Genomic DNA, 57,671 nt, shown 5'->3' with positions numbered 1-57,671 from the left:
CGTCGCGGCCCAGGCCGCGCAGGCCGCCGCGTGCGACCGCGTGATGGCCCTTTCGCTGCCCAACACCACCATCACCGGCGCGGAGCTGGTCGGGGCGGGCGGGTTCACCCCGCCGGGCGGCGGGCGCCCCGCGCAGATGGCTGTCTACGCCGGTCTGCCGGCCTTCTGCCGCGTGTCGGCCACGCTGACGCCGTCCGACGACTCGGACATCAAGGTCGAGGTCTGGCTGCCGGCCGAGGGCTGGAACGGCAAGTACCAGGCGGTGGGCAACGGCGCGTTCACCGGCTCCATCCGCCACGGCAACATGGCCGCGGCGGTCGCGCTCGGCTACGCCAGCAGCTCCACCGACACCGGCCACGTCGGCAACACGGCCAGCTTCGGCCTCGGCCACCCCGAGAAGGTCATCGACTTCGGCTACCGCTCGATCCACGAGATGACCGTCGTCTCCAAGGCCGCCATCGAGGCGCACTACAACGAGGCGCCGCGCTACTCCTACTGGAACGGCTGCTCGGCCGGCGGACGGCAGGCGATGAAGGCGGCGCAGCGCTTCCCGGAGGTCTTCGACGGCATCATCGCCGGCGCGCCGGGCCTCGACTGGACCGGCCGCGCGGGAGGCTCGCTCCGCGTGGCGAAGCCGCTGGAAGCCGACGAGTCGATGCGGCTCCTCGCTGCCGACCGGCAGCTCGTGCACGACGCGGTGCTCGCCGCCTGCGACGCCAGTGACGGCGTCGAGGACGGCGTGGTGGGCGACCCCGAGCGCTGCGACTTCGATCCGGGCACGCTGCTCTGCGAGGACGCCGGCGACGAGTCGTGTCTGTCCGCGGCCCAGGTCAGCACGGTACGGATGCTCTACTCGTCCCCCGAAAACCCGAAGACGGGGCGTCCCATTACCGGTCTGCTCCCGGGCAGCGAGCTCGGCTGGACCGACTTCGGCTGGACCAACTCCGCACGGTCGACCGGGGTCGAGCAGTTCCGCTATCTCACGTTCGCCGATCCGGAGTGGACCGTCGACCAGTTCAACTTCGAGACGGACATCGTGCTCGCCGAGGATCGGGACAACGACACCCTCAACGCGCTCGACCCGAACCTGAAGCCGTTCTTCGAGAGCGGCGGCAAGCTCCTCTCCTACCACGGCTGGAGCGACCCGCAGATCTCGCCGGCCAACGTGACGCAGTACTACAACCGCGTCATCGATACGGTCGGCAGCCGCAACGAGGTCCACGACTCGTTCCGCCTCTTCATGGCGCCGGGCATGGGCCACTGCGGCGGCGGCGCCGGGCCGAGCCGCTTCGACATGCTGGCCGCGCTCGAGCGCTGGGTCGAGGAGGGCGAGGCGCCCGACCAGATCGTCGCTTCCCGCGTGCGGGACGGCGAGGTGGATCGAACCCGGCCGCTCTGCCCGTATCCGGCACAGGCGGTCTACACCGGCAGCGGCAATACGGACGAGGCGGAGAACTTCGCCTGCCGCATGCCGTCCGGCGACTAGACTAGTCCTTCGGAGGGATGGACGCTCCCGCCCCGGGCGACCGGGGCGGGAGCACGTCGCGCTGGTTGAGCCACGGAATCGAGAAGAGCCGCGGCATCGGGCAGGCAATGGCGGCGAAGGCAAGCGCTCACTCGTTCCGATCGTCGAGGAACCGCTTCAGGGCGCCCGGCCTCTTCCCCAATGGCGCGCGTGGCGCCTTCGGCTGACCGGAATGCACGATGATTCCCTTCCGTTCGAGCGCGCGTAGTACGCCCTTGATACGGCATCGGCATGACAGCCCTCACGCATCAAGACTTCGGCCGCGCTCAACGACTCGGACGCGCGTCGCCACTCGGCGACCACCATCTGCCGCTTCACAACACGGCCACCGCATCGCGTTCCACCGCTTCGTGAAACGCCGATCCGCCGCTTCACCACCCATCGCATGATGATAGCGAAGGCAGCGTAGCCAGCGAAGGCAGGCGACGGTTGGCTCGTGGGGTCCGGCGGTGACCCCGGTCAGCGCACGTCGGGGACAACCGGGTCGTCGATGGTCCAGTCCGAGATGGTGTTGTCGGCGCCGGTGGCGCTGGACGGGTCGGCGCCCAGCTCCAGGAGCAGCACCTCCATCTCGGCCCAGCGCTTGCCGGTGTTGGAGTAGAAGACGCCCTTGGCGATGCGGTACGGCGTCCAGCCCTTCTCGTTGGTCGCCTCGATGTCGGCGCCCCGGTCGAGCAGAAAGCGGACCAGCGGCTCGGAGCCGCGGATGATGGCGCCGTGCAGCGCGGTGTCGCCGTTGTCGTCGATGGTCGTGACGTCCCCGCCGAGATCCAGCGCGTACTGGACGGCTTCGAGCGCCTCCTCGTTGGTGCCGGGGCTCTCCCCCACCGCCCAGATGCCGACCCCGGCCGCCACCATCAGCGGCGTGGTGCCGTCCTCGTTGGGCAGCAGCGGATCGGCGCCCAGCTCGACGAGCACGCGCATCATCTCGACGTCGGCCGCCTTCGCGGCCAGCAGGAACGGCGTGGAGCCGATGCGGTTCAGGACGTTCCGGTAGCGGTTCTGCGGCTCCTTCGTCATCCGGGCGTCGAGATCCGCGCCGTGCTCGGCCAGCTTGCGGATGAACTCCAGGTCGGACATCGAGCCGGTCACGATCGGCGGCGGGTTGTTGAAGCCGAGGTTCGGCCGGCGCGTCCACTTGACTTCGTGGAGCGCGGTCCAGCCCTGGTCGTCCGCGTCCGGATCGGCGCCGGCGTCCAGGAGATACGCGCCCAGCTCGTAGTGGCCGTTCTTGGTCGCCAGGACCAGCGCGCTGGTCCCGTCGAAGAGCGTCTCCTCCGGGCTCGCGCCAGCCTCCACGAGCAGCCGCGTCATGGCGCGATAGCCGGCCCGCACCGCGAACATCAGCGGGCTGAAGCCGCCGGTGGAACGCTGGTGAACGTTGGCCCCGCCGGCGAGAAGCGCCTCCGCGGCGGCCAGGTTGTTCTCGGCCGACGCCCACATCAGCGCCGTCTGCCCGCGCCAGCCTTCCGCGCGGTTCGGGTCGGCCCCACGATCGAGAAGCAGCCGCACGGCGTCGGCCCGACCGGTCCGGGACACGGTCATCAGGGCGGTCTCGCCCTCCGGGCTCGCCGCGTCGGGGTCCGCACCGGCGTCCAGCAGCAGCTCGATGAAGGCAACGCTGCCGTTCTCGGCGGCCAGCGCCAGCGGCGTCGCGTCGAAGCGATTGGCGGCCTCGACCCCGGCGCCTGCCCCGATCAGCGCCTGCGCCGTACCGACGTCGTCGCTCAGCGCCGCCCAGTGCAGCGCCGTCGTGCCGTCGCCGTCAGTCGTGTCTACGTCGACGCCGTTCGTTATCAGCGTCCGGGCGCGCTCGACGTTGCCCGCGCGCACCGCCTCGATCAGCGGCAGGTCGACCGCCGCGGCGACCACGCCCGTCCCGGCAATGAACGCTACCGTGGCCGCAACCGCGATCGCCACGCTCGCACGGCGCCGTAATGCTGCACTCGTCATGACCGCCTCGACTGCCGCCCCTACACGTCCGTCAGCGCCGTCAGCCGCCCGGTGCTGTCGCCGAGCTGCTCGGCCGGCACGCCCGCCTTGTAGAGCATGCTGATGAGCAGGTTGGTCATCGGCGTGTCCTTCGGGTACTGCAGGTGCCGTCCGCCCCGCATCCCGGCCGCCTTGCCGCCCACCGTCAGCACCGGCAGGTCGTAGTGCAGGTGATCGTTGCTGTCGCCGAGGCCGGCCCCGTAGAGCACCATCGAGCTGTCGAGCAGCGTGTTGTCGCCGTCCGGCGCGTCCTGCAGCCGCCCGAGCAGATAGGTGAACAGCTCCACGTGGTGGCGGTTGATCTTCGACAGCTTGGCCAGCTTCTCCGGATCGTTGCGGTGGTGCGACAGCCCGTGGTGCGGATCGGGCACGCCGATCTGCGGGTAGGGGCGGCCGCCGAGCTCGCGGCCCACCATGAAGGTGAAGACCCGCGTGATGTCGGCCTGGAACGACAGCGAGATCAGGTCGTACATCAGCTTGACGTGGTCCTCGTAGGAATCCGGGATGCCGGCGGGCCGGTCCAGATCGTCCGGCAGCGCGGCATCGGCGCCCTGCGCCTCCGACAACTGGATCCGCCGCTCCACCGCACGCACCGCGTCGAGATACTGGTCGAGCCGCTGCCGGTCGGCGCTCCCGAGGTCGCGCTCCAGGTACGCAAGGTCGTCGGTGACCGAATCGAGGATGCTGCGATCCTTGCGCAGCTCCGCCAGCCGCTCGTCGCGCGTACCGCCGTCGCCGAAGAGCCGCTCGAAGACGACGCGCGGATTGTTCTCCATCGGCAGCGGCGTCGTGGCGGTCCGCCACGCCACCGTGTTCATGTAGACGCAGCTATAGCCGTTCTCGCAGTTGCCCACCAGGAAGTCGAGGTCGATGGCGAGCTCCAGCGACGGCAGCGGCGTGTCGCCGCCAATGCTGGCCGCGGCCACCTGGTCGGCGGTTATCCCGGCCCGCACGTCGGCGCCCTCGGTGTGCTTCGGATGCACCCCGTTCAGCCAGACCGAGCTGGCCCGCGAGTGCTCGCCGTTGCCGTCGCCGAGCGGCTCGGCCTGCCCGTGGGCGAGGCGCGAGTAGACCAGCGTCTGATCGTGGAAGGGCGCCAGCGGGCTCAGCGTCGGCGACAGCTTCAGGTCGCTCCCCGCGCCCTTCGGCGTCCACGTCTGCAGCACCGCCCCGTTGGGCAGGTAGATGAAGCCGAGGCGCTTGACCGGCGCGGCGGCGGTCTTCGAGATCGCCGACAGCGCCGGCACCATCGCGTCGAGGAGCGGCAGCGCCACGGTGGCGCCGAGCCCGCGGAGGAACGTGCGGCGCGGCAGCGCCATCTTCGTGATGATCATGATGCGGATCTCCTCATCTGGAAGGGCACGCTCTCGACGATGCCCAGAATGATCGACGAGAACCGGGAGTCGTCCCGTTCGGCGTCGCGGACGATGGCGCGAATGGCCGGCGAGTCGTAGTGCTCGACGCCCCGGCCGAGCGCATAGGTCAGCAGCTTCTCGGTAAGCGTCGTCACGAACAGGTCGGGCCGCTGCAGGAGCGCGTCGCGCAGACCGGCCGCCCCCTCGAACACGGTGCCGTCGGGCAGGATGCCGGAGGCGTCTATCGGCGCGTTGGCCTCGTTGTGCGTCCGGTACTTGCCGACCGCGTCGAACTGCTCGAGCGCGAAGCCGGGCGGGTCCATCAGCCGGTGGCAGCTCGAGCAGACCGGGTTGCCGCGGTGCTGCTCCATCGCCTCGCGCATCGAGAGCGGCCGGCCCTCGCCGGTCGTCTCCTCGAGCGACGGAACGTCGGGCGGCGGCAGCGGCGGCGGCGTGCCCAACAGGTTCTCCAGCACCCATTTACCCCGCAGCACCGGCGACGTGCGGGTCGGATACGCGGTGGCGGCCAGGATGCTCCCGTGGCCGAGCAACCCGCGGCGCGTGGCGTCCGGCAGCGCGACGCGGCGGAAATGGCTGCCGTAGACGTTCGGGATGTCGTAGTGCCGCGCCAGCCGCTCGTTGACGAAGGTGTAGTCGGCGGTCAGCAGATCGAGGACGCTCCGGTCCTCGCGCAGCACGCTCTCGACGAACAGCTCGGTCTCGCGCCGCATCGACCGCCGCAACGCCTCGCCGAAATCGGGAAAGCGGTTCTCGTCCGGGGTCAGGGCCGGGACGTTGCGCAGATAGAGCCACTGACCCGCGAAGTTCTCGACCAGCGCCGAGGCGCGCTCGTCGGCGAGCATGCGCCGGACCTGCCCCTCGAGCACCGCCGGCTCGTGCAGCCGGCCGGACACCGCCACGTCGAGCAGCTCGTCGTCGGGGATGCTGCTCCACAGGAAGAACGACAGCCGCGACGCCAGCTCCAGGTCGGTCAATCGGTAGTTCGTGCCCGGCGCGGCAGCGGCCGGGTCGCGCACCACGCGGAACAGGAACTCGGGACCGGCCAGCAGCCGCCGCAGCGCCAGCTCGATGCCGCCCTCGAATCCGCCGTCCCGCAGGCCGTCGTCGTAGAACGCCAGCAACACGTCGAGATCGCGCCCGGTAACCGGGCGGCGGTAGGCGCGCCGGGCCAGCGTCGACAGGATGTCGCTCGCGCACTCCCGCGCGCCGGCCGCGTCGCCCGTCTCGGGACGACAGGTGAAGATACGCGCGCGGCTGGGCGTCTCGACGGCCGGCGGGGCCCCGCTCGCCTCGTACGGCCCGGTGACGACGACGCTCTCCAGGTACGGCTGGTAGCGCGTGTCGCCACCGGTGGTGTTCGTGTACGGCCGCAGGTACGGCTGCCGCAGCGTCTCGGGGTAGGCGGCAGTCTTCTGGCGGAACGCCACGCGCAACGTCCGGGGACCGGCCGGCACCGGCACGCGCAGCACCCAGTTGTCGTCGACGCGCCGCTGCCGGGTACGCCACTCGAGGTACTCGGGACTGTTTCGGGGCGCGCCCGCCGGCGCCGGCTCGCCGACCGTGAACGTCTGCAGGTGCTCGCCGTCCAGGCTGACGTCCAGCTCGTGCCGGTCGGTGAACGGCGCCAGGTTGTCGGCGGTGTCGCGGCTCAGCCGCACCCGGATCCGGTACTCCGCGTCCACCGGGAAGTTGTAGGGAATCGCCATCCCGCCGCGGGTACCGAACGGCAGGCCCGCGAGCCGGGCGTCCTGCGCGTCGTCGGCCGAGCGGCGAAACGTCAGCGCGGTGGGCGGCAGATCGGGACTGCCGACGGCCAGCCGGCTCACCTTCTTCGCGGCCGAGAGATAGCGATCCAGAAGCGTCGGCGAGACGCCGAGAACACCGGCGATGTTGTCGAAGCCGTAGCTGCCGTCGTCGGCCGGCAGCAACTCCGCCACGTCGACGTCGAGGGCCAGCAGGTCGCGGACGACGCTGCGGTACTCGGCGCGGTTGAGGCGGTGGAATGCTTCGGTGCGCCCGGGGTTCGGATCGGCCTCGGCAACCGCGTCCAGCTCGCTCTCGAGCCGCGCGATGAACCGGGCATAGGTCGCCTCGTCCGGCCGCGGCCGCGGCGCCGGCGGCATGGCCCCCGCCCGCAGCTTGCGGACGACCTTCTCCCACAGAGCGGGATCAGCCGCCACGTCGGTGACGTCCGCCGTGTCGAGCTCCAGCCCCGCGGTCTGCAGGCGATCGTTGTGGCAGGCGACGCAGTACCGGTCGAGGAGCGCCCGCTCCGGCGTGGCGTTCGCCGACGCCGCCTGGCCGGCGCTCACCGTTCCGGTGGTCGCCACCAGCATCACGAGCACGACGCCGGCCCGCAACAGAAGAACACTGCGCTTCGTCATGAACGGCACCCTCGTCCGTCGAGGCGGCAGGACACTGTACCCAACCGTAAACGCGCATTATTGCCCGGCCGCGGCAATTGCACAACACCGATTTACCGTCAGCGGGACCGCTCGCCGAGGAGCGCTTCCAGCTCGGCCGCCCGCGCTTCGGCGGCCGCGGCGCGCGTCTCGGCGGCCGCAACGCGGGTTGCGGCGGCTGCGGCGCGGGTCTCGGCCGCGAGGCGGCCCTCGGCTTCCTCGTCGTGACTTCGCAAGTCGTCACCGGTCGCCGGGTCCCTGAAGCGCATCTCCCGCTCCGGCGCCGCCCGGAGCTCCAGGCCCAATGTCTCGCTGCGCAGCGTCAGCGTACCGTCGATCGCCGTCGCCACGGGTTGACGAACGTAGCCGGACCGAGTCAACCGCTCGCCCTGCAGACGCGCGGGCAGAAACTCCCCCGACGGGTCGTACTGCCAGTACTCGCGCACCCCGAGGCGGGCATACACCGACCGCTTGCGCCCGAGGTCGTCGCGCCACGTGCTCGGCGAGGCAACCTCCAGCACGAAGTCCGGCGCGTGCCTTTCCTCCCACAACTTGTAGTTCGGCCGCCGGCGCTTCTCCACGCCGAACACCACGAAGACGTCCGGGGCGATCGACACCCGCGGATTGCCTTCCTCGTAGTAGATCAGCAGGTCTCCCGACACGTACACGTCCCGGCGGTCCCTGAAATGGCGGCTCAGCGCACCGATCCCGTACATGATCGCGCTGCGCTGGGCGTCGTTCTCCGCCATCGGCTTGCCGTCCGAACTCGGGTACTCGATAGGAGCGACGGCGGGCGCAGGTCGGATCATCGCGAGGTTTCCTCGGGGCGGCGCAAAGGGGCGCGCGACCTTCCCCACGCTACCACACGCCGCGGCGCCGCCACCACGTCGAGGTGTCGCAGGGAAACCAAAGCACGTGTCGTGCCAACCGCCAGCAACACGACGGCCCATAACCACCACGCAAGCGAAGCCGCTGACCACCTGCGCTTCAGGACGCAAACGCCGGAAGAGCGCCGGTTACAGTCTGGTCGGCCATCGCTGCCGGCCCTTGAAGACCCCCAGGATTTCGAGGCGGTCATCGCGGACGCGATACGGCACCAGGTAAGGGGTTTCCGACACCACGAGCTCGCGCGTGCCCGGCAGTCGCCCTGGTCTTCCCAGCCCCGGGTGCTCCGCGAGGAGATCCACGCTGGAGAGGATGGCGAGAGCGGTCTCCCGTGCCGCATTTGGCCGGTCCCTGGCGATGAGCGCGCGGAGCTGCGACAAGTGACGAACGGCCCGGGCGGACCAGACGATGGTCACGAGCCCGGCGGCTCTCGCTCATCCGGAGCGCCCCACGATCGCAGCCACTCCGCCACGGCGTCGTGATCGACCGTACGCCGCTGTTCGAGGTCGTCCAGCCCGGCGGCAGTCTCGTCGAGCTGCCAGCTCTCGGCCTCCACATACGAGGCGATGGCCTCCGCGGCGAGGAAGGACTTCGACCGTCGCGACCGCTTTGCAAGGGCCTCGAGCCGGCCCTTCGTGTCTTCGTCGATGCGCAGCGAGAGCGTCGTGCTCATGACAGAATCCCTGTGTGACGTTGTATACAAGCTAACACACCGTGGGTCCGGAGTGGCTGACAGAGGGCCCGTACATGAGAGAGCGGGCCTGAACAGGCCCGCTCGAATGCATGCCGACGGCGGGTCGCTCTCCCGGCTCAGCCCGAGCACGAGCCGCGGCGGCCCTGGCCGCGAACCAGCCTGCCCTCCGCGTCGATGCACATCAGATCCTGCGGCGACTGGTCGTTGTTGTTCTTGGCGTCCAGCCTGGCCCCGTGCTCGATCAGAAGGTCGACGACCGCCTGGTACCCGAGCCGCACCGCCGCGTGCAGCGCGGTGTTCCCGTCGGGATCCGTCGCGTTGACGTCGCCGCCCAGATCGAGCGCGATCCGGGTCGCCTCGAGTGTCGAGTGCTCACCGGCCTGCACCAGCAGCAGCGCCGCGTCGACGCCGATGCCCTGGCCGCGGCGGTTGCTCGCTCTCGTCGCCCACCCCTGGCCGGCGGCCGCCATCAGCGGGGTTATCCCGTTGTCCGGCATCAGCAACGGATCGGCGCCGCAGTCGGCCAGCGCGCGCATGATGTCGACCTCGGCGTACTTGGCGGCGAGCCAGAACGGCGTCGCCCCGGCCAATTGTGCGGACAGGCTGTAGAAGTTGAGGTTGCGCTGCTGCAGGCTGCCGTTCGTGAGGCGCGCGTTCGGATCCGCGTCGTGCGCGCACAGCGCCTTCACCAGCTCCGCATCGCCCCGCGACACCGCCGTATGCAGGGCGGTGTAGCCCGCGTCGGCAGCCATCGCGTCGGCGCCGCGCTCGAGGAGCAACGCCGCCACCTTGCCCTGGTCGCTGAAGCTGGCCAGCACCAGCGCGGACTCGCCGTTCGGGGCCTTCACGTTCACGTCCGCCCCCGCGTCGAGCAGGAGCCGGGCGTTGTCGACGCGGCCGTTCCGCGCCGCGAACATCAGCGGCGTGGACCCGCGCTGCGGTTGCAGCACGAAGTCCTCGAAGGGGTTTCCGACGCCCAGGTTGACGGGCAGCAGATGGGTGTCCGACCGGGCGTCCACGTCGGCGCCGCGGGCCAGCAGCACCCGCACCGCGTCCGGGTTCTCCTGGGTCGCGGCCCACATCAGCGCCGTCTGCCCGTGGGACGCTTCCCGGGCGTCGACCTTCGCGCCGTGGTCGAGCAGCGCCTCCAGCGCCTCGGCGGTGCCGGTCTTCGCGCACGTCATGAGCGCCGTCTCGCCCATCTCGGTCGCCGCGTTCGGATCGGCTCCCGCGTCGAGGAGCTTGCCGACCACCACGGCGTTGCGGTTGGTGCAGGCCAGCAGGAGCGGCGTCACGCCGTAGTCGTTGGCGGCGTTCGCGTCGGCGCCGGCGCCGAGCAGCGCCTCGACCACCTCACTGTCGTCGCGCACCACCGCCCAGTGCAGCGCCGTCGCCCCGTCACCCTCGGCGGCATTGACGTCGACCTTGTCCGCCAGCAACGCGCGCACGGCCTCGTGGTCCTGGTCCTGGATCGCCTCGATCAGCCGGAGGTCGGCGTTCCCCGCCGCGACGACCGCGACCCCGAGCCACGCCACCGCCGCCACGGCCATCCACTTGCTGCTCAGCCGCATGCCGAACCTCCCTCCGTCCCGCATCTTCCGTACGCGCCAGCCCGCCCATGGCGGGGCCTCCGACACGAGAGGCGCCGCCATGCCGACGGCGCCCCTTCAGGCGCGTTGGGAGTCTCGCTGCCGCGAAACCCCTCAGCGCAGCTCCTGACGGACCGCCCTTACGGGTGTGTTGGAAGTCTCGCCGGCGCGAAACTTCCAACGCCGCAAGCTCCTAGGTCAGCCCGGAGAGCTCGTGGATCTGGTCCGTGCTCCCGCTGAAGCTCTCAGCCGGGACGCCCAGCTTGCGCAGCATCGTGTACTGCAGATCGGTCAGCGGCGTGTGCTCGGGACAGACCACGTGGCGTCCGCCCTTGATCTCGCCGCAACCGCCGCCGACGACCAGGATCGGCAGGTTCTCGGTCGTGTGCCGGTTCGAGTTCCGCAACGCCCCGCCGTACATGATCATGGCGTGGTCCAGCAACGACCCCTCGCCGTCCGGGGTCTCCCGCATCTTGACCAGGAACTCGCTGAACAGCTTCATGTGATACGCGTTGATCTTCCCCAGCTTCTCGATCTTCTCCGGGATGTCCCGGTGGTGGCTGAGGGGGTGGTGCGGCTCGGTGACCCCGATCTGCGGATAGGTCGCGCCGCTCTCCTCGCGGGCCATCATCATCGAGATCACGCGCGTCATGTCGGTCTGATAGGCCAGCACCATCAGGTCGAACATCAGCCGCACGTGCTCTTCGTAGGACACCGGAATCCCGGCCGGGGACGACACTTCCGGCAACTGCCGGTCGGCCTGCTGCTCGGCGAGCTGGATGCGCCGCTCGATGCCGCGGACGGCCTCCAGGTACTCGTCGAGCTTCTGCACGTCGTACGGCGCCAAGCCCACCTTGAGGTCGGCGGCCTTGTCCATCACCCGGTCGAGAATGCTCTTCTGCCGCTTCACGTTCGCCCGGCGCGCATCGGCGCTCGTGTTCCCCACGTCGCCGAACAGGCGCTCGAAGACGAGGCGCGGGTTCGTCTCGCGCGGCATCGGCGTCGTGCGGTTGGCCCACGAGTTGTTCAGGTAGGCGCAACTGAAGCCGCCGTCGCAGGTGGCCACCCCGTAGACGGTGTCGCCCCCCTCGATCGACAGCTCCAGCGAGGGAAGCTGCGTCTCGCGCCCCACGCCCGGCGCATTGGCCGCGACCTGGTCCATCGAGATGCCCAGCTCGAGCTGCGCCCCGGTGGTGCGCTTCGGACGCGCGCCGGTCAGCAACGCGGACGCCGCCTGGGAATGGGTCGTGCCGCGGCCCCGCTCCGCCCCCACGCTGTCGAGGTTCGTCATCACCAGCAGGTGCTCGCGCACCGGCGCCAGCGGCTTCAGGGTCGGGGTCCACTCGAACTCGGCCCCCGCCTTCAACGGCTGCCAGAACTCCACGGGCGCGCCGTTCGGGATGGTGACGACGCCGAGGCGTCTGGCCGGGGCCGCCGCCGTCTTGCTCAGTGCCGTCAGCGCCGGCACCATTCCGTCGAGGAGCGGCAGCGCCAGCGCCGCTCCAACGCCACGCAGCACGGTACGACGCGGGATCACCGTCTTGGTCACGATCATCAGCCTACCCTCCTCGTCTGAAACGGTGCGCTCTTCACGATTGCGAGAACCAGGGCCGACCAGCGGGTCTCGTCCGCCGCGGCCTCCCGCAGGATCCGTCGAACCGCGGGCATGTCGGCCGCTTCCAGCCGGCGCCCCACGGCATACGTCAGCAGTCTCTCGGTCGCCGTCGAGAGGAACTCGCCCTGGGTCGCCAGGATGTGCCGGAAGCCGCTCGCCCCCTCGAATGCGCTGCCGTCCGGCGCCACGCCCGACGAGTCGATGCGCGGTCCCACCTCGCCCGGCACCCCGGTGTCCTCGGTGGTGCGCCAGCGCCCGATCGCGTCGAAGTTCTCCAGCGAGAACCCCAGCGGATCCATGTTGCGGTGGCACGTGGCGCAGGCCGGGTTTCTCCGGTGGACCTCCATCAGCTCGCGCACCGACGTCGGCGGCGCCCCCTCCTCGCGGGTCCCCAGGTCGGGCACATCGGCGGGCGGCTCCGCCGGCGGCGCCCCGAGCAGGTTCTCCAGCACCCACTTGCCGCGCGACACCGGTGATGTGCGGTTCGCGTAGGACGTCAGCGTCAGGATGCCCGCCTGGCCCAGGATGCCCGCGCGCCGGTCGTCGGCCCACGTCACCCGCCGGAAGTGGTTCCCGTGGATGTCGGGGATCCCGTAGTGCTCGGCCAGGCGCTCGTTCACGAAGGTGTAGTCGGCCGTCACCAGCTCCGTCAGCGGGCGATCCTCGCGAAGCTGCGACTCCAGGAACAGTTGCGTCTCCCGCTGCATGGCGACCCGCAGGTTCTCGTCGAACTCGGGGAACGCGGTCGGGTCCGGCAACGCGTTGCGCAACAGGTTGAGCCCGAGCCACTGCGCGGCGAAGCTCTCGGCCAGCGCGCTCCGCGCGCGGGGCTGGGCCAGCATCCGGCGCACCTGCCGCTCCAGCACGTCCGGCTCCGACAGCCTCCCCTCGACGGCCAGGTCGAGCAGCTCATTGTCCGGGATGCTCCCCCAGAGGAAGAACGACAGCCGCGAGGCGAGCTCCAGGTCGCCGATCGGATAGGCGATCCCCGGTTCGGCGTCCACCGGCGCGCGCTCGGTGCGGAACACGAACTCGGGGTCCGTCAGCAGGAACTCGAGCGCCGCCTGGATCCCACTCTCGAAGCCGCCCTCACGCCGTCCCGCTTCGTAGAAGCTCATCAGCGCCGTGACGTCCCTATCCGTCACCGGGCGCCGGTAGGCGCGGCGCGCCAGATCGCCGAGGATCTCCTCCGCGCAGCCTGCCTCCGCACCGGGGTTCTCCGGGCGGCACGAGAAGATCCTGCCGCGGCTCGTGGTCTCTGTCGGCCGGTTGCCGTTGAACGGCCCGGTGACGGTCAGCCTGGCCACGTCCGGATTGCCGTCCTGCCGGTCGTTGGTGCTCCAGCCGAACGTCGCCGGGCTCGGCCGCGGCTGCAGGACGCCTTCATCCAGCGCCGGCCGCCGCAGGAACGACACGCCGACCAGCCGCGTCCCGGCCTTCACCGGCATTCGGAACCGCAGGTACTCGTCCGCGTGGACGGAATACGCGCCCCACTCCGGGAAGCCGCCGCTGCCGGAGCCGCAGTAGCTCCACGCGCAGCGCTCGCCCTCGAACGACCCGCCGACCAGGAACGTCTTGGCGAGGGCCTTGTCGATCCGCAGATCGAGCCGGTGGCGCGCGTTCCCGAGGCCGCGGATGTAGTTGTAGAAGTTGCGGTGCAGATCGACCTTGAACTCGTACTCCCCGTCGAGCGGGAAATAGTGCTCCGCCGACACGCCGCCGCGCGACCCGAACGGCAGATCGTCGCTGGTGCGGTCGTCCTGCACCTCGAGCTGCGCCACCGGATAGGACTGGGACCGCGAGCTCAGCGCCGGGTCGCCCACCGCGAGCTGGCTGATCCGCCGCGCCGCGGTCAGGTAGCGCTCCATCAGCGTCGTCGAGACCGTCAGGACCTCCGCGTTGTTGTCGAAGCCCTCGGCGTCGGCGTCGTCCGGCGGCAGCAGCTCCTCGATGTCCACGTCGAGCCCGATCAGGTCGCGCACCGCGTTGCGGTACTCGGAGCGGTTGAGGCGGTGCACCGTCATCGGCCGCCCCAGCGGGGGACTGGCGGCCGCGGTGCGGTCGAGCTCCGTCTCCAGCCAGCTAACCAGGCTGCGCATCGCGGCTTCGTCCGGCCGCCGCGCCGTCGGCGGCGGCATCATGCCGCTGCGCACCTTCCGCAGTACCCGTTCCCAGTCGTCGGCGTGGGCGCCGAGATCGTCCGTGTCGAGCCCCTGCAGCGATATCGGCACCGTGCCGCGCTCGAAGCCGCGGTCGCTGTGGCAGGCGAGGCAGTACTGATTCACGAAGGCGCGCGCCGATGCCCCGTCGGACACGGCCTGGGCATGGCTCGCGGGGGGTGCCAGGGCGCCCAGCGCCACCACGACCGCCGCTGCGGTCGCCACCTTGAACAGCCACGACATGGTCACCACCCTCCCCTCCTCAAGAGCGTGCCGGACGAACGAGGCATATGACGGACGACCGGGGGCGAGGCTCCGACGCGAACGGACGGAGAGATGCAGGCCGGCGAGATCGCGGACGCCGTGTCTTCCGACCCGCTTCGCGAGGCGACGAAGGCGAAAGAAACACGAACCTGGACTTGTGTCAGCTTTAAACCCGCAACCTACGCCGAGCCGCGGCAATTGTCAACCGTGCGGCCCGAGTTGGCCCCACGCGGGGGCCCGACTCTCCGCTCAGGACGCGGCCAGAAGGGTGTGCTCGAAATCCGGAATGCGGGAAAAATCGCGGTCGAAGGTCAGCAGGTGCCCGTTGCACTCCACCGTTGCAGCTGCGATCCACACGTCGTTGATGGGGATGGGAGTACCCGCTCGGCGCAGGGCCGCAAAGATCCTCGCATAGTGCCGAACCGTCGTGACGGTCACATCGAGCACGTTGACGAAAGGTTCTTCGAGAAACTCGGCCAGAACGCGTCGGTTCTCGATTGCGCGCCGGCCCAGCTCGAACCCGGCATCGAGCTCCCCGAGCACGGTCACCGGCACGACAACCACACGTGCCGCAGCCATCCGCTCGAGCACTTCGGCATGCCCGCCGCGGAGACGAGAGTACGCGCTGGTGTCCAGGACGATCTTCGCGCCGCCTGTCATTCCCAGGACCGTGCGTCGATGACTCGCTGGGTTCGCAACGCGGCATCGAACTCTTCCAGATCGTCGGCCGTCCAGCCCGCATAGCGACGCAGGCGTTCACGGCGTGCGTTCAACCCGACGGCGTCGCGCAACAGGCGCAACACCGTACTGTTCACGCTGTCACCCCGTTCTTCACTGATCGCTCGCAGCCGTCTCGAGAGCTCGGGATCGACGTTGCGAAGCGTCAATTGAGTGGAAGGCATGACATGGCGACTCTACCTGCATGCATGCATGCCGTCAACCGCTGAAAGCTGTCCGCGAGCGGACAGCACCGGACTGGAGCCTCACGCGCCGGCTTCCTCGATTCCATCCATCGGCGGGCCGACCGTCTCGCGAAGAGGAATCTCCTGCAGGAACCAGGAGAGAGCGAAGCCGAGCACCAGAATCGGCACGGCCGAGAGGAACACCGCCTGGAGGGCGACCTCGACCGATCCGGTCACCGCCGCGGCGGTGTCGGCGGGCAAGGCCCGGATTGCGGCGGGGCTGTTCAGCAGCTCGGAGACCTGGCCGCCGACCGACGCGAACGCCTCCGGGGACAGCCGCGCCGGCAGCTCGGACCCGATGCGCGCGTTCATGATCGCCCCGAAGAAGGCCACGCCGAACGACCCGCCCATCGATCGGAAGAACTGCGCCGACGCGGTGGCGATGCCCAGGTCCCGGTGCTCGGCCGCGTTCTGCACGGCGAGCAGCGACACCTGCATGACCATGCCGACCCCGAAGCCCAGCAGCACCATGAACGCCGAGACCACCAGATGAGGACTCTCGGCGTGCAGGCGGCTCAGGAGGAACATGCCCGCGACCGCGCAGGCGCTGCCGACGATCGGGTAGATGCGGTAGCGCCCGGTCTGAACCGTCAGCCGGCCGGACCCCACGGAGCCGACGAGGACTCCGGCCGTCAACGGCAGCAGCAGCAGGCCGGAGTTGGTGGCCGACAGCCCGGCGACGACCTGCAGGTACAGAGGCAGGAAGACGACGGCCCCGAACAGCGCGCAGCCGATGAGGAGTCCAAGACCCGACCCGGTCGAGAAGATGCGGTTGCGAAACAGCCGCAACGGCAGCAGCGGATGCTCGACGTACGCCTCCCAGCGGATGAACAGACCGACCAGGAGCACGCCGGCGGCGGTCAGCCCGGCGGCCGCCGGATCCCGCGCCTGCGCCACGCCTTCCTGCACGTTCACGAGGGCCAGCAGCAGCAGGCTGACCCCGGCCGTCAACAGCGCCGCGCCGGCAAAGTCGATCCGCGCCGGCCGATGGACCGGCGGGAGCCGCAACACGGCCCAGATCACCGCGAGCGCCGCGCCCCCCACCGGCAGGTTGATGAGGAACACCCAGCGCCAGGTCGTATGGTCGACGATGAAACCGCCCAGCAAGGGTCCGATGACGCTGGCGAACATCCACACGCCGGCCAGGTAGCCGATGTAGCGGCCGCGCTGCCGGGGCGAGACGATGTCCCCGATCACGGCGAACGTCAGGCCCATCACCCCGCCGGCGCCGACGCCCTGCACGCCGCGCGCCAGCACCAGCGTCAGCATGTCGGGCGCAAGCCCCGCGAGGATCGATCCGACCAGGAAGATCAGGATGGCGGCCTGGAACGTGATGCGCCGCCCGTAGATGTCGCTGAGCTTGCCGTAGAGCGGGGTGCAGACCGTCGTGCACAGCAGGTAGGCGGTCACCACCCACGAGTAGTAGTCGAGCCCGCCGAGCTCGCCGACGATCGTCGGGAGCGCCGTGGCGACGATGGTCTGATCGAGCGCCGCGAGAAAGAGCCCGGCCATCAGGCCGGAGAGGATGATGACGACCTGCCGGTGCGTGAACGGCTCGGGCGCAGGCGCCGGCGTCACCGGGGACGGTCCATGGTCATCGACAGGGAGGCCGCCGGGAAGGGTGGAAAGGAAGACCGGGGACCGAAGCCTCAGCTCCGGCGCCCGGCCCGGTGTTCGATGTGTCGTCGAGGCGTGGTGGTGGGCATCGGCGCCGCTTCCGCCGCGCGGACGGCTTGTCGACGTCGTCTGCGCCGGCGTCCGCCGCGCCGTGCGGACCGCTAGTTCGCCAGCTGGACGGGAACGCTCGCCAACTGGTTGTCCCAGAGGAAGTACATCGCGCCGCCGGGGGAGGTCATGCCGACGAAACCGATCTGCAACTGATCCATCGAGTAGTCGACGGTCTCCACCGACATCGTCGTCCGCATGACGTCCTTGCTGTCGTCGTAGCCGTAGGCGCCCCACAGGGCGTTCGGGTTGTCTTCCGTGAAGGTCTGCTTGACGCCCCAGGTGCTGAAGATCAGCGTCCACGCCGTCGGATCCGCGAGGTCGGCGAACATGGTGTACTCGCCGGCGTTCAGCCGCTGCCCGCCGATGAGCAGATCCACCTCGGTCGTGAAGGTGGTCGTCTGGTCCGCCCCGACGCGCCACAGCGGCGCCCCGGCGTAGATGCGCTGACCGAACTGCTCGCCCTCGCCGAAGATGCCCTGCCGTCCGCGCAGGATCGGACGACCGTAGTGGATGTCGATCCAGTAGCCGCCCTCGTAGCGGCCCTCTTCGTTGTAGCTCCCGCCGATCTGCGTCGCCGTGTGGCCGCGGGTGCTGAGCGGGCGGCTCTGCGCCGCGGCCTCGTTCACGATGATGCCTGCCACCGCGACCACCGCGGCGATGCCCACAATCTTCAATACCGAACGCATGCCTGTCCTCCTTGAGTGGTTCGAACCGCCGTCCGTCCGTTGCCGAGGTTGTTCGGGTGCGCCGGAGACCTCCGGCTGCCGTGGATGGCGAAGCCGGCGACCGTCCGACCTTCCAGGATGGATCGAACCGCGCCGGCGCGGCAAGTCGCCGCCGGCTCCGATTGCCGCCCAACCGGGCCTGACCAGAAGTCTACGCCGTTCTACGGCGCAGACTTCCAGGGCGCGGTCTCCCGGCGGATCAACGTGGCCGGCTTCGCGGCCAGCAACCGGGCGAAGAAGTCGTTCCCCTTGTCGTCGACGACGATGAACGCCGGGAAGTCCTCGACCTCGATCTTCCAGATCGCCTCCATCCCCAGCTCGGGGTACTCCAGTACGTCGACCTTCCGGATGCTGTGGTCGGCGAGCCGCGCCGCCGGCCCGCCGATGGATCCCAGGTAGAAGCCGCCGTGCCGCTTGCACGCCTCGGTCACCTGCCCCGAGCGGTTCCCCTTGGCCAGCATCACCATGCTGCCGCCGTGCGACTGGAAGAGATCGACGTAGGAGTCCATCCGCCCCGCGGTCGTCGGACCGAACGACCCCGACGCGCGGCCCTCCGGCCGCTTGGCCGGGCCGGCGTAGTAGACCATGTGATCCCGCGCGTAGGCGGGAAGCTCCTCGCCTGCGTCGAGCCGCTCCTTCAGCTTCGCGTGCGCGATGTCGCGCGCCACGATCATCGGCCCCGACAGCGACAGCCGCGTCGCGACGGGGTACTTCGTCAGCTCGGCGAGGATGTCCGGCATCGGCCGATTGAGGTCGATGCGGACGACGTCGCCCGGCAGCTCCCCTTCGGTGACGTCGGGCAGGAAACGGGCCGGGTTCTCCTCGAGCTGCTCCAGGAATATTCCGTCGCGCGTGATCTTCGCCAGGGCCTGCCGGTCTGCCGAGCACGAGACGCCCAGGCCGACCGGACACGACGCGCCGTGCCGGGGCAGGCGGACGACGCGGACGTCGTGCGCGAAGTACTTCCCGCCGAACTGCGCGCCGACCCCGATCTGCCGCGCGAGCTCGAAGATCTCCGCCTCCAGGTCGTGATCGCGGAACGCGCGGCCGTGCTCGTTGCCGCTCGACGGCAGCCGATCGAGGTACTTCGTCGTAGCCAGCTTCAGCGTCTTCAGGGTGAACTCGGCCGAGGTGCCGCCGACCACCAGCGCGAGATGGTAAGGCGGACACGCCGCCGTCCCGATGGTCTTCAGCTTCTCCACGACGAAGCCGAGCAGCGAGGCCGGATTCAGCAGCGCCTTCGTCTCCTGATAGAGGAAGCTCTTGTTGGCCGACCCGCCGCCCTTGGCGATGAACAGCAGCTCGTACTCCTCGCCCGGCTCGGCGTAGATCTCGATCTGCGCCGGCAGGTTCGAGCCGGTGTTCTTCTCCGTGTACATGTCGAGCGGGGCCATCTGCGAGTAGCGCAGGTTGCGCTGCTCGTAGGCGTCGAAGACCCCCTGCGACAACGCCACTTGGTCGTCCCCGAAGGTCAGGACGCGCTCTCCCTTGTGGCCCATGACGATGGCAGTGCCGGTGTCCTGACACCCCGGCAGAACCCTGTCGGCCGCGATGCAGGCGTTGCGCAGCAGCTCGAGCGCCACGAAGCGGTCGTTCTGCGACGACTCCGGGTCGTCGATGACCTTGCGGAGCTGGGCCAGGTGGCCGGGCCGCAGCAGGTGCGCCACGTCGTCGAACGCGACGCGCGCCACCGCGCGCAGCGCCTCGGGCTCGACCTTCAGCATCTCGGCCCCATCGACGCGGATCGTCGACACGCCGTCCGAGGTCAGCTTCCGGTAGGGGGTCTCGTCCGGTCCGAACTCGAAAATCGGTTGATAATGGAAGTCAGCCATCGCGGGGGGATCTTACCCGGAACGCCCCGGAACGCCGGCCTGGATTCGGAGTCCGAGAACGCCCATGAACACGTTCGCTCTCATCATTCTCGTCGCGCTCGTCGGGGAGTACCTGCTCCATCTCGCGTCCGGCGCGCTCAACGTGCGCGCGTTCAGCCCGACCCTACCGGCCGAGTTCGCGGGCGTCTTCGACGACGAGAAGTACGCCCGGGCGCAGCGCTACACCGCGACGCGCACCCGCTTCGGACTGCTCCGCGGGGCGTTCGACCTGGCCGTCGTCCTCGCGTTCTGGTTCGCCGGCGGCTTCGCGTGGCTCGACACCCTGCTGCGCGGGCTCGGCCACGGCCCGGTCGCCACCGGTCTGCTCTACATCGGCGCGATCGGGCTCGCCTCGATCCTGCTCGGCCTGCCGTTCCGGGCGTACTCGACGTTCGTCATCGAGGCGCGCTACGGCTTCAACCGCACCACCGTGGGCACGTTCGTCGCCGACACCCTGAAGAGCCTGGTCCTCGCCGCCCTGCTCGGCGGCCTGCTGCTGGCCGTCGTCCTCGCCTTCTTCGAGTGGGCCGGACCGCTGGCCTGGCTCTGGTGCTGGATCGCCGCCACCGTCTTCATGCTGGCCGTCCAGTTCATCGCGCCCACCTGGATCATGCCGCTCTTCAACAAGTTCACCCCGCTCGACAGCGGCGACCTGCACGACGCCATCCTGGGCTACGCCCGCAAGGCCGACTTCCCGCTGCGCGGCCTCTTCGTCGTCGACGGCTCGCGCCGCTCGTCGAAGGCCAACGCCTTCTTCACCGGCTTCGGCAAGAACAAGCGCATCGGGCTGTTCGACACGCTGGTCGACGACTACACCGTTCCGGAGTTGGTCGCGGTCGTGGCCCACGAGGTCGGCCACTACAAGAAGCGGCACATCTGGCAGCGGATGGCGCTCTCCATCGGCCATCTCGGGGCGATGCTCTGGATCCTGTCGCTCTTCCTCGGACAGGAGGGGCTGTTCGCGGCCTTCTACGTCAGCGAGCCGTCGGTCTACGCCGGCCTGCTCTTCTTCGGCCTGCTCTTCACGCCGGTCGAGCTCGTGCTTTCGATCCTCGTCAACCTCTTCTCCCGCCGGAACGAGTTCGAGGCCGACCGCTTCGCCGCCGAGACCACCGGCAGCGGCGAGCCGCTGATCGCGGCGCTCAAGAAGCTCTCGGCCGACAACTTGTCGAACCTGACGCCGCACCCCCTGGCGGTATTCCTCGACTACTCGCACCCGCCGGTGCTGCAGCGGATCGCGGCGCTGCGGCAGACGGCGGCGGGGTGAGGGCGGCGGGCAAGACGTCAACCCCCGCCGGCCGGTGAGCGGGTTGTAGGCTTCGATTTCCAGCGCGGCGTCGAGATCGTGCATCCGGGACGGGTCGAGGCCCGACCGGAGATGCATCGGCTTCGCCGCGACCCGAAAGCGCGGCTCCGTTCTCGTTCCGCTCGGCCTGCCCCCGATCCGCAGGTTTTCCTTGCACAGGACCGGCCGGAGTCCTACCATGCGATGTTTGAGGGAATGTCCATGAGGAAACCAAGATTCGGCGCTCTGATTCCGCTCGCCGTGCTCGCGATCGGGCTCGGCGGAAATCTCGGGACCGCGGTGGCGCAGGAGCCGTCGCAGCTCGAGTTCCACCGTGACATCCGGCCGATTCTCGCCGAGTCGTGCCTGCTCTGCCACGGGCCCAACGAAGCCATCCGGCAGGCCGACCTGCGGTTCGACACCGACGACTTCCTCGACAGGGTCGTCGTGCCGGGCGACGCGGAAGCCAGCGCGCTGTACGAGCGGCTGACCACCGAGGACCCGATCAGGAAGATGCCGCCGGCCGGCATGTCGCTGAGCGACGAGCAGATCGACCTCGTCCGCCAGTGGATCGACGGCGGCGCGGAAATGGGGACGGCGCTGGCCGACGCGGACGTGCCGGCCATTCCGGAACGGACCGTCGACTTCGCCCGCGAGGTCCGGCCGATCCTTTCCGAGAACTGCTTCACGTGCCACGGGCCGGACGCGGAGGCGCGGCAGCGCGGCCTGCGGCTGGACGTGGCGGAAGGGCCCTTCTCGGATCGCGGCGAGTTCGGCGGGCCGGTCATCACTCCCGGCAACGCCGACGAGAGCCTGCTGATCCACCGGGTCAGCGCCGAAGACGCCCGGGTCCGGATGCCCTACCGGCTGGGCCTGAACACGCCCGTCATGCCGGGCACCGACGAGGACGCCCTCGACCCCGGCGAGATCGAGACCCTGCGGCTGTGGATCGATCAGGGCGCCGAGTGGCAGTCGCACTGGGCGTTCATCCCGCCCGAGCGGCAGTCGGTGCCGCCGGTGGCCGGCGCCGAATGGGTCCGCAACCCGATCGACAACTTCGTCAAGGCGCGGCTCGAGCGGGAAGGCAGGGAACCGTCTCCCGAGGCCGACATCCTCACCCTGCTCCGCCGCGTCACGTTCGATCTGACCGGGCTGCCGCCGACGGAGGGCGATATCGCCGCCGTCCTCAGCGACGACTCGCCCGACGCCTTCGAGCGGCACGTCGACCGCATGCTCGAATCGGACGGTTACGGCGAGCGGATGGCCGCCGAGTGGCTCGACGGGGCCCGCTACGCCGACTCCAGCGGGTATCAGACCGACGCCCCGCGCCAGATGTGGCGCTACCGCGACTGGGTGATCGACGCCTACAACGACAACATGCCGTTCGATCAGTTCACCATCGAGCAGATCGCCGGCGACATGCTCCCCGACGCCACCCTCGAGCAGCGGATCGCCACCGCCTTCAACCGCAACCACAGCCAGAACGGCGAGGGGGGCATCGTCCCCGAGGAGTTCCTGGTCGAGAACGTGGTCGACCGCGTGTCGACGACGGGCACGGTGTGGATGGGGCTGACGCTGGGGTGCGCGCGCTGCCACGACCACAAGTTCGACCCGATCTCGCAGAAGGAGTTCTACGAGATCTACGCCTACTTCAACAACATCCCCGAGCGCGGCAACCTGCGCGGCCTGGGCGCGAAGGCGTTCAAGTACTTCAACTCGCCGCCGCTCGTCACCGCGCCGACCGAGGCGGACTTCGCCCGACTGGCCGAGCTCGACGAGACGCTCGAGAAGGCGCGGGAGGAGTTCGCGAGCATCGAGACCGAGGCGGCCGACGCGCGGGCCGAGTGGGAGAGCTCGCTGGCGGGCGCCTGGCCGATCGACTGGGTCCTGCGCGACAAGCTCCTGGTCCATCACCCGCTCGACGGCGACATCGGCGGCGCCTACAGCGGCGAGTCGGTGATCCCCCACCAGGGCGTGACCTCCCACTTGCGGACGCCGCGGGCGCCGGTGAGCTACCAGTTCCCGATCAACGTGACGCTGGAGGACGGTCTGCCGCGCTTCGCCCCCGGCCGGGTGGGCGAGGCGATGAGCTTCGACGGCAAGCGGTTCATCAACGCCGGCGACGTCGCGAACTTCACCTACGCCGAGCCGTTCACCCTCGCCGTCTGGATCTATCCCACCGCGGCCGACGGCGTGATCGTCTCGCGCGCGCTGGCCGGCGACCAGGGCGAGCAGGGATGGGGCCTGTATCTGCTGGAAGGCAAGCTGCAGGTCAACCTGTCGCAGCGCTACGCCGACGACGGGCTGCGGATCGAGTCCGTGGACACGCTGCCGCTCAACGAATGGCAGCACGTGCTGGTGACCTACGACGGCAAGCGCGTGCCGGAGAGCTTCCGGATCTACGTCAACGGCGAGTCGCGGGAGATCAACCCGCTCCTCGACGGCATCAACAACCCGATGCGGACGCGCGAGCCGCTGCGCATCGGGGCCAGCGGAAGCCCGCCGGAGAACTCCGGCGCCACCGATTCGAGGCCCCGGTTCCAGGGGATGATCGATGACGTCCGCATCTACATGGAGGCCCTGACGCCGGAGCAGGCGGCCGTCGTGGCGACCGGCGAGACGCTGACCGAGATCGCCCGCATCGCGCCGGCCGGCCGGACGGCCGGGCAGGCCGAGAAGCTGCGGCTCGCCTTCCTCGACCAGTACGCGGCGCCGGAGGTGCGGGACGCGTGGCAGAACGTCAAGGACCTCGAGCGCGAGCGCGCGGCGCTCTGGGACAGCTTCCCCACCGTCATGGTGATGGAAGAGATGGAGCCCCGGCGCGACACCTTCCGGCTGATCCGCGGCGCCTACGACGTGCCGGGCGAGCGGGTGGATCCCGGCGTGCCGGCGGTGCTGCCGCCGATGCCGGACGATGCGTCGAACGACCGACTGGGGTTCGCCCAGTGGCTCGTCCAGCCCGACCACCCGCTCACCGCCCGCGTGGCCGTGAACCGCTTCTGGCAGATGTACTTCGGGACCGGTCTGGTCAAGACGTCGGAGAACTTCGGGCTGCAGGGGGAGTACCCCAGCCATCCCGAGCTGCTCGACTGGCTGGCGACGACCTTCATCGACTCCGGCTGGGACGTCAAGGCGCTGCAGCGGGCCATCGTGACCAGCTCCACCTACCGCCAGGCGTCGAATCTGACGCCGGAGGCGATCGAGGAGGACCCGGAGAACCGCCTCCTGGCGCGCGGACCGCGCCAGCGCATGACGGCGCACATGGTCCGCGACCAAGCGCTCTCGATCGCCGATCTGCTCGCCCCCCGGCTCGGCGGACCGTCGGTCAGGCCGTACCAGCCCGAGGGCCTGTGGGAAGAGCAGAGCAGCCAGGAGTACCGGCAGTCCACGGGCGACGACCTGTACCGCCGCAGCCTGTACACCTACTGGAAGCGGACGCTCGCGCCGCCGTCGATGCTGGCGTTCGATTCCTCGACGCGCGAGACCTGCGTCGTCCGCCTCAGCCGGACGAATACCCCGCTGCAGGCCCTGAACCTGATGAACGACGTCACCTACGTGGAGGCGGCGCGCAGGCTGGGCGAGCGGATGATCGTCGAGGGCGGCGCGACGCCGGACGAGCGGATCGCCTACGCCTACCGCCTGTCGACGGGGCATCGGCCTTCGCCGGACGCCAGGGCGGTCCTGCGCGAGACCTTCGACGACTTCCTGGGCGAGTACCAGGCCGATCGGTCGGCGGCGCTGGAGTTCGTCGACGTGGGCGCGACGCCCCGCGACGAGACGCTGGACGTTGCGGAGCTGGCTTCCTACCAGATGGTGGCCAGCATGATCCTGAACCTCGACCGGACGATCACAAAGGACTAGACCGATGAAACCGCAAACCGACATGCAGACGCTGCTCTCTCGCCGGCGGTTTCTCAAGCGATCGAGCACCGGGCTCGGTGCGGCCGCGGTCGCGACGCTGTTCCGCGACGACCTGCTCGCGATGGGGGCCGGCGCCCCCGCCGAGGCGGTCGGCGGGCTGCCGGGGTTGCCCCACTTCGCGCCCAAGGCCAAGCGCGTCATCTACCTGTTCCAGGGCGGCGCGCCGTCGCAGCACGAGCTGTGGGACTACAAGCCGAAGCTGGCCGATCTGTACGGCACGGACCTGCCCGATTCGGTGCGGCAGGGCCAGCGCCTGACGCCGATGACGGCGTCGCAGGCGGGCTTCCCCATCGTCCCGTCCAAGTTCAAGTTCGCCCGGCACGGCGAGTCGGGGGCGTGGATCAGCGAGCTGATGCCGCATACCGCCAAGGTGGCCGATGAGCTCTGCTTCATCAAGACGATGCACACCGAGGCGATCAACCACGACCCGGGCATGACCTTCCTGCAGACCGGCAACCCGTTGGCGGGCCGGCCCAGCGTCGGCGCGTGGCTGTCGTACGGCCTCGGCAGCATGAACCAGGACCTGCCCACCTTCGTCGTCATGGTCTCGAGCCGCGGCGGCAACCAGGTGTACGACCGGCTGTGGGGCAACGGGTTCCTGCCCTCCGAGTACCAGGGGGTCAAGTTCCTCTCCACCGGCGATCCGGTCCTGTACCTGTCGAATCCCGCGGGCGTCGACCGCAGTGCGCGGCGCCGCTTCCTCGACGCACTGGGCAAGCTCAACCGGCAGGACCAGGAGGAGTTCGGCGATCCGGAGACGGCCACGCGCATCTCCCAGTACGAGATGGCCTACCGCATGCAGGCCTCCGTGCCGGAGCTGACCGACCTCTCGGACGAGCCGGAGTCGACCTTCGAACGCTACGGGCCCGACTCGAGGACGCCGGGGACCTTCGCGGCCAACTGCCTGCTCGCCCGGCGCTTGGCGGAGCGCGACGTGCGCTTCGTCGAGGTCTTCCACCGGGGTTGGGACATGCACACCCAGCTCCCGCGGCGGATCGAGACCCAGGCCAAGGACGTCGACCAGCCGCAGGCGGCGCTGATCCAGGACCTGAAGGAGCGCGGGATGCTGGACGACACGCTGGTCGTCTGGGGCGGCGAGTTCGGGCGCACCGTCTTCTGCCAGGGCCGCCTCACCGAGGAGACCTACGGCCGCGACCACCATCCGCGCGCGTTCACCATCTGGATGGCGGGCGGCGGGTCCAAGGCGGGCACGACCTACGGCGAGACCGACGACTTCGCCTTCAACATCGTCAAGGACCCGGTGCACATCCACGATCTGCACGCCACGATGCTGCACCTGCTCGGCATCGACCACACGCGGCTGACCTACCCGTACCAGGGCCGGAACTTCCGGCTGACGGACGTCCACGGGAAGATCGTCGACGGCGTCGTGGCGTAGACCCATCGTCACCGGGAGCCTGTGTCGTTCTACGGCGCAGACTCCCGGCGGCCGTTCTCGAAAACGGCGGTACCGGATGGCCCGGCGCCGCCGTTCGTTTCTTTCCTCCCCTGCTACCCGCTTCGCTCGCGCACCCGAATCTCACCCGTCGTCGGCTCGCGCTGCCTCGTCGAGCGCCTTGAAGCACGTGCAACGACCGGCCGATAATCCGGTTCGCAGCGCGGCGGACCGGGAACCATGAAACGCTCGAATCTCCTCGAACTGATCGCCGGCGGCGAGAACTCCGGGCTGGAGTTCAAGCGGGACGACGTTCGTCCGGAGCAACTCGCCAAGGAAGTGGCGGCCCTGGCCAACTTCCAGGGTGGCCGCATCCTGCTCGGCGTGGAAGACGACGGCGCCGTAACCGGCATCCGGCGCGAGCATCTCGAACGGTGGGTGATGGACTCTGTCTTCGGGCAGATCGTCCACCCCATGATCCTGCCGTTCTACGAGGAGGTTCCGGTCGACGATGAACGGCGCGTTGCCGTCATCACCGTGACGCAGGGCGCAACCAAGCCGTACGTCGTCCGGTATCGCGGCCGGGAGGACATCTACGTCCGCGTCGGCAGCACGTCGCGCCTGGCGTCCCGCGAGCAGCAGGCGCGTCTGTTCGCGGTCGGTGGACTGATTCATACCGAGCTGTTGCCGGTCTCCGGCAGCGGCCTGCGCGACCTGAGCCGGGACCGGCTGGCGGACTACCTCACCGCCATCGTCGGCGATCGGAACGCGCCGGCGACGGACGAAGCGTGGCATGCGCGGCTGTGCGCGCTCGGATTCATGGTCGAGCGGGAAGACGGACCGCCCGTGTGCACGATCGCCGGGCTCGTCCTGTTCGGGTATCGGCCTCGCCGTCTGCTGCGCCATGCCGGCGTCCGCTGGATCTGCTTCAAGGGCGCCGCAAAAGCCTACGACGCCCTCGACGACCAGGTGCTCGAAGGGCCGCTCGTCGATCTCTGGCGCGTACTGTCGGGAGGCCGTGAGCGAGTGGAGAAGGGTCTCATCGAACGTCTTGCCGATGCGATGCGCCCGTTCGTGTCCGAGGAGGCCCACGACGTGGACGAGTCCCTGCGCCGGGAACGGCGCTGGCACTACCCGCTGGACGCGCTTCGCGAGGGCATCGTCAACGCGCTGACGCATCGGGACTGGACACGGTACGAGGAAATCGAGGTGATCCGCTACAAGGACCGGATCGAGATCACCAGCCCCGGTGCGCTGCAGAACGGCATGACCATCGAAAAGATGATTGCCGGCCAGCGCGTGCCCCGCAATCTGCTCATCTCCGAGACACTGCGCGACTACCGCTACTCCGACGCGCGCGGCATGGGCGTCCGCAACAAGATCATTCCGTCGATGCGGGCGCACAACGGCCTCGACCCCGAGTTCGAGGCGACCGAGGACTATCTGCGGCTGACGTTGCGCCGACGAGTGACGGATTGACGGAGGGCGCCGCGAGCCCTCCCCACGCTACGGCATCGGCAGCAGCGCCTCCACCCCCGCCGGCAGGTGCTGGTCGAACGCGATCAGCAGGACGGCATCGGAGACGTGCTGCGCCATCAGGTCCACTAGGTCGACCAGGTTGGTCGAGCCACCGACCGCCTCCAGGGCGCTGGCGTAGGTCTCCGGGGTCACGGTGTGCGGACCGAAGAGCTGGCGGCCGAAGTCGATGAGCGCCGCCTCCTTGTCTCCGAGTCCCGCGATCGATCCGCCGCTGCGCACGACCTCGACGACAGCGGGGTCGAGGCCGTTCTCGACCGCGGCGGGCTCGGTGAGGGTCCACGTGTACTGGTCGTCGTACGCGCGGGCGGTGACCAGGATCGCCAGATCGAGCAGCGGACGCGCCACGTTCGCCTCCAGCGACTCGCGCCCCGCGCCGTGGCCGCGAATCTGTCCCGGTCCCGTCCCCTGCGGAGAGAGCGTCCGGCCGTAGAGGCTGGGGGTGGAACGCAGCGTCTGGGCCGGGGCGGGCAGCAGCGGCAGGCGGCTCTGCGACTGCGGATCCACGTCGTCCGGCTGCGTGAACGGCAACGGCAGGAACTGCGGCCAGCCGGGCGGCATGTGCTGGTTGAACGCGGCCAGCCGCCCCGCGGTGCCGGCGTAGCGCGCCATCAGGTCGACGACGTCGACGAAGTTGGCCTCGCCGAACAGATCGACGGCGCGCCGGTAGGTCTCCGCGCTGAGGTGGTGCTCGCCGTAGATCTCGCGGCCCGCCTGGATGATAACCGCATCCCGGTCGCCGAGCCCGGACAGGCTTTCACGGTTGCGCACGACGTCGATGACGTCCGGGTCGAGGCCCACCGCCACCGCCTCCATCTCGTGCAGCGACCACTCGAAGGGCGCGTCGTGCTCGCGCGCGGTGATCAGGATGGCGAGCTCCAGCAGGGGACGGCCGACCGGGGATTCCCAGCGGGCATTCAAGCCCGTTCCCGCGCCGCGTATCGCGGCAGCCGCGGCGGCTGGGCCGCCGGCGGGGTCCGGTGCGGGCGTCGAGAGCCGGTTGCGGGACTCCGCGTTGACGTCCGCGGGGAGCGAGGACTGCGTGCCGGGTGCGCCGGAGGCGGGCGATGCGCTCGCCGGGAACGGCGTGACCGCCAAACAGAGGACGGTGCCGAGTATCAGAACGAACGGCGGTCTCGTGAACGCATGCATCGGTCGACTCTCCCCTCCGTCACATCCCCGCCGGCGTGAACTTCTGCACGCGGCGGCCGTTCAGCGTCTCGCCGACGTACACGTTCCCGTGCGAGTCGACCGCCACCGAGTGCGTCGCCTCGAACTGGCCCGCCATCCGCCCGCGGCGGCCGGTGGTCCCGAGCGTCTCCAGCGAGGAGTGCCGCACGGTCCAGAGCAGGTGGTTGCCGCCGTCGGCGTTGTAGATGTACGTCTGGTCGGGGTCGGGCGAGAAGGCGATGTCCCACGTCGAGGCGCCGGCCGTCTCCTTGCCGATGAACCCCTCGCGGACGAACGTGCCGTCCTTCTCGAAGATCTGGAGCCGGTGGTTCATCCGGTCGCAGACGTAGACGAGCCCCTCGTCGGATAGCTGCACGCAGTGGACCGTGTCGCCGAAGATGGGCGACGGGTCCGCCTGCTGGTCGTAGGACGCGAGCTCGCCGTCCACCGGCGGCCGGCCGTACGCACCCCAGTGCCGCTTGTACTCGCCCGTGTCGGCGTCGAAGACGATGACGCGGCGGTTGCCGTAGCCGTCGGCCACGTAGACCTCGTTGGCCTCGGGGTCGACCCCGATGTCGGCCGCGCGGCCCAGCCGCGTCGTGTCGTGGCTGCCGCTGAGCGGGCCGGCGCTGCCGATCTGCAGCAGGAACGTGCCGTCGCGGGAGAACTTCAAGACCTGCCCGTCGCCGTTGCCGTTGCCGCCGACCCAGACGTTGTCCAGGTGGTCGACGAAGAGGCCGTGCTCCTCGTTGGGCCACTCGTAGCCGTCGCCCGGTCCGCCCCAGGCCTGCACGACGTCACCTTCCTGGTCGAACTCGATCACCGCCGGGGCGGGCACGCAGCACTCCGAGGTCGGTGGATCGGCCGCGGCGCCGCGCTCGCTCTCGGTCAGCGACCGGGGCCGGTGCAGCACCCAGATGTGGTCGCGCGAGTCGACCGCCACGCCGATGACATGCCCGAGCAGCCACTTGTCGGGCAGCGGCTGCGGCCAGAACGGGTCCACCTGGAGCATGGCCCCCGGCGCCTCTTCCTGCGTCGTGGCGCCGTCGAGCGCACTGTGGCCAAGGCCGAACGCGATGCCGCACGCGACTACGAACGCCGCCATCCACGCCTGATGTCTCCGCTGCATCGGTGCCTCCCTCGCCAGAACTCCGAGACACGTGCCGAGTGGTGCGACCGCTCGCTCGCGTCGCTCGTCAACTCCAGCACATGCAGCCCCGCGATGCAACCGCGGGATCCCGTTGAACGCCCCGCGGCAAGGTGATAGTGTGAGCCGTTGCCGTTGAACCCCGAGTTCACCTGTCGACAAGAGAGCCTTGGCATGCAGCAACCCGGGCGCCTACAGCTACCACCACTGCGCGCACGTGAAGATTACGGCGAACGACTCGATGCCGATCGACGAGGCGTGGCCGGCGCAGCAGAGCGCCACGGACCAGTAACCGGCAGTTGGAAGAGGGCGGAACCATGAGAGACGGAAGAGCAGCCCGGCGGCGGTGGACGGCATCTTCGGGCGCGGTCTTCGCGGCCGGGATCGTGGCGCTGGCGATGATGCCCGGCGCGGCGGCGGCGCAGGGCGGCGCGGCGGACGAGATCACGTTCACCAGGGATGTCGCCCCTATCCTCTACGACTCGTGCGTGGTCTGCCACCGGGCCGGCGAGATGGCGCCGATGGCGCTGACGACCTACGCCGAGGTGCGGCCCTGGGCCCGGTCGATCAGGAACCGCGTGGTCGCGCGGGAGATGCCGCCCTGGCACATCGACAAGAACATCGGCATCCAGGAGTTCAAGGAAGACATCTCGCTGCAAGACGAGCAGATCGCCACGATCGCGGCCTGGGTGGACGCGGGGGCGCCGATGGGCAACCCGGCCGACCTGCCGGAGATGCCCGAGTTCCCGGACTGGTCCGAGTGGCAGATCGGCGAGCCGGATCTGGTCGTGCGCTATCCGGACTACCTGGTGCCGGCGGAAGGACCCGACCTGTTCGGCTCGCTCTACGCCCCGTTCGGCCTGGAGGAGGATCGCTACATCAAGGCGATCCAGACGCGGCCCGTGGACGAGCAGTCGCGGAAGGTCGTCCATCACGCGCTGTCCTACGCCGTGGACCACGACTACGACGACCTGGCGAACGACGGCACGCAGGACCAGGGCGTGTTCCTGGTGGAGTACGCCTCGGGCAAGGGCGCCGAGATCTACCCGGAAGACTCCGGCAAGCTCTTGCCGGCGGACAGGAAGGCGCGCGCCAGCTATCACCTGCACTCCATCGGCGAGCCGGTGGAGGCCGGGATCGAGCTCGGCATCGTGTTTCATCCCGAAGGCGAGGTGCCCAAGTACATCCGCTGGTCGAAGCAGCTCGCCCGACACAACACCGACCTCGACATCCCGGCCGGCGCGGTCGTTCGCCAGGACGGTTACGAGCGGCTGAAGTACCCGGCGAAGCTCACGGCGTTCCAGCCGCACATGCACATCCTCGGCAGGTACCAGTGCCTGGAGCTGATCTATCCGACCACGCCGATCACGAGCGAGGTCGTCAGTTGCGCCAACTTCGACTACAACTGGCACCTCGTCTACAACTACACGGACGATGCCGCCCCGCTGGTGCCGGCGGGCACCATCCTGCACACCATAAGCTGGCACGACAACACGGAGTCCAACCGCGCCAATCCGGATCCGACCAACTGGACCGGCAACGGCGGGCGCACGATCGACGAGATGGGCTTCGCGTGGATCGGCTGGTACGACCTGACGCAGGAGGAGTACGAGCAGGAGCTGTCGGCACGCAAGGCGCGACGGCAGGCGGCGACCGACAACGACGACGATTGAGTCGCACATCGGTAGTCCGGGCGCGGGGAGTCGGCGCGAGCGCTGCCGGGCGGCGGCCCGGCGGAGCTCGGTCCCCGGCACGCGGGCGCCGCGCCGCGCGCCGTGCCGAACCGGCTTCACCACGGCCTCCCCCGGAGGCGGCGGTCGCAGGCGGAAATCGCCAGCGGGAAAGGTATGGCATGTCGATGAACGTCCGACGGCTTCTGACAGCGGTTCCGCTCGGCTTCCTCCTGCTCGCCGCGCCGCCTGCCGCGGACGCCCAGCCGACGGCCTACAACCTGAAGTACAGCACGGGCCAGACGGTGCAGCCGGTCTTCGAGGGCTGGTCGAGAAACCCCGACGGCAGCTTCACCATGCACTTCGGGTACTTCAACCGCAACTTCGTCGAGGAGGTCCACGTCCCGGTCGGACCGGACAACCACTTCGATCCCGGCGAGTTGGACTCCGGCCAGCCGACGTTCTTCCACCCGCGCGCCCAGCGCCGGGTGTTCAGCGTCCGCGTGCCGAGCGACTTCGGGGACCGGCGCCTGGTCTGGAACCTCACCACGCAGGGTCAGACGCTGCGGGCAATCGGCTGGCTCGAAGCGACGTGGCAGACGGCCGCCCGCTCGGCCGGCGGCCGGCGGCTCAGCGAGGAGGCGGCGAGAAACCGGGCCCCGGCCATCGCGGTCGACACGCTGCCGGAAGCCACCGTGCAGAGCGAGGTGACGTTGAGCGCGCGGGTGACGGATGACGGGCTGCCGGTCGTCCGCGACATCGACCCCGCCGATCGCGCGCCGGGCAACAACGATCCCCCGACGCTGCAGCCCGATCCCGACGATCCGGAACCGCCGCGCAACGTCCCGTCCGTCCCGGATCGCCGCGGCACGGGCCGGCAGGAACCGCGCGTCCGCGGCCTGCGGGTGTCGTGGATCGTCTGGCGGGGCCCCGCCAACGTGTCGTTCGATCCGGCCGCGACCGTCGCGGTAGAGGACGGGCAGGCGGTCGTGCAGGCGACGTTCACCGTCCCCGGCGACTACGTGCTCAGGGCGGAGGCCAACGACAACCTGCTGACCACCGAGCACGACGTCGCGATCACGGTTCGCTGACGGCGCGGGCGAAGCACCGTCGCAGGCCCGGTTGGGCGGCAATCGGAGTCCGCAGTGCGACCGCTGCCTGCGGTTGCACTGCGGCAGGATTGTCGGGCTAGTTCCGTGGCTCGCCGAGGCAAGCTGCGCACTCCTCGGCGGACATCTCCGCGGTGCAGAGCACGCGCAACGACTCGATCGGCACCCCCGGCCGGCTACCGAGGAAGCGCTCGCAAGCCGGGCTCGCGGACCCGACCGGCGGCTCTGCCGGCGCATAGGCCGCGAGCGGGTACTGACAGCTCAGCTCTACGGCCTGCACGGCCGCAGCCAGCGCGCGGAAGACCGAGCCGGCTCGCTCCACCTCCGAGGTCAGCCGCCGCTCGGTCGTCCGGTAGGTCTGCACCTGCTGGTTGCACCCGTCCCGCAGCACGGCTTCACGGATCGGGCTGGTTTCGCGATCGATCCGGAACACCTCGAGATCCTGCATGCAGCGCGTGTGGTCGTCCCGGTTCTCGACCAGCGCAGCCTCCAGCGAGGCGATGGCGCCGCTCGTCCCGTTCGCTTCCGCGGCGGCCGCCCGGAGCGCTTCGAGTCCGTCGGCGCACTGCCGCCACTGCGCCTGCGCCGGCACGGCCAGCAGTGACAGACCCGCGGCCACCGAGACGATGCGGCAGTGGAGAGTCATGGCAGCCCCCAAGCGGACACGTCGTCTCGTCGCTGCCCGTCCCCGATCGACCGGCAACCGCCGCGACGGTGCTCCATTTCAGTACGGTTCAGGTACACCCCAAGAGTGCCCGCATGTCAAGGGTTCTCGACCACCGGCCCAGCGAAGCAGGAGGTCGCGCATCGACCGTGCAACGTTTCGCGGTATAGTTGTAAACGTCGCCATGGGTGTCACTCACGTCGATGTCACGGTGCGAAACCCGGCCGACCCAACCCGGAGCTGGGAGGGCAGCTTCCTCGTAGACACGGGCGCCATCGACTCGCTCGTGCCGCGATCCCGATTGGAAGCGATCGGCATCCGACCGGAGGGACAGCGCGTCTACGAGCTGGCCGACGGCAGCGAAGTCAGCATGGACGTCGCGGGCGCACGGATCGAGTTCATGGGAGAGCTGACCGCCGGCCTCATCATCTTCGGCGACGCCGACGCCGAGCCGCTGCTCGGGGTGACGGCGCTGGAGTCCGTGGGGGTGGAAGTCGATCCGCAGAGTCAACGCCTGAAGAAGCTGCCGGCCGTGCGACTGAAGAGGGTGCGACAGGATTCCAACTCGTAACCCGACGCGGGAGCGCCTCGCGGCTCACGGGTCTCGAAGTCGCGACGCTGCCGACGGCTCCGCCCCTTCGAGCTCTTCGACCACGGCACGGAGAAACCGCGCCGCCTCGGCGCCGGTCACCGCCCGGTGATCGAAGGTCAGCGACAGCGGAAGCACGCGGTGGACGGCCGGCGCGCCATCCGTGGCGACGACCTGCTCCGTCATCCGGCCCACGCCGAGTATGGCGACCTGCGGCGGCACCACCACCAGCTCGGCGTGCTGCCCGCCGACGGTCCCGAAGTTCGACAGGGTGATCGTCTGTCCGCGCAGCTCGCCGAGCGGGATCGTGCGCTGCCGAACGTCCGCCTTGAGCCGTTCGAGGCCGCGTTTCAGCGCCACCGCATTTCGCCGGCCGACGTCGCGGAGCACCGGGACGAACAGGCCGTCGTCGTCCAGATCCACGGCGATGCCGAGATCGATCCGCTCGTGCAACCGGCGCGACATCGTCTCCGGCTCGAACCAGGCATTCAGGGCCGGCGCGGCGGCGCAGCCGGCGGCCACCGCGCGGATCAGGCGCAGGGTCACGTCCGCCCCCGCCGGCCACGCCTCGACGTCGGCCTGGTCGGTCACCGTTGCCGGCACGACCTCGGCGTGGGCCTTCGCCATCCGCTCGGCCATCGCGCGCCGGGGGCCGCGTAGCGGCTCGGCGGGCGCCGCCGCAGCGAACGCCTGGGCCGCGCGCTCCACGTCCGCCGTCGTGATCGCACCCGCCGGTCCGGTCCCCTGCACCAGCGCCGGATCGATGCCCAGCTTGCGGGCCAGCGCGCGTACGGCCGGCGTCATCCTCCCACCGGCGGCCCGAGGCGCGGCGGCGCGCGACGTCTCGGCGGGCGCGGTCGCGTCGATGGTCCCGACGACGGTCCCCGCGTCCGCCTGCGCGTCGGCGGACTCGAACTCCACCAGCGGCTCGCCCACCGCGACCCGGCCGCCCGTGGCGCCGTGCAGCCTGACGACGCGCGCCGACCGCGGCGACGGGATCTCGACCACGGCCTTGTCCGTCTCGACCGCCACGAGCGGCTGATCCGTGACCACGTGGTCGCCCTCCGTCACGTGCCACGAGACGATCTCCGCTTCCTGCAGTCCCTCGCCGAGGTCGGGAAGCGTGAACGTGTCCGTCGTGTTTCCACCCAACCCCAGACTCCCTCGATCAAGAGAATGCGAGTGTTTCCCGCGCCGCCGCCAGCACGCGTCCGGTCGACGGCAGGTAGAGGTGCTCCAGGCGCGGCAGGGGCGGCACGGTGTCGTAGCCGGTGACCCGCCTGACCGGCGCCCGCAGCGACAGCAGTCCGTGCTCGGCCAGCCGCGCGGCGATCTCTGCGCCGAAACCGGCGGTCAACGGCGCCTCGTGGACGATGACGCAGCGACCCGTCTTCTCCACCGAGCGCAGAATCGTCCCCATGTCGAGCGGCGACAGCGTGGCGACGTCGAGCACGTCGGCGGTCACGCCTTCGGTCGCCAACCGGTCGGCGGCGGCCAGCGTCTCCACGATCATGGCGCCCCAGGTCACCAGCGTCAGGTCGTCCCCGTCGCGAAGCTGGAAGCAGGAATCGAGGGGCGCGGCCGCGCCGTCGTCCGGCACCCCTTCCCTGGACGCGCGGTAGATCCGCTTCGGCTCGAGGAAGAGCACGGGGTCCGGATCGCGGATCGCCGCAAGCAGCAGCCCGTACGCGCGGGCGGGCGACGACGGGATGACGACGCGCAGGCCCGGGACGTGGGCGAACATCGCCTCGGTGCTCTCGGAATGGTGCTCGATGGCATGAATGCCGCCGCCGTACGGCGCGCGAACCACCAGCGGGCAGGTCAGCCGCCCCCGCGTGCGCCACCGCAGCCGCGACGCGTGGCAGACGAGCTGGTCGACCGTGGATTGGATGAACCCCATGAACTGGATCTCGGCGACCGGCCGAAACCCCTGCGCCGCGACGCCCACCGACAACCCCGCGATGGCGGTCTCGGCGAGCGGCGTGTCCCGCACGCGGCCGGCCCCGAAGCGATCCAGCAGGCCGTCGGTCACCCGGAAGACGCCGCCGTCGATCCCAACGTCCTCGCCGAGCACGAGCACGCGCTCGTCCTCCGCCAGCGCCCGCGCGAGCGCGGCGTTGAGCGCCTGCACCATCGTCCGCTCGACCCGCTCAGCCATCGTCGGATCGCGCCGCCGCCGCCCGCGCCTCGGCGGCCGCCGCGCGCTGCTCGGCCAGGTCGGCCGGGAGCCGCTCGTACATGTAGTCGAAGACCGCCTCGGGCGGCTGGGGCGGCGTCGCCAGGTACTCCTCCGCGGCGCGATCCACCTCGGCGGCGCACGACGCCAGCGTCGCTTCCTCCTCGTCCTTCGACCAGCCGTGCGCGGCGGTCAGGTGAACGCGCAGCCGCGCGATCGGGTCCTCCCGCCAATGGCCTCCGACCGACTCGTCGTCGCGGTAGCGGCTCGCGTTGTCCGCCGTGGTGTGGTCGGACAGCCGGTAGGTGATCGCCTCGATCAGGTGCGGACCGGCGCCGTCGCGGGCGTGCGACAGCGCGCGGTGCACGGCGTCGCGCACGGCGACGACGTCGTTCCCGTCGACTTGCTCGCCGGCGAACCCGGCGGCGATCGCCTTCTGGGCCAGCGTGGCCGCCGCCGTCTGGGCCGAACGCGGCAGCGAGATGGCCCACTGGTTGTTGGTCACGACGAACACCACCGGCAGCCGCCAGGCGCCCGCGACGTTCAGCGCCTCGTAGTAGTCGCCCTTCGAGGTGGCGCCGTCGCCCGCCACGCAGACCGCGGCCCGGCGCTCGTTCCGAAGCTGAAACGCGAGGGCGACCCCGACGGCGTGCGGGGCGTGGCTGGCGACCGGCACGCAGATCGGGAAGTCTTCGCGGGCGCGGCCGAAGTCGCTGCCCCGCTCGTCGCCGCCCCAGTAGAGGAACAACTCGGTCGGCGTGACCCCGCGGAGGAACTGCGCGCCCTGCTCCCGCGCGTAGGGCAGCAGCACGTCGTCCGCGGCCATGGCCGCCCCGAGCCCCACCGCCACCGCCTCTTGGCCCAGGCAGGACGGGTACGTGCCGAGCCGGCCGGTGCGCTGCAGGGCGATCGCCTTCGCGTCGAAGGCGCGCGTCAGCACCATCGCGCGATACAGCGACACGAGCGCGTCACGGTCGCGGGCGAAGGCGGGCAGCGGCCGTTCCGGACGACCGGCCGGATCGAGGTATCGCCGGTACTCGATCTCGAACGACGCGACGGCAGTCACTACTACCACCATGCCACGACTCGCAGCGCGGCAACAACCATCCCGGCCATCTCATGGACCTGCCCGCGGCCCATCGGTACACTACGCTGATGAAGACAACGCCCATTCCGCTTCGGCCGGCGTCCCGTATCCGCGCCGGCGCCGCCGCGCTTGCGCTCTTCCTGCTCGCCGCGCCGTCGCTGCGCGCGCAGCAATCGATCACCGGGGATCCGGGCGTCGCCGAAGCCCTGCACCTTCTGGACGTCTGGATGGATGCGGCGCAGGCCTACGGCGGCATCCCCGGCGCCTCCCTCTCGGTGGTGCACGATCAGGAGCTCGTGTGGGCGAAGGGCTACGGGTATGCGCACGTGGAGCGGGAGGAGCGGGCGACCCCGTCGACGATGTACTCCATCTGCTCGATCTCCAAGCTCTTCACCGCGGTCGGCGTGCTGCAGTTGCGCGACCAGGGCAAGGTGGACCTCGACGATCCGGTGGCGAAGCATCTGGACTGGTTCGACATCCAGGACGACGACCCGGCGGCGGGCGCGGTCACCGTCGAAGGGCTGCTCACCCATACCTCGGGGCTCCCGCGCGAGGCGGGCGCGCCGTACTGGACCGGCCCCGACTATCCCTTCCCGACCCACGAGCAGATCGTCGGCACGCTGCCCACCCAGTCGATGCTCTACCCCCCGCGCACCTACTACCAGTACTCCAACCTGGGACTCACCCTGGCCGGCGAGATCGTGGCGGCGGCGTCCGGGCAGCCCTACGACGACTACATCCGCGCGAACATCCTGGACCCGCTGGGGATGACGAGCACCTTCACTGACCACGAGGACCGCTTCCGGGACAACCGGCTGGCGAGCGGCTACACCGCGCGCGGGCGGGACGGCAAGCGCCAGCCCGTGCCCGACTATCGGGTGCGCGGCATCAGCCCCGCGGCCGGGTTCATATCCACGGTGGAGGACCTGGGGCGCTTCGCCTCGTGGCAGTTCCGCGTGCTCGCGGGAGACGACGCGCTGCTCGACCGCAACACGCTGCGCGAGATGCACCGGGTGCACTGGCTCGAGCCCGACGGCGACACCACCTACGGGCTGGGCTTCTCGGTGTGGCAGTCGGACGGCGATACCTTCGCGGGCCACGGCGGCTCCTGCCCGGGCTATCGCAGCCACCTGCTGCTGCGCCCGCAGGACAAGGTGGCCACGGCGTTCATGGCCAACGGCCAGGGCGTGAACTCCCGCCGGTTCGCGCAGACCGCCTACGACATCGTCGCGCCCGCCCTGCGCAAAGCGGCCGGGAAGCCCGACGGCGGCACGCCCGCCGACGGGACCGCCGACGGCTCCTCGGGCGGCGCCGCGGCGGACCGGGAGACCCTCATGCGTTTCACGGGCGCCTACCAGCGGCCGCTCGGGGGCGAGAGCGCGGTGCTCATCCGGGAAGGCGATCTGCACGTGCTGCCGCTCCCCACCGACGATCCGCTGGACGCGCTGACCCGGCTCCGCCACATCGAGGACGGCACGTTCCGGCGGGTGCGCGACAACGGCGACCTCGGCGAGGAGTTCCGCTTCGAAGCGCTGCCCGACGGACGGATGCTGATGTGGCGCAACGACAACTACAGCGTACGTGCGGCGGGCATGTGACCCGGCGAGGCATCGGCTGATGAACGCCGCCCCCGCGCACGCACCGCCGAGCGCCCCCAGTCTGCCCCTGGTCGGGGATGCATTCGCCATGGCCGGCGATGTCGGTGCGTTCTTCACCCGGCAGTACCTGCAACTCGGTCCCGTCTTCCGCGTCCGCGCGCTCCACCGCCGGTTCACGGTGCTGGCGGGACCCGAGGCCAACCTGTTCGTCACGCGCGAGGGCAGCAGGCACCTCCGCTCGCGCGAGTTCTGGATGGATTTCGACAAGGAGCTGGGCGCCGCGCGCTCGATGGTGAGCATGGACGGGGCCGAGCACGCCCGGATGCGCAAGGCGCAGCAGCCCGGCTACTCGCGCTCGTTCATCCACGAGCACCTGGACGACGTGATTGCCATCACGAGGCGCGAGGTTGCCGAGTGGCCCCTCGACGAGCCCATTCCCGGCCTGTACGCGTTGCAGCGCATCATCACCGAGCAGCTCGGCACCATCGCCGCGGGCGTGTCGCCCCGCGACTATCTGGACGACATGATCGTCTTCGTGCGCACCCTTCTCGCGGCGCGCGTCACGCGCCAGCGGCCGGCCGTGCTGACGCGGACCCCGCGCTTCCGGCGCGCCCGCCAGCGGGTCGAAGAGCTCTACGCGACGGTGCGGGCGGCCCACGACCCGGACCGTCGATCCGGCGCCGGGCCCGACCTCGTGGACGAGCTGATGGCGCTCCACCATGGCGACCCGCAGTTCCTGCCCGAGACCGATCTGATGCCGGCGGTGCTGGGACCGTTCATCGCCGGGCTCGACACGGTGGGGAGCACGTGCGCGTTCATGCTCTACGCGCTGCTGAAGCACCCCGACCTGCTAGAGCGGATGACCGCCGAGGCGGATGCGAGCTTCGCGCACGGCACGCTGACCGCGGCAGCCGTGCGCCGTCTCGATGTCACGCACCGGGTCGCGCTCGAGACGTTGCGGATGTATCCGATCGCGCCGGCCATCACGCGCACCGTGTCGAACACGTTCGAGTTCGCCGGCTACACCATCCCGGCCGGAGAGAAGGTCATCGTGGCGACGACCGTGCCGCACCATCTGCCGGAGTACTTTCCCGAGCCCGAACGCTTCGATATCGAGCGCTACACGCCCGAACGGCAGGAGCACCGTCAGCCGGGGGTGTTCGTCCCGTTCGGCGCCGGCCCGCACGTCTGCCTCGGGGCCGGGTTCGCCGAGGTGTCCATCGCCGCGACGATGGCCACCATCGTCCACGAAGTCGAGCTGGCCCTGGATCCTCCGGACTACGTTCTGAAGATCAGTCCGGTCCCCACCCCCAGTCCCGACGACCGCTTCCGGATCCGCATGAAGCGCCGGCGCCGGCGGGCCGCGGAAGCGACTCCCGAAATGGAAGAGTCGCCGCGGGAGCGACCGACCACGGCGGCTTCAGACGGCACGTAATCGGTCACGCCGTCCGGGAGCGGACGGAAGGCGGTGGTAGGATGGCCGCCATGTCCTTACAGGCTGCCGCCGCTCCCCGCTTCGTCTGGTTCTGCGTGCTGTGCGCGGCGGCCGCCCTTGCACTGGCCGCCCCCGCCGACGAGCGCGAATGGCTGGCCGGCGACTCGCACATCCACAGCCACTGGAGCACCGGCTACACCGTCGAGGCGGCGCTGCCCGTGGTCGATCGCGACCTCTACGTCCGCGTGCACGGCACGAACACCGCGGATCTCGAGCCTTCCGTGGACGACGCCGGGGAGAACCCCTGGCTCGACCTCTGGTTCTACTCGAACCCGATCTTCATCGAGGTCGAGTGACCGCGCCCTTTCGACCGGCAGGGAGGCGCGGGCAGACCCATGCCTTCGCCCGCGACGACGAGCGCGCCGCCCTGCCGGAAACCAGCAGGATGACCGCCCGGTTGCCGGCCGGAAGGCTCGGCCCCGCTCTTCCCGCAGCGAGATCATCCGTCGGCCCCGAGCCAGTTCTCGACGAGGAGCGCGGGAACCCGCCGGAATTCGTCGACATTCGCCGTGACGACGGTCAGGTCCGCGGCCAGCGCCTGGGCGGCAATCAGCATGTCGTTGGGTCCGATCGGCGTACCGCGACGTTCGAGGTCAACTCTCAACTCGGCGTAGCGCCGGTCGGCCGGCTCCTCGAACGCCAGCACCTCCAGCGCCGAGAGAACGGCCTCGATGCGTCGGCTCAGGCGCTCGGACCCCTTTCGCACCGCACCGTAGCGCAACTCGGACGCCACTACGATGCTGGTGCACACGTGCGACTCGCCGACTTCGGCGATGCGAGTCGCAACCTCCCCCTGCGGAAACCGCGCGACATGCGACACGATGTTCGTGTCGAGCAGGAACCGGACCGCCACTTTCACAGATCCACGTCGTCAAGCGGCTCGAGCCTGGCGTCGACGTCCGGGAACGCTTCCGGCAGGGGCTCCAGGCGTGCAAGCAGGCCGAGCAATCGCCCCTTCCGGACCGGTTCGAGGATCAGGCAATCGCCCTCCCGCCGCATGATGGCTTCCGCTCCATCGAACTCGAAGTCGCGCGGGATGCGCACCGCCTGATTGCGTCCGTTCCGGAACAGGCGCACGTGACGGACCGCGGACCGCTTGGCGGATGAAGAAAGCATATGCTCCACCATATGCCGCATGCTTCCCCCGGTCAACCTCCGCCCCACGTGCAGGCGACCCTGCAGAACTCCTGCATCGACTTGTGGGCCGGGGCGGCGCTGTTGCTGCCTGTACGCGATCGGATTCCTTGGGCTATCGACCGGAGCAACTCGTCGAGCTCGGGCCGACCGACAGAGCCGCGCCATGCTCCACGGAAGTCACGTGGAGCGTCGCGCCGCGCCGCGATGCCTGCGCAGCGCGCCCCGGCGGCGGGCGGCCAACGTGGAGAGCCTGAGCCGCGTCCACCGTTCGTCGATGTCGTGCGGATCGAACGGTTTCCCGTACCAGGTGACCATCTGTTCGTGATCCTCGTGGAGCGGATCCAGCACGGCTTCCAGGAACTCCATGAAGCCCGTCACGCCACCGACATCCTCCGGTGGACTGCGCCGCTCCCCGTCGACGAGCGCCGGGTACTCGACGCCGGCCTTGCCGTCACCGACCGATTCGATGAGGATGTCGTGCCGCCAGTCGTCCCCGAAGTCGTACGTGTAGAGGAACCTCTCGACCCCGCGGTCGATGAGCGTCTTCAGGCGGATGCCCGCCGCCCTGTACACGCGGCGGTCGGAGAAATCGTCCGCCATGGGCTCGCCATAGACGCGGTCGCGGACCTCGAACTCGAACAGGTGGTAGCCCCACCAGTCGAACGTGATCTGGATGATCTCGTGCAGGGTCAGCAGCGTCGAGGTCAACGGCACGTCGACCCGACGAAACACCTTGGGTTCGATCTCCTGCAGTTCAATCCTGAGGCGCGCGACGGGTTCGATCATGGTCTTCCAGCATCCCGCCTCCTCGGCGGATGCGCGGTGGTGACGCGCGGCGTCCTGGGCGTCTTGCGTCCGGCCATCTTGCGTATCACGCGTCGAAGGGATTCAGCACGGGGACGCCGAGACCTTCGACGTCCGGAGTGTTGCGGGTGACGAGGGTCATGTCGTGCACACGGGCGGTCGCGGCCAGAAGCCCGTCGATGACGGGAATCGGGCGCACCGCGCTCAGGCGGCCCCAGGCGTCGGCGACGCGGCCGTCAATCGGGAGGATGCGGTCGGCGTACGAGGTCACGACGTCTTCCAGCCAGCGTTCGAGGATCTCCGCCTGGCGGGAGTCGCGCCGGCGGAGGCGCTCGATACCTTGCCGAATCTCGCCCGTCACGACGACGCTGACGAACAGGTCGGCATCGCTCACGCCGGCGAACCAACTGGCCACGCCGGCGTTGCATCGGTGCGCCTTGCGCACCTCCGAGATGACGTTGGTGTCGAGGAGGAACATCAGAACTCGATATCCCGGCCGAGGTCACGGGACCGATTGATGTCGAGGTCGACCGGGCACGAGGCGAGCAGCTCCTTGAAGCCGCGCGGACGACGGGCGCCCAGACGGTCGCGCAGCAGCGCACGCGTGGCGGCATGGCGATCCGGGTCGCGCAACGCGGTGGCTACGGTGCGGATGAGCTCGACGTCATCGCGGCGCACCTTGACCTCGCAACGTACCCAACCGCCTCGCTTCAGCCGGTCCCGATAGCCGCGCACGGCCAGCGTCTGCTTGTTCGCCAAGGCTCCCTCCTTTCCGGTAATGATACCGGAAATCGATCGAGGCGCCGCCCGCTCAACGACCGCCCATCGTGCGCCGGGTGCCCGAGGTGCCCAGCTCGGAGCAGCTCACCGCGAGCACGCGCGGAATGCGATCAGTGGCGGATCTGCTTCGTATGGCCCGAGGGGAACCCCGGTCCAGCCGGGGTCGAGATCGTCGACTACCATCGATGAGGAGGCACAGGCCGATGCGCGAGCCCATCCACCCGCACGCGGCTGTCCCGCCCGGCGCTTCCTCGGCTCCGTGATCGGCGTGATGAACGCGGCCCTTCCGGGCCTCGGAGACTGAGATCGATGTCGCGGCCGAGTCAGGAGAGGGATCGAAATCGGGCTCGTGTCCATCTGCGCGCGCCTCATGACTCATTTGCACCGCGTCCCTCGCCCGGTGCATTATCCGTCGCGGCATTCATTGCGGCGATGCTGCTCTGCGGAGGCTGCACGAAGGTGCGGCCCGATGCGGCTTCCATGCTCCGGATGTGCCGGACAATGGCGTCGATGTCATAGTTGAAACGCGCTGCGAGCCTGTCGCGCACGGCGCGCACCTCGGCCACAATCGGATCAGGTTTCATCGTCGTCCTCCGCTACGACAAGCTGCTCCGGCGTGCACAGGAGCGGCGGGTCGATGCCGGCGTCTCGACACACGGCCTCGATCCGTGGCCGCGCCGCGGCGTTCGCGATGTGCCGGAAATTCCATGTCACGAGGAACGGCACCCGGTGCACGGCGGCGATCGCGATGTGCACGGCATCCTGCGCAGCCCGCTCGGGCACGGCCTTGGCGTCGACCAGCGCTCGCGCCAGTCGTGCGACTTCCGGCGTGGCGCCGATCACGGGAAGCGGCGAGATCGCCGCCAGCCGCGATTGCGCGGCATCGCGATCTCCCACCGCCGCTTCTTCCCGAACCAGTTCCGAAATCACCAACTCGAACCGCTCCTTCGTACCGGCCCACCAGTCTCGCGTGCTCTGCTGCCGCCCTGCAATCACTATGTCACGCGCGGGCCGGGCCGTCAGATAGCTGACGACGCTGGTTTCGACGTAGACACGCGGCTTCATCATGAACGTGCGTCCGGAATCTCAAGGACGCCTCCACAACTGTACCGCGTCGGTGTCCATCTCGGCCTTCAGCGCCTTGAGCGCGCTGTAGGGATCGCCACCATCTTGCGCGTCACGCGTCGAAGGGATTCAGCACGGGGACGCCGAGACCTGCGATGTCCGGCGTGTTGCGGGGGACGACGGTCATGTCGTGCACACGGGCGGTCGCGGCCAGGCGTTCCGTTGCGGGCCCGGAAAACACCGGTCAGCTTGTTCAACCGCGGCTTGGATGCGCGTGTACGGTCACTCCCCCGCCCGCAGGTCGTCGAGGAACTCCGAGCCCGGCTCCACGCCGGTCACCAGCAGCCGGTCGCGCGCGCGGGTGCAGGCGACATAGAGCAGATGCCGCTCGGTGCCGTAGACCTCCTCCAGGTCGGCGTCATCGCCCACGCGTTCCATCCGGGCCAGCAGCGGAATGACCTCGTCGTCGCAGGCGGCGACCGCGACCGCCCGAAACTCCAGCCCCTTGGCGAGGTGCATCGTGCCGACCGCGACCGACCCGGGCACGCCGCCGGACCCGTCGTCGAGCTGCACGGCGCGCATACCCGCCGCCCGCACCGCCGACAGCGCCCGTTCGATCTGCTCCAATGACCTGACGAACACGCCGATTGCCTGCGGCGCGTAGCCCTCGCGCTGTCGAGCTCGAAGCCAGTCCGCGATAGCCTCGGTCTCGTCGTCCGGTGAATCGAACGTCCTCACCTCGGGCGCCGGACCGTTGAACACCGACACCGTTGCGCCTCGCCGCTCGGCGTTGCCGTCGACGTCGGCCAGCTCGGGCGGCAGGAGGCGGTCCGCCTGTCGCCGGATCTGATGCGACGTGCGGTAGTTGATGCGCAGCGTCTGGGATCGCCCGCGCACGTCGACGCCGAGCGCCCGCCACGAGAAAGGCGTCTGGAAGATCCGCTGTCCGAGATCCCCGGCGAAGAACAAGCCGTTCGGCCGGCTCCCGCCCAGGGCCGCCAGAAACCGCAGCTCCGCGACGCCGATGTCCTGGGCCTCGTCGATCACGGAGAAGTCGAACGGCGGATGCGCAGCCTCCGCCATCGTCGCCGCCACCCGCGCGAACATGCCGGGCTCGGTCAACCTCCGCTGTTCGACGAGCGCAGACCGGACCCGCGAGAAGATCGACCACAGCAGCGCCCGCTGCTTCTCGGCCAACCGGGTCTTGCGGCCGAGCCGCTGCACGTCGCGGTAGTCCTCCCAGCTCGCGAGCTGCCAGGCGTCGACCACCGTGCTCCATTCCGTCCGGAGGAAGTGCGCACCGAAACGGTGACCCTTGATATCGGCAGCCGCCTGCCGGAGCAGTTCCCGGATATCTTCGTCCGTGGCCAAGTGGAGGCGGCCGACCTTCGCCGTGTAGAGGCGCCGCCCGATGGCGCTCATCGAATGCACCTCGAGGCGCTCGGCGATCTTCGGCTCGTTCCCGATGAGGCGTCTGAGGCGCGTTTGCAGCGCGGTGGCCAGCGCATCGGAGAAGGTGGCCAGCAGCACGCGGCTCTCCGGATGTGCGCGCGCCAGATGCACCGCCCTGTGGAGCGCGACGATGGTCTTGCCGGTGCCGGCCGAGCCCGCGACACGCGCCGGTCCCGTGTACTCGCGTTCGACGAGCTGTCGCTGGGCCGGATGCAGGAAGACGGTCCATTTCTCCCAGGGATAGTCGAGGGCCCGTTCCAGCGCCTCCACGTCCGCCACTACCCGGAAGCGGCGCTGCGCGTCCGGATGCGCGAACGGATCGGCGCCCGCCACGGCAGGCGCCGGGCGATCAGGTGCACCGCCGGTCGCAAGTGCAGCAGCGCCTCGGCGGCCTCGCCCGGCAGGTGATCGGCGAGGTCGAGCAGCGTGTCCTCGGTCGCGGCCCGTACGTCGTTCAGCCACTCGACGGGCACGCCGTAGCCCAGCAGATCGTCGTCCGACGCGTCGGCGAAGAAAGCCATCCGCGACGCCGCCGGTCTGCCAGCCGCGACGCCCTGAGTGGACGTGGGGACATCGACCTCCACATACCGCGGCACCTGGATCTCGCGGACCGTTTCGCGGATCTCGACGAGCTGCGCCGCTCCTGTCCTGGGATGCCGCTCCAGTCGCCGGCGCTCGGCCCAGTGGTACGCCGCGTCGTGATGATCGACGTAGCAGAGCAGGAAGCTGGAAGCGGTCCGGTGGACGATCAGCCGGATGTCGCGACTGACCCGCACGGACCAGAAGTCCTTATCCTTCGCCCGGTCGACCTGGTGCAGCTTCAGGCCCGGATGCGCCGGATTCATCTGCAGGTCGAACGCCGCCGTCTTGACCGCCTTCTGCTCGTCGCCCGTCAGCTTCGCCAAGCTGTCGGTGAAGGTGTCGGCGATGCGGAACTGCATCAGGTCTCTATCTCGACCGGCACACCGATCTGGTTCGCGACTTCCGTCCGGAGATCCACGTCGACCTCCGGCGCCTTGATGCTGACGACGAGCGCGTATCGCGCGGTTTGGTCGTATCTCTCGAGAGCTTGACGGGTCTTCCACCAACCTACCGCAGGGTAGACGGCGAGGCTCCCCCGGCTTGCGAGATCAGCCGCGCTGCCGCGCCAGATGTCCGCATGCAGTGAACCTCTGTGACGAGTCTGCTTCCCAATCAACCACTCGGGATCGCTGCCCTGCGCGCGACGAAGACTTCGCGCGAGACTCCGTTGTGGCCCACGATCAATCAACCACTCGGGATCGCTGCCCTGCGCGCGACGGGTCCCTTCCTCTTCGTCTCGCGCCGCTACGTTGATCCTGCTGCGAAACTCATCCACCGACTCAAGGGGTCGCTTCACGTCGAAACGGAGACCGTGGGACTCGTATCGGTACCGGGGCCATGCTGCGCCTTGTCGCTACACTCCTCTCGCAGCCAGCTTATCGGCGATGGCCAGGCGCTCCTTCAGCATCACCCGGATGTCCGCTTCGCGAACCAGAGCCCGCTGTTGAATCAGGGCATCCTTCAGCGCCTCGTCGGCGGCGCGAACCACCTCCGCGTAGCTCAGGCCCGCGGCGAGGGCGGCGAGGCTGCGCCAGCGGATCCGCTTCACGGCCCCCGAAGCGAGCCGCGTCCTGAGGAGTCGTGCAATCTGCGCCGTGTCGGGCAACTCGTAGTGCAGGATGTCGTCGAAGCGACGGAAGAGCGCCGGATCGAGAATGCCTGGATGGTTGGTCGCGGCAATGACGAGGCTGTGGGAGCGATCCTGCTCGATCATCTGGAGAAAACTATTGAGGACACGTCGGATCTCGCCGACATCGTTCGCGAGCCCGCGCTGCGAGCCAATCGCGTCGAACTCGTCGAAGAAGTAGACCCCCCGCGTTCGGCCTGTCGCCTCGAAGATCTGACGCAGCTTGGCCGCCGTCTCCCCCATGTACTTGGTGATGAGCCCGTCGAGGCGCACCTGCAGAAGTGGAAGCCCCAGCTCGCCGGCCAGAACGGCCGCCGTCAGCGTCTTGCCGGTGCCGGGCGGTCCCGTCAACAACAACTTCCGGCGCGGTGCGAGTCCCCGCTCCACGATGCGCCCCGCATGGCGCTGCTCCCGAATCACACGTTGAATCTGATCCCCGAGCTCCTTGCCCAGCACCATCTGTCCCAACCGCTCGCTCGGATAGGACGCTCCCAGCAGGTTCGCCAACTCGCCGCGCGGTCGCCCGATCGGGACCGGCGCCACGGTTCCTGGCTTGCTCTTGGCGCGATCGATCAGGGTGCGCAGCTCCTCCGCGAGTCTCCCATGCCCGCGCCGCGCCTCGTGGGCAGCCACCTGCATGGCGACGGAGAAGAACCGGTCGTCATCGCCATCCGCGTGCGACTTCAGCAGCGCCTTGAGCTGTTCACCGCTGGCCATCAGGCATTCTCCATCGTCGGGACGCGACGAGTCACACCCGGAACACCTTCATCACCTCGTCGCCGAGGTGGTTGATGACCTTGACGGCGATGCGGCCCGACTCGGGGCGGTCGAACGGACGCGAGATCGAACCGCACCCTGCTGGTGATCTCAGGCTCCATGAACATCGTGTCCATCTGCGCGCGGCTCAGCCTCGTGCGCGCCATCTGCGAGCGCGGGTTCGCGGGGCGGAGAAGGTACGTACGTCAGGCCCGATCTTGCTTCCTCTGCCTGGATGTGCCGGAAAATCGCCTCCAGGTCATAGTCGAACCTTGCTGCGAGCCGGTCCCTCGCCGCGCGCACCTCGGCTACGATCGGATCATCCACCATCATCCACCTCCTCGGGCTCCGTGAGCTCCTCGGGTGTGCACAGAACGGGCGGCTCGACGCCGCTATCGCGACAAACGGTTTCGATCCGCCGGCGTGCCGTCGCGTTGGCGATGTGGCGGAGGTTCCAGGTAGCGAGGAACTCGACATTGTGCACGGCAGCAATCGCGACGTGCGCGGCGTCCGGCGCAGCCCGTCGCGGTACCGCCCCCGCATCTACCAGCCGCTGCGCCAACGCAAGCGCTTCCTTGGGGAAGGCGAGCCTGGCGAGCGGCGCAAGCGCGGCGAGCCGGGCGGCCGCAGCATCTGGATCGCCGACACCGGCTTCCTCGCGGACCAACTGCGAAATCACCAGCTCGAATCTGCTTGAGGCTGTCACCACCAGTCCCGCGTGCCCTGCTGCCGCCCTGCAATCACTATGTCACGGGCCGGCCGTGCCGTCAGATAGCTGACGACGCTTGTCTCGACGTAGACGCGCGGCTTCATGGGCGACTCCTGCTCACACCCGGAACACCTTCATCACCTCGTCGCCGAGGTGGTTGATGACCTTGACGGCGATGCGGCCCGACTCCGGGCGGTCGAACGGGCGCGAGACGTCGCTGTGGAGCGACGCCCACGCGTGGGCGTCGATCTCGGCCTTCAGCGTCGTCTTCAGCGCCTTGTAGGGGTCGTTCGCGCCGAGGAAGTAGGCGTGCCGGACGAAGAAGCTCTCCTCGTTGTAGTCGGTGTCGATGAACCAGCAGGCGATGCCGTCGGCGCCGTCGCTGCGGACCTCGCCGGTGGTCGGGTGGAAGACGTCCACGCCGTTGATCCGCACCTGGATGCGCGTGCCGCCGTCGCCTTCGTCGCCGACCGGGAGGATGTCTATGTCCGGCTCGCCGAAGATGACGAACAGGTTGCCCTTGCCGGTGTTCTTCAGCTCGTCGGCCATGTGGAGGTCGGCGTTCATGCGCGCCTTCAGCACCGGGATGCGGCCGAGGCGGTTGAACTCGGACGCGTGCGCCTCGTAGTTGAACGCGCAGCCGATCAGGACGTCGAAGCCGGCGTCGCCCGCCTCGCGCGCGGCCGCCACCAGGTCCGGTCGGGCCACGGTGCCGAACTCGGGGCCGACGAAGATCCCGGCGCGCTTCTCCGGGCCGGCATCGCCATCGCTCTCGCGGTAGCGTCCCTCCGCGCAGATGTACTCGCCCGGCCAGGGCGTGACGGCGGCGAAGGCGATGCGATCCTCCTTGTGCGCCTGCTGCACGCCGGCGGCCGCGAGCTGCTCCAGGATCATGGCCGCGAAGTCCTGCTGCAGCCCGTAGTCGGCCCTCGGCTCGGCGGCGCGGTCGATGAGCTCGTCGTCCTCATCGACCGCCAACACGCGGTGCGGCGACAGGCTCTCCACCGTGAACGGTCCCGCCACCCGGACCTTCCGGTTGTCCTCGTAGGGCTTGTCGTAGAGGTACTCGTAGTCGGCCCGGGCCGCGATGGAGGCGTCGATCTCCTGTTGCCGGGCGATGCGCGCCTCCCACCAGAGGCGATGCGCCTCGACCGCCTCCGCCGGCCAGTCCTCGGACGCCTCGCGGGGAATCTGCCACTCCTCCCAGTCGCCATCGAGCTTGGCGTTCAGGTCGTCGCGTAACGGCTCCAGCGTCTCCTGCCAGCGCTCCCAGATGACGTCGATCTCGGCGTTGTTGGCAATCGACTTGAGCGTGATGTGCGGCACCCGCTCGTAGACGAACCCCTGCCGGACGTCACCGTGCGTCGGTGTCTCCGAGGGTGCCTTGCGCGTGATCTCGGCCTCCTTGCGCTGCCCTTCCGGACTGTCAGCGAGAAGGTAGTACGGGTAGCGCGCACCCATGACGCGGGCACGGGCGAGTGCCAGCGCTACTCGGGAGGTATCGATGGTGATCCAGCGGCGGCCCCATTGCTCGGCGACATACGCGGTTGTACCGGAACCGCAGGTAGGATCGAGCACCAAGTCGCCGGGGTCGGTGGTCATGAGGATGCAACGCTCGACAACGGTACGGTTCGTCTGTACGACGAAAACCTTGGGGTCATCAAATCCCGACGTAGTTGTATCAGTCCACAGATTGGAATGCGGGAATACGGAGAAGTCGTTCAGAAACCGAACGTAACGCAGTGTCTTGCCGACGAATATCATGCGCTTCGCGAGCGAAATCCGTCGCAGTCCATGCGCATCCGTCTTGAAGGTACCCTTCTTGACCTCAAACGGCTTGCCCTCATAGATGAACTCCCGAACATCTTCTCCCTGTGCTGGCCTCTGGCTGGTAATGTCACCGTGGGCGAACACCTTCAACGATTTGACATCTACGCTGCCTTGCCTCCATTCCGTCAAGGTACGCCTCTCTCCGCTTGGGTTCTCTGCGAATCCGTATTGACTCGCACCGGCAGAACCAGGTTCCTTCTGCTGAAAGAGCGCCCGGTATTTGGTTGATTCAGACTTACTGAACCACAAGAGAGAATCGAAAACTCCTGATAGAGAGTCTGACGAAGTTGACGAAGTCTTCTGGAACACGATTTCGCCGACGAAGTGTCCTTCGCCGAACACTTCGTCCATCAACGCCCGCACCCGATGGACATTTTCATCGCCGATCTGCACGAAGATCGAACCGCTCTCGGCCAACAGCTCTCGCGCTACGATCAACCGATCGCGCAGGTACGTCAGATACGAATGAATGCCGTCTCGCCATGTGTCCCGAAACGCCTTGACCTGCTCCGGCTCCCGGCTGATGTGCTCCGCCTTGCCGTCCTTGACATTGCGGCTGGTCGTCGACCACTGGAAGTTCGAGTTGAACTTGATGCCGTAGGGCGGGTCGAGGTAGATGCACTGCACCTTGCCGCGCAGCCCCTCGCGCTCGGCGAGCGAGGCCATCACCTGCAAGCTGTCGCCGAGGATCATCCGGTTCGACCAGTTCGCGTCGTGCTGGTAGAACTCGGTCCGGGCATCATCGTTCGGCAGCCCGTTGAAGTCGGCGAACAGATCCGGCTGGACTTCCGTGCGGTCGCCGCCTTGCCCGACCTGCCCGTTCCCGCGCTGCCGGCGCAGGTCGTCGACGAGCACCTTCGGGTGGACCTTCTCCTGGATGAAGAGCGGCGGGGCCTGCACCACGAGGTCGGACCAGTCCTGCGCGTCCTTGCCGCGCCAGACGAGCTGCGGGTCGAGGTCGCGGTTGCGGCGCTGGTAGGCGACCTGGACGGGGCTCTGCTCGGCGCGCTCCATCACGGACCGGAACTCGACCGTGGGGATGTTCTTGCGCGACGCCTCCTCATGCCTGAGGGTCGCGACGGTCCGCGGATTCGCTTTGGCTCGCCCCATGCGGCTCCTCCGTCTACTTGTCCCGTCCGATTGGATCGACGCCGAGGTCACGACAGATCTTGCGAGCCAGGGTATCGTTGATCTCCCGGTGTCTCGGCACGGCGGAACGCCGGTCTCCGGACCGGTTGCGCCACCAGGAATGCCGCGATCCTTCGCGGACCAGTGCGCACCCTTGGCCCTGCAGGTATCGCAACAGCTCGCTCCGCTTCATGCAACGACGACCTTCTCTTCCCGATAGTCGTCACCGGCCGCGGCCAGAGCGTCCCGCCGATTGAACTCGAGCGCTTCCGCAAGTGCATCGGCGAGGCTCTGCCGCAACTCCTCGTGCGTGCGTTCCTGGCAGTTGACGCCCGGCACTTCCTCAATCCAGCCGATCCACCATTCGCCGCAATGCTTCACGACCGCGGTGTACTCCATGTGCATTCCCTCGTTCGTCCTGTCGCGAATCTCTCCACCCGCCGCCGACAGGAGCCGCCAACGTAGCCCCGTCGCTGCCGCTCGTCAAGGCAACGCCCGCTCGACGAGCGCCTGGAACTGCCCCTTCAGCGCGCTTTCGAAGTCCTCCTCCATCGTGTAGACATCCGTCAGCTCGGCGAAGGCCCAGCGGCCGTAGGCGCCGAGGTTGTTGACGCCGGGGACCCAGTAGGTGTCCATCGTCGTCTTCTTGTCCTTGGCGTCTTCGCCCCGGTAGCCCTTCACCTCGACCACGAGACGGAGCAGGTCGTCGTCGCCGCGGCCATCGTCGACGAGCACGACGAAATCGGGGAGGTAGCGGCGCGTCCGGGAACCGTAGCGATAGGGCACCTCGAGGCCGAGGGCGTGGTTCTTGACGTAGGCGCGCACCCGCGGATGCGATTCGACGACGAGACAGAACTGGGCCTCCCAGTCGCTGTCGCACACGACCCAGTTGATGTGGCAGCGGCCGGGGTCGGTCTCCCAACGGAGCTTCTTCGAGGTCGTGAAGCGCACGTGGAGCGTCGACCCGACGGGGTTATAGGGATCCAGCATCGCCTTGATCGGACGCTCGCCCAGTAGATTGGAGACGATCCCGGCCGTGATCCGTTCGCACGCCATGTCCGCAAGTTCCTGGTACATGAGCTGCGCCGGATACGTCCCGCCCTTGCAGTCGAGGTGGTCGTCGAGCCACTGCCGGGTGATCCGCTTGAGCTGGCCGAACAGGTGCAGCTTCGGCTCCTCGCCGGGATCCCGCCACTTGGTCTCCAGCAGCCGCTTCGTAAGGTGAAACAGCAGGGTCGACTTCCGCAGGTCGCGGGTATGGATCAGGTTCAGATCGACCCCTTCGCCGATGATGCCCTCGACGCGCGTGTTGGACGGGCCGACCAGCGCGGGGGTGAGCTCCAGCGTCGAGTCGTCGTTGAAGCGGGCCGTCAGCCGCTCTTCGGGGAGCTCGACGCGGTAGCCAGCCACCCGCGGGAAGCGGATCTCGCAGGCGTCGCGTTCCGGCGTGATCGCCCGCACCAGCACCGTCTCGCGCGGCGGCGGCGGCTTGACCGGCACCGGCTTGGCGGTGAAATCGAACGGGATGCCGAGGACATCGGCGTACTCGACGTCGAAGAGGCCGTCCTCGTTGGGATCGTAGGACTGGCGACGCAGCGCGCGCCCGACGACCTGCTCGCAGAGGAGCTGCGTGCCGAAAGCGCGGACGCCCAGGATGTGCGTGACCGTCCGGGCGTCCCAACCCTCGGTCAGCATCGAGACGGAGACGACGCAGCGGACGGATCCGCCGAGGGTGTCCGGCTTGCCGACCGTGTTCATCACTTCGCGGAGCAGATCCTGGTCCGACAGGTGCTCGGCCTGCTTCCGATCACCCGTCCGGGCGACGATCTCCCGACGGAAGCGCTCGATCTCGTCGCCGGCCGCGGCGCGGAAGTTCTTGTCGAGCGCCTCGCCCGAGTCGAGCTGCTCGCTGTCGATGAGCAGCGTGCGCGGGCGGGGGTGCGGGTTGCCGTGCTCGTCGAAGTTGCGAAACAGCGGCAGGCGGCCGTTGACCAGCGTCGTGGCGCCGTACTCGTTCTCGCGGAAGAAGCCGGAGACGAAGTCGTAGACGAGCTTCGAGGTCGAGGTGTTGTTGCAGACGATGATGAAGCAGGGCGGCGCCGCGATGCCGGCCTGCTCCCACAACTGGAACGTCTGCTCGTAGTGGCCGTAGAGGGCCTGGAGCGCGGTCTGCAACTCCACCGGCAGGCTCAGCGGATCCAGCCCGCCAGCCTTGCCGCGGCCCCGCTTCGGCATCTTCGGGCGGATGTGCTCCCACAGGTTCCGGAACTTCGGCATCTCGCCGCCGGGGATGTTGTCGGCCACCGGCACGCGCGGCAGCTTCACGATGCCGCACTCGATGGCGTCCATCAGCGAGAAGTCGCTCGCCGTCCACGGGAACAGCGTCCCCTCCGCGTAGCCGGAGCCGCGCAGGAAGAAGGGCGTCGCCGACAGGTCGATCACGCGCTGCAGGCCGAGCTTCCGCTGGACGGCTTCAAGCCCCGAGATCCAGACCCGCGCTGCTTCCCGGTTCCGCTCGGCCTCCTTGCGGTCGTCGCCCTTCAGCGGGCCTTCGTCGTCCTCGCCGGCCGACTTCTCGCGGTAGCAGTGGTGCGCCTCGTCGTTCAGGGCCAGGATGCGCTTCATGCCCATCAGTCCCGGCATGACGCGCTGCAGCATCTGCCCTTCGGTCTCCTTCGTCCGCAGCTCGGGCCCCGGCCCCTGCAGCAGGGCGCGGCCGCCCTTCGACAGCGGCAGCGTCTCGCGCCGCAGGAACGCGTGGTAGTTGGTGACGACGATCTTCGCCCGCTCCAGGTCGCGGAGCATGTCGCTCGGCACCAGCTCGCGGCTCGCGTAGTAGCTGTCCGGATCGTTCGGCTGAAGCACCCGCAGCCGGTCGCGGATGGTCACGCCGGGCGTCACCACCAGGAAGCCGCGCGTGAACCGCCGGCTGCCCGGCCGGCGCACCGCGTTGACCGTCTGCCAGGCGATGATCATCGCCATGACGGTGGTCTTGCCGGCCCCGGTGGCGAGCTTCAGAGCCAACCTCGCGAGGCCCGGATTGGCGCCTTCGCTGGCGGCGTCGATCTGATCGAGAAACCCGCGGCCCTCCTTGCCGAGGGTCGGCGCCACCTCGGTCAGCCAAATCGCGGTTTCGACCGCCTCAACCTGGCAGAAGAAGGGACGGAGGTCGGTGAACCGATGGCTGCGCCAGTGGCGCAGGAGCCGTGCGGTCTCCGGCGTCACGCTCCAGGCGTTCGGATCCGGCAGCTCCCGCCAGCGATCCACCTGATGGCGGACGCCGCCGATGAACGCCGTCAGGTCGTACTGCTGCGCCTCGGTCCCGAGCGCCTGCGCGGCCACGTCGAAGAGGATCTTCTCCTGCTGGACGCCCTTCTGCTTCTTCGGCTTCGGGATCGGCGTGATGAACGCGACCTTGCGCCGCTCGGACAGGATCCTGTTCGTCGGCTGGCCGCCGGCGTCGAGCTCCCAGTGGCGGGATGGGTACTCGTACGGCGAGTTCAGGATGGGTTGTTCGAAAAATGTGGGATCCATCTTGCGTCAGGTCGATCTATTGGCTACACGCATTTTTCGACTACGCCGCGAGTTGGGTTTGCCCGTTTCCAATGTTTTCGTTCGTCTTGTCCTAACTTCGTGGAGGCGGCCAGAATCGCCAATCGAAGCAAACTCGATGCAGCTGGCAGATCCCGACGAATAGCAAGAGCCTCAGCCCTAGTTCCGCAAACGGAAATTGCGAGCGCCGCATACCTCCTTATGACCTCAGACGCAGATTGAGTATAAAGGCTGACGATTTCCCTCGCGTTGATCCACCCCGGGGACGTGGAAAAGACGTATAGAATCCACATTGCATAGTGCGCCGGCGGAGGATTCTGCCTTCTCTTTAGGGGACGCGCCAACTTCCCTCCGATTCTTCGTTTCTCTTCCGTCGAAAGATTCTGAAAGGAAATGACGTACTCGGCTATGTGTTCTACCACCGGATAGAACAACTCTGCGTGGTCAATGACAATGTTCAATAGCCCCATTCTCAGGGCTTCATCCACTCCAGGAATGTTCGGAAGCCGCGTCAAGACGTATCGTACAACCCGGTAATCAACGATCTCTTGATCAGAAATCGACTCCAGGAATAGTTGCTGCAGGTCAAAACCATGTATCTGATCAACCATTCGCTGGAGTTCTTCACCGTCAGCTTCTTCCTCCACGTAGCCTGAGTCACGGAATAGTGCAAGGAGCGTGTCTCTGTCGGTCAGTCTGTCCTCTGGTTTGGATAGCACCCAATCTACATATTTCGCAACTGGCCAAATTTTCGTTTTTGCGGACTGGAGAGTCAACCCATGATTCACAAATATCCATTCCGCTAGCTGGAACACCGCGGATTGTGCCATGTACTCCGTGCGAGAAAATATATGATAGTCGTCAACCCAACGCACATAGTCAACGCCTTGAGACTCCAAGTGGGCGTCAACATCTATGAGAACGGCCTCGCCAAGCACCCGCGAGGCATGTGGACCTACCGGAATGCCATAGCTGTTACTTTCCATCAGGTGGTTGATCATTTTCTTTACGAGCACTCTGGCTACGTCGTTGCCACGAGGGCTGGAGGAAGCAGACGTTATGACATTCTCAAGGCGGTGTTGGTTTACGCGAGGATAGAAATCGGCTATATCAGCAATCGACACGAAACGCACCGTGGGTTTGCGCGATTTTCTTTGCAGTTCCGCAAGGTACTTCGTATAGGCTCCACGCGTAGTGTAGAGGCGGTTAGATACTCCCGGTTGAGTCCTGTACGAAAAGACCCGGCGGGCGCGTCGTGAGATACGGGCGCTTTCCAGGTCATCTTTGACAATTATCACCAAGGCGGTGTAAAGGATGAGGTCCTCCGGATGGAGCAAGTGTGCAACGCGAAGGTTTGCTCTGCTCTTTGGGACAAAGACACGCAGCGGCTTGTACGGTACGTACACGTCAAGATCGATTCCAGCTAGGTATTGCCTGATTTCTGGCCAATTGTCCGTGACGGTTGTCCATTCGGGAGGGGGTGGAAACAAGGCACTGTATCCATGATGGGATATGGCTTCGAAGGCGCTCTGCAATTCAGTATCCGTCAGCTTGAACATGGCAGCCTGCAAGAATTGCCCATTATCGCAGAAACGGGTGGCGCCGGTGGCACCTGTAGCCGACACCTCGAAGCGATTGGCTGTGCGAGATGGTGAGCGTCTGCGTGGAGTGGACGTCGAAGTTCATCATCAGATGGGGCTGGTCCGCACTCAGTGGGCCCCAGGATACCATGCAGTTGTTGGCTCAGGAGCTGGCGACACCTCGTACGGACCGAAATGCCCCGGCCAAGGCGACCGGGGCAGGCCCCAAGAGCGAGGAAAGCCTTCCCAAGCAGCTCCTGATTACTACCGGGCAGACCCACAAGCGCCTGGCCATCCCTGTCCACAAGCCCGAGCGTACAGCGCCGCCGGCTCCTGGTCGATGATCTCTCCCTTGCTGCCCCGCAGCACAATCGGATAGTCCTCGACAGTCGGCGGCCCCCGCTCGAACGCACCGTCACCGGCAAGCACCGCCCGATAGTTCCCGCACGCCGCCTCGAACCCCAGCTCACACCCCCGCTGGAACGCGAACAAAGCCTCGACCTGCCCGTCACCTTCGCGAGCCTCCCCAACCCCTCCAGC

The 57,671-nt window shown here is 68.8% G+C and carries 44 protein-coding genes and 4 pseudogenes (1 of these 48 running past the window's edge); 12 read left to right on the top strand and 36 right to left on the bottom strand.

The features are described from left to right. Window positions 1–1,486, top strand: the 3' portion of a protein-coding gene (locus F4X11_12465; GenBank protein ID MYN65823.1) for a tannase/feruloyl esterase family alpha/beta hydrolase. The gene continues 83 nt to the left of window position 1, outside the view; only the last 1,486 of its 1,569 coding nucleotides appear in the window; its start codon lies beyond the left edge, outside the window; its stop codon occupies window positions 1,484–1,486. A 498-nt stretch (window positions 1,487–1,984) separates the two neighbouring features. Here F4X11_12465 and F4X11_12460 read toward each other — a convergent pair whose 3' ends face one another. The 14 genes from F4X11_12460 to F4X11_12395 all read right to left on the bottom strand — a co-directional run bounded on the left by F4X11_12460 (window position 1,985) and on the right by F4X11_12395 (window position 19,748). Next, a complete protein-coding gene (locus F4X11_12460; protein MYN65822.1) occupies window positions 1,985–3,478 on the bottom strand; it encodes an ankyrin repeat domain-containing protein in 1,494 nt (497 codons plus the stop codon). 20 nt (window positions 3,479–3,498) lie between these two features. Next, on the bottom strand, window positions 3,499–4,851 hold the full coding sequence (locus F4X11_12455; GenBank protein MYN65821.1) for a DUF1552 domain-containing protein: 1,353 nt from the start codon (window positions 4,849–4,851) through the stop codon (window positions 3,499–3,501). Next, window positions 4,848–7,277: a DUF1592 domain-containing protein gene (locus F4X11_12450; GenBank protein ID MYN65820.1), complete on the bottom strand. Its 2,430-nt coding sequence runs from the start codon at window positions 7,275–7,277 to the stop codon at window positions 4,848–4,850. The genes F4X11_12455 and F4X11_12450 overlap by 4 nt, the downstream gene beginning before the upstream one ends. A 98-nt stretch (window positions 7,278–7,375) precedes the next feature. Then, entirely contained in the window at window positions 7,376–8,044 is a 669-nt protein-coding gene (locus F4X11_12445; GenBank protein MYN65819.1) for a Uma2 family endonuclease, read from the bottom strand. Window positions 8,045–8,311: 267 nt separating this feature from the next. Then, complete coding sequence (locus F4X11_12440) at window positions 8,312–8,596, bottom strand: type II toxin-antitoxin system RelE/ParE family toxin (GenBank protein MYN65818.1); 285 nt, start codon at window positions 8,594–8,596, stop codon at window positions 8,312–8,314. After that, window positions 8,593–8,853 (bottom strand): ribbon-helix-helix protein, CopG family, encoded by a 261-nt coding sequence (locus F4X11_12435; protein MYN65817.1) that lies wholly within the window; start codon window positions 8,851–8,853, stop codon window positions 8,593–8,595. The genes F4X11_12440 and F4X11_12435 overlap by 4 nt, the downstream gene beginning before the upstream one ends. 137 nt (window positions 8,854–8,990) lie before the next feature. Then, window positions 8,991–10,526: an ankyrin repeat domain-containing protein gene (locus F4X11_12430; protein ID MYN65816.1), complete on the bottom strand. Its 1,536-nt coding sequence runs from the start codon at window positions 10,524–10,526 to the stop codon at window positions 8,991–8,993. A 130-nt stretch (window positions 10,527–10,656) separates the two neighbouring features. Next, window positions 10,657–12,018 carry a DUF1552 domain-containing protein gene (locus tag F4X11_12425; GenBank protein MYN65815.1) on the bottom strand — a complete coding sequence of 454 codons (1,362 nt, stop codon included), beginning with the start codon at window positions 12,016–12,018 and terminating at the stop codon, window positions 10,657–10,659. Further along, window positions 12,018–14,486 (bottom strand): DUF1592 domain-containing protein, encoded by a 2,469-nt coding sequence (locus F4X11_12420; GenBank protein ID MYN65814.1) that lies wholly within the window; start codon window positions 14,484–14,486, stop codon window positions 12,018–12,020. Before F4X11_12420 ends, F4X11_12425 begins: the two co-directional genes overlap by 1 nt. Window positions 14,487–14,750: 264 nt before the next feature. Continuing rightward, entirely contained in the window at window positions 14,751–15,161 is a 411-nt protein-coding gene (locus tag F4X11_12415) for a type II toxin-antitoxin system VapC family toxin (protein ID MYN65813.1), read from the bottom strand. Next, window positions 15,158–15,403, bottom strand: a complete 246-nt coding sequence (locus F4X11_12410) for a hypothetical protein (GenBank protein MYN65812.1) — start codon at window positions 15,401–15,403, stop codon at window positions 15,158–15,160. The genes F4X11_12415 and F4X11_12410 overlap by 4 nt, the downstream gene beginning before the upstream one ends. Before the next feature lie 81 nt (window positions 15,404–15,484). Further along, entirely contained in the window at window positions 15,485–17,041 is a 1,557-nt protein-coding gene (locus F4X11_12405; protein MYN65811.1) for an MFS transporter, read from the bottom strand. Window positions 17,042–17,241: 200 nt separating this feature from the next. After that, complete coding sequence (locus tag F4X11_12400) at window positions 17,242–17,877, bottom strand: DUF2911 domain-containing protein (GenBank protein MYN65810.1); 636 nt, start codon at window positions 17,875–17,877, stop codon at window positions 17,242–17,244. A 200-nt stretch (window positions 17,878–18,077) separates the two neighbouring features. Then, entirely contained in the window at window positions 18,078–19,748 is a 1,671-nt protein-coding gene (locus F4X11_12395; GenBank protein MYN65809.1) for a fumarate hydratase, read from the bottom strand. A gap of 64 nt (window positions 19,749–19,812) precedes the next feature. Here F4X11_12395 and F4X11_12390 point away from each other — a divergent pair, with 64 nt between their 5' ends. The 4 genes from F4X11_12390 (at window position 19,813) to F4X11_12375 (ending at window position 27,868) form a co-directional block, all read left to right on the top strand. Next, on the top strand, window positions 19,813–21,054 hold the full coding sequence (locus tag F4X11_12390; protein ID MYN65808.1) for a M48 family metallopeptidase: 1,242 nt from the start codon (window positions 19,813–19,815) through the stop codon (window positions 21,052–21,054). A 111-nt stretch (window positions 21,055–21,165) separates the two neighbouring features. Next, the gene (locus F4X11_12385; GenBank protein ID MYN65807.1) at window positions 21,166–24,933 is read left to right on the top strand and encodes a DUF1553 domain-containing protein; all 3,768 of its coding nucleotides are present in this window, start codon (window positions 21,166–21,168) and stop codon (window positions 24,931–24,933) included. A 4-nt stretch (window positions 24,934–24,937) separates the two neighbouring features. Next, entirely contained in the window at window positions 24,938–26,392 is a 1,455-nt protein-coding gene (locus F4X11_12380; GenBank protein MYN65806.1) for a DUF1501 domain-containing protein, read from the top strand. Window positions 26,393–26,629: 237 nt separating this feature from the next. Further along, window positions 26,630–27,868 (top strand): transcriptional regulator, encoded by a 1,239-nt coding sequence (locus F4X11_12375; GenBank protein MYN65805.1) that lies wholly within the window; start codon window positions 26,630–26,632, stop codon window positions 27,866–27,868. 27 nt (window positions 27,869–27,895) lie between these two features. Here the strand turns inward: F4X11_12375 and F4X11_12370 are convergent, their stop codons facing one another. Beyond that, window positions 27,896–29,077, bottom strand: coding sequence for a hypothetical protein (locus tag F4X11_12370; GenBank protein MYN65804.1), 1,182 nt, complete (start codon window positions 29,075–29,077; stop codon window positions 27,896–27,898). Between the two features lie 19 nt (window positions 29,078–29,096). After that, window positions 29,097–30,224: a hypothetical protein gene (locus F4X11_12365; protein ID MYN65803.1), complete on the bottom strand. Its 1,128-nt coding sequence runs from the start codon at window positions 30,222–30,224 to the stop codon at window positions 29,097–29,099. 335 nt (window positions 30,225–30,559) lie between these two features. On the opposite strand from F4X11_12365, the gene F4X11_12360 reads away from it, so the two are divergent. Both F4X11_12360 and F4X11_12355 read left to right on the top strand, forming a co-directional pair. Then, on the top strand, window positions 30,560–31,915 hold the full coding sequence (locus F4X11_12360; GenBank protein MYN65802.1) for a hypothetical protein: 1,356 nt from the start codon (window positions 30,560–30,562) through the stop codon (window positions 31,913–31,915). A 179-nt stretch (window positions 31,916–32,094) separates the two neighbouring features. Then, the gene (locus F4X11_12355) at window positions 32,095–33,003 is read left to right on the top strand and encodes a hypothetical protein (protein ID MYN65801.1); all 909 of its coding nucleotides are present in this window, start codon (window positions 32,095–32,097) and stop codon (window positions 33,001–33,003) included. Between the two features lie 97 nt (window positions 33,004–33,100). Here the strand turns inward: F4X11_12355 and F4X11_12350 are convergent, their stop codons facing one another. Further along, window positions 33,101–33,667, bottom strand: a complete 567-nt coding sequence (locus F4X11_12350) for a hypothetical protein (protein MYN65800.1) — start codon at window positions 33,665–33,667, stop codon at window positions 33,101–33,103. 202 nt (window positions 33,668–33,869) lie between these two features. Here F4X11_12350 and F4X11_12345 point away from each other — a divergent pair, with 202 nt between their 5' ends. Continuing rightward, a complete protein-coding gene (locus F4X11_12345; GenBank protein MYN65799.1) occupies window positions 33,870–34,256 on the top strand; it encodes a clan AA aspartic protease in 387 nt (128 codons plus the stop codon). 24 nt (window positions 34,257–34,280) lie between these two features. Here F4X11_12345 and F4X11_12340 read toward each other — a convergent pair whose 3' ends face one another. The 3 genes from F4X11_12340 to pdhA are packed head-to-tail and all read right to left on the bottom strand — an operon-like array spanning window position 34,281 to window position 37,516. After that, entirely contained in the window at window positions 34,281–35,426 is a 1,146-nt protein-coding gene (locus F4X11_12340; protein MYN65798.1) for a 2-oxo acid dehydrogenase subunit E2, read from the bottom strand. Between the two features lie 16 nt (window positions 35,427–35,442). Then, window positions 35,443–36,432, bottom strand: coding sequence for an alpha-ketoacid dehydrogenase subunit beta (locus F4X11_12335; GenBank protein MYN65797.1), 990 nt, complete (start codon window positions 36,430–36,432; stop codon window positions 35,443–35,445). Further along, window positions 36,425–37,516 (bottom strand): pyruvate dehydrogenase (acetyl-transferring) E1 component subunit alpha, encoded by a 1,092-nt coding sequence (pdhA, locus tag F4X11_12330; protein ID MYN65796.1) that lies wholly within the window; start codon window positions 37,514–37,516, stop codon window positions 36,425–36,427. The genes F4X11_12335 and pdhA overlap by 8 nt, the downstream gene beginning before the upstream one ends. A 53-nt stretch (window positions 37,517–37,569) precedes the next feature. Here pdhA and F4X11_12325 point away from each other — a divergent pair, with 53 nt between their 5' ends. From F4X11_12325 to F4X11_12315, 3 genes are read left to right on the top strand one after another with little or no spacing between them, the layout of a single operon-like run. Beyond that, window positions 37,570–39,135 carry a beta-lactamase family protein gene (locus F4X11_12325; GenBank protein ID MYN65795.1) on the top strand — a complete coding sequence of 522 codons (1,566 nt, stop codon included), beginning with the start codon at window positions 37,570–37,572 and terminating at the stop codon, window positions 39,133–39,135. Between the two features lie 19 nt (window positions 39,136–39,154). Beyond that, window positions 39,155–40,570 carry a cytochrome P450 gene (locus tag F4X11_12320; GenBank protein MYN65794.1) on the top strand — a complete coding sequence of 472 codons (1,416 nt, stop codon included), beginning with the start codon at window positions 39,155–39,157 and terminating at the stop codon, window positions 40,568–40,570. 50 nt (window positions 40,571–40,620) lie between these two features. Beyond that, window positions 40,621–40,926, top strand: a complete 306-nt coding sequence (locus F4X11_12315) for a hypothetical protein (protein MYN65793.1) — start codon at window positions 40,621–40,623, stop codon at window positions 40,924–40,926. Window positions 40,927–41,069: 143 nt separating this feature from the next. On the opposite strand, the gene F4X11_12310 is transcribed toward F4X11_12315, so the two are convergent. The 4 genes from F4X11_12310 to F4X11_12295 all read right to left on the bottom strand — a co-directional run bounded on the left by F4X11_12310 (window position 41,070) and on the right by F4X11_12295 (window position 43,052). After that, window positions 41,070–41,489, bottom strand: a complete 420-nt coding sequence (locus F4X11_12310) for a type II toxin-antitoxin system VapC family toxin (GenBank protein ID MYN65792.1) — start codon at window positions 41,487–41,489, stop codon at window positions 41,070–41,072. Further along, window positions 41,486–41,746 (bottom strand): AbrB/MazE/SpoVT family DNA-binding domain-containing protein, encoded by a 261-nt coding sequence (locus F4X11_12305; protein MYN65791.1) that lies wholly within the window; start codon window positions 41,744–41,746, stop codon window positions 41,486–41,488. The genes F4X11_12310 and F4X11_12305 overlap by 4 nt, the downstream gene beginning before the upstream one ends. Window positions 41,747–41,944: 198 nt before the next feature. Next, complete coding sequence (locus F4X11_12300; protein MYN65790.1) at window positions 41,945–42,553, bottom strand: plasmid pRiA4b ORF-3 family protein; 609 nt, start codon at window positions 42,551–42,553, stop codon at window positions 41,945–41,947. Window positions 42,554–42,638: 85 nt separating this feature from the next. Beyond that, entirely contained in the window at window positions 42,639–43,052 is a 414-nt protein-coding gene (locus tag F4X11_12295) for a type II toxin-antitoxin system VapC family toxin (GenBank protein ID MYN65789.1), read from the bottom strand. Window positions 43,053–43,459: 407 nt separating this feature from the next. Here F4X11_12295 and F4X11_12290 point away from each other — a divergent pair. After that, a pseudogene (locus F4X11_12290) lies at window positions 43,460–43,540 on the top strand (plasmid maintenance system killer protein). A gap of 179 nt (window positions 43,541–43,719) precedes the next feature. On the opposite strand, the gene F4X11_12285 reads toward F4X11_12290, so the two are convergent. The 12 genes and pseudogenes from F4X11_12285 to F4X11_12230 form a co-directional block, all read right to left on the bottom strand. Continuing rightward, on the bottom strand, window positions 43,720–43,935 hold the full coding sequence (locus F4X11_12285) for a hypothetical protein (GenBank protein MYN65788.1): 216 nt from the start codon (window positions 43,933–43,935) through the stop codon (window positions 43,720–43,722). Then, window positions 43,925–44,416 carry a type II toxin-antitoxin system VapC family toxin gene (locus F4X11_12280; protein ID MYN65787.1) on the bottom strand — a complete coding sequence of 164 codons (492 nt, stop codon included), beginning with the start codon at window positions 44,414–44,416 and terminating at the stop codon, window positions 43,925–43,927. Before F4X11_12280 ends, F4X11_12285 begins: the two co-directional genes overlap by 11 nt. Before the next feature lie 112 nt (window positions 44,417–44,528). Continuing rightward, on the bottom strand, window positions 44,529–44,603 hold the full coding sequence (locus F4X11_12275) for a type II toxin-antitoxin system VapC family toxin (protein ID MYN65786.1): 75 nt from the start codon (window positions 44,601–44,603) through the stop codon (window positions 44,529–44,531). A gap of 95 nt (window positions 44,604–44,698) precedes the next feature. Then, window positions 44,699–46,809 (bottom strand): annotated as a pseudogene (locus F4X11_12270) (AAA family ATPase). Then, window positions 46,809–47,282, bottom strand: a pseudogene (locus F4X11_12265) (hypothetical protein). The pseudogenes F4X11_12270 and F4X11_12265 overlap by 1 nt, the downstream one beginning before the upstream one ends. Window positions 47,283–47,303: 21 nt before the next feature. Then, window positions 47,304–48,293, bottom strand: a complete 990-nt coding sequence (locus tag F4X11_12260) for an ATP-binding protein (protein ID MYN65785.1) — start codon at window positions 48,291–48,293, stop codon at window positions 47,304–47,306. A 358-nt stretch (window positions 48,294–48,651) separates the two neighbouring features. Next, a pseudogene (locus F4X11_12255) lies at window positions 48,652–49,145 on the bottom strand (type II toxin-antitoxin system VapC family toxin). 13 nt (window positions 49,146–49,158) lie between these two features. Next, on the bottom strand, window positions 49,159–51,981 hold the full coding sequence (locus F4X11_12250) for a site-specific DNA-methyltransferase (protein MYN65784.1): 2,823 nt from the start codon (window positions 51,979–51,981) through the stop codon (window positions 49,159–49,161). A 13-nt stretch (window positions 51,982–51,994) separates the two neighbouring features. After that, complete coding sequence (locus tag F4X11_12245; GenBank protein MYN65783.1) at window positions 51,995–52,192, bottom strand: type II toxin-antitoxin system HicA family toxin; 198 nt, start codon at window positions 52,190–52,192, stop codon at window positions 51,995–51,997. Further along, the gene (locus F4X11_12240) at window positions 52,189–52,404 is read right to left on the bottom strand and encodes a type II toxin-antitoxin system HicB family antitoxin (GenBank protein ID MYN65782.1); all 216 of its coding nucleotides are present in this window, start codon (window positions 52,402–52,404) and stop codon (window positions 52,189–52,191) included. The genes F4X11_12245 and F4X11_12240 overlap by 4 nt, the downstream gene beginning before the upstream one ends. Window positions 52,405–52,482: 78 nt before the next feature. Then, window positions 52,483–55,533 (bottom strand): restriction endonuclease, encoded by a 3,051-nt coding sequence (locus tag F4X11_12235; GenBank protein ID MYN65781.1) that lies wholly within the window; start codon window positions 55,531–55,533, stop codon window positions 52,483–52,485. Between the two features lie 23 nt (window positions 55,534–55,556). Continuing rightward, a complete protein-coding gene (locus F4X11_12230) occupies window positions 55,557–57,110 on the bottom strand; it encodes an RNA-directed DNA polymerase (GenBank protein MYN65780.1) in 1,554 nt (517 codons plus the stop codon). Window positions 57,111–57,671: the final 561 nt, after the last annotated feature.

The sequence above is a fragment of the Acidobacteriota bacterium genome, assembly GCA_009861545.1.
Taxonomy (GTDB): domain Bacteria; phylum Acidobacteriota; class Vicinamibacteria; order Vicinamibacterales; family UBA8438; genus WTFV01.
The sequence above is the reverse complement of the archived record's forward strand: the minus strand, read 5'-3'. Positions and strand labels throughout refer to the sequence as shown.

Bases quoted from the DNA above. Each gene is read 5' to 3' on its own strand.
- F4X11_12460 (MYN65822.1), bottom strand. From the start codon at position 3,478: ATGACGAGTGCAGCATTACGGCGCCGTGCGAGCGTGGCGATCGCGGTT.
- F4X11_12455 (MYN65821.1), bottom strand. From the start codon at position 4,851: ATGATCATCACGAAGATGGCGCTGCCGCGCCGCACGTTCCTCCGCGGG.
- F4X11_12450 (MYN65820.1), bottom strand. From the start codon at position 7,277: ATGACGAAGCGCAGTGTTCTTCTGTTGCGGGCCGGCGTCGTGCTCGTG.
- F4X11_12445 (MYN65819.1), bottom strand. From the start codon at position 8,044: ATGGCGGAGAACGACGCCCAGCGCAGCGCGATCATGTACGGGATCGGT.
- F4X11_12435 (MYN65817.1), bottom strand. From the start codon at position 8,853: ATGAGCACGACGCTCTCGCTGCGCATCGACGAAGACACGAAGGGCCGG.
- F4X11_12430 (MYN65816.1), bottom strand. From the start codon at position 10,526: ATGGCGGCGCCTCTCGTGTCGGAGGCCCCGCCATGGGCGGGCTGGCGC.
- F4X11_12425 (MYN65815.1), bottom strand. From the start codon at position 12,018: ATGATCGTGACCAAGACGGTGATCCCGCGTCGTACCGTGCTGCGTGGC.
- F4X11_12415 (MYN65813.1), bottom strand. From the start codon at position 15,161: ATGACAGGCGGCGCGAAGATCGTCCTGGACACCAGCGCGTACTCTCGT.
- F4X11_12410 (MYN65812.1), bottom strand. From the start codon at position 15,403: ATGCCTTCCACTCAATTGACGCTTCGCAACGTCGATCCCGAGCTCTCG.
- F4X11_12400 (MYN65810.1), bottom strand. From the start codon at position 17,877: ATGCGTTCGGTATTGAAGATTGTGGGCATCGCCGCGGTGGTCGCGGTG.
- F4X11_12395 (MYN65809.1), bottom strand. From the start codon at position 19,748: ATGGCTGACTTCCATTATCAACCGATTTTCGAGTTCGGACCGGACGAG.
- F4X11_12390 (MYN65808.1), top strand. From the start codon at position 19,813: ATGAACACGTTCGCTCTCATCATTCTCGTCGCGCTCGTCGGGGAGTAC.
- F4X11_12385 (MYN65807.1), top strand. From the start codon at position 21,166: ATGCATCGGCTTCGCCGCGACCCGAAAGCGCGGCTCCGTTCTCGTTCC.
- F4X11_12380 (MYN65806.1), top strand. From the start codon at position 24,938: ATGAAACCGCAAACCGACATGCAGACGCTGCTCTCTCGCCGGCGGTTT.
- F4X11_12375 (MYN65805.1), top strand. From the start codon at position 26,630: ATGAAACGCTCGAATCTCCTCGAACTGATCGCCGGCGGCGAGAACTCC.
- F4X11_12370 (MYN65804.1), bottom strand. From the start codon at position 29,077: ATGCATGCGTTCACGAGACCGCCGTTCGTTCTGATACTCGGCACCGTC.
- F4X11_12365 (MYN65803.1), bottom strand. From the start codon at position 30,224: ATGCAGCGGAGACATCAGGCGTGGATGGCGGCGTTCGTAGTCGCGTGC.
- F4X11_12360 (MYN65802.1), top strand. From the start codon at position 30,560: ATGAGAGACGGAAGAGCAGCCCGGCGGCGGTGGACGGCATCTTCGGGC.
- F4X11_12355 (MYN65801.1), top strand. From the start codon at position 32,095: ATGTCGATGAACGTCCGACGGCTTCTGACAGCGGTTCCGCTCGGCTTC.
- F4X11_12350 (MYN65800.1), bottom strand. From the start codon at position 33,667: ATGACTCTCCACTGCCGCATCGTCTCGGTGGCCGCGGGTCTGTCACTG.
- F4X11_12345 (MYN65799.1), top strand. From the start codon at position 33,870: ATGGGTGTCACTCACGTCGATGTCACGGTGCGAAACCCGGCCGACCCA.
- F4X11_12335 (MYN65797.1), bottom strand. From the start codon at position 36,432: ATGGCTGAGCGGGTCGAGCGGACGATGGTGCAGGCGCTCAACGCCGCG.
- F4X11_12325 (MYN65795.1), top strand. From the start codon at position 37,570: ATGGACCTGCCCGCGGCCCATCGGTACACTACGCTGATGAAGACAACG.
- F4X11_12320 (MYN65794.1), top strand. From the start codon at position 39,155: ATGAACGCCGCCCCCGCGCACGCACCGCCGAGCGCCCCCAGTCTGCCC.
- F4X11_12315 (MYN65793.1), top strand. From the start codon at position 40,621: ATGTCCTTACAGGCTGCCGCCGCTCCCCGCTTCGTCTGGTTCTGCGTG.
- F4X11_12305 (MYN65791.1), bottom strand. From the start codon at position 41,746: ATGCTTTCTTCATCCGCCAAGCGGTCCGCGGTCCGTCACGTGCGCCTG.
- F4X11_12300 (MYN65790.1), bottom strand. From the start codon at position 42,553: ATGATCGAACCCGTCGCGCGCCTCAGGATTGAACTGCAGGAGATCGAA.
- F4X11_12285 (MYN65788.1), bottom strand. From the start codon at position 43,935: ATGAAACCTGATCCGATTGTGGCCGAGGTGCGCGCCGTGCGCGACAGG.
- F4X11_12280 (MYN65787.1), bottom strand. From the start codon at position 44,416: ATGAAGCCGCGTGTCTACGTCGAAACCAGCGTCGTCAGCTATCTGACG.
- F4X11_12260 (MYN65785.1), bottom strand. From the start codon at position 48,293: ATGGCCAGCGGTGAACAGCTCAAGGCGCTGCTGAAGTCGCACGCGGAT.
- F4X11_12250 (MYN65784.1), bottom strand. From the start codon at position 51,981: ATGGGGCGAGCCAAAGCGAATCCGCGGACCGTCGCGACCCTCAGGCAT.
- F4X11_12245 (MYN65783.1), bottom strand. From the start codon at position 52,192: ATGAAGCGGAGCGAGCTGTTGCGATACCTGCAGGGCCAAGGGTGCGCA.
- F4X11_12240 (MYN65782.1), bottom strand. From the start codon at position 52,404: ATGCACATGGAGTACACCGCGGTCGTGAAGCATTGCGGCGAATGGTGG.
- F4X11_12235 (MYN65781.1), bottom strand. From the start codon at position 55,533: ATGGATCCCACATTTTTCGAACAACCCATCCTGAACTCGCCGTACGAG.
- F4X11_12230 (MYN65780.1), bottom strand. From the start codon at position 57,110: ATGTTCAAGCTGACGGATACTGAATTGCAGAGCGCCTTCGAAGCCATA.